The organism is Psychromonas ossibalaenae ATCC BAA-1528 (assembly GCF_000381745.1).
GTDB classification, from domain to species: domain Bacteria; phylum Pseudomonadota; class Gammaproteobacteria; order Enterobacterales; family Psychromonadaceae; genus Psychromonas; species Psychromonas ossibalaenae.
Window position 1 is genome coordinate 1 of the sequence record NZ_KB906999.1, and the last position, 55,680, is coordinate 55,680.

Genomic DNA, 55,680 nt, shown 5'->3' on the forward strand with positions numbered 1-55,680 from the left:
CGCTCCATTTCCAAGCGTTTTACTTGTGCTTTTAACTTACGGATCTCGTCCTGCTCTGGAGTTAGTTTACCGTTTCCTCTAAATGCATGGCCATCATCATTTTCTGCCTCTTTTATCCAACGGCCCAGAATCTGAGGAGTAATCTCTAAGTTTCTAGCTGCTTCTGCAATATTGTAATTTTGCTCTCTTACCAGCGCAATGGCATCAAGTTTGAACTCTTTTGAATAGGTTTTACGTGTTTTCATTTCAATCTCCAGTTAAATCAATTATGTCTTAACTGGGTTAGTCGAATCAATTAAACCACGTCACAGTACAAATTCGTACAGTTAAATTCTGTATCTTAGTACAACAACTAATTCAGTTACTCAAACAAAGTACTAGACCTAACTGCTCTTATCTCTCCTCTTTATTAATAATAGGAGAACTGACTTAGTCAAAATTTGTTTTAAGCCTGTGCTTCGGTACGGGCTTTTTTGTGCCTGAAAGAAAACATTTCGTGATACAACGAAATCGGGTGCTGTAAACCCAAGAAATAAAGTACTAGACCTAACTGCTCTTATCTCTCCTCTTTATTAATAATAGGAGAACTGACTTAGTCAAAATTTGTTTTTAAGCCTGTACTTCGCTACGGGCTTTTTTGTACTTAAAATTTACCGGAACAATTCCTGCTGTAGCCTCGTTCCCACACAGAGCATGGGAACGAGTGCTTTGCAGAACTATGTTATACAACCTCGTCTGCAGTATCCGCGGCGTTTTCAATATCCGCTAAACTTTCTGTAGATGATAATTTATCAAGCTGTGCTAACTGTTCAAACAACGCCTGACTATATTCAATCAGCTTATTAACTTCCGGCTCTTCCTGATTCAACCACTCTAACAAGCCGGCTAACTGCTCTTCAAGCGCTAACGGTTTTGCTGTTTCATAAGCATCTGTTAACTCATTATTTAAAGGCTGGAGCTGATCGGCAATCTCTTTGCCGGGAAGCACCTGCTGATATTCTTTTACAGCGGCATAGGTTTCCGTGCTCTGCAGGTTCATCGAAAAGGCGGCCAGCTGGCTGGTATCCATTCCAACATTGAGTGCTTCATCAAAAGCATCTTCCAGATCACCTTCAAAAAACAGGTCACTGACATTCTGCAGGCTGCCCATCAACTCATTCACAGCAGCCTGTTCATCTTCATTTAATTCGCCGTTTACCTCAAAAGAAAACGCATAATTAAATGATTCATAATTCGACTGCGCGTAATCCATAGAGTTTTCATCAAATTTTAATACTGCCGCACTCTGCTGCAGATAGTCCGCATTAAATGTAATATTAATCTGATCGCCTTCATTAGTCGTAATACTAAACGATGCATCATTAGTTAAATTATAACGCTCAGCTTCCCGGTAATTTGTCATACCATTAACAGCGCCTTCCTGCGGTTTAAACAGCTCCTTAGAAAAATCTTTTAAACCATCTTTAATTAAATGTTTTGCTTCGTGGATTCCATTTTTTATCTCTTTGGTCATTAACCCGGCATCTTTAAGCTCACTTTTAGCCTCAGCAAACCCCGTTTTTATCCCTTTTTTAGCATCATGGAGCATACCTTTTAAGGTTTTATCATCTGCACCGTTTTCTTTAGCCTTGGTGATCGCCTCTGTCACGAAGCTCAATACATTCTCAGCTGCTTTTTCAAAATCAAAAGCAGATTTATCCTGTTGTGCTGACTGCTCTGGTATGCCTAAAGAGGAGGCTAATTTTCCGTGCATGATATTAACTGCAAAACTTTTCTTTTCAATATAATGAACATTACTCTGCTGCGATATTTCATTTTTCCCCTCGCTCTGCAGCAGCTTATTAAATAGTGCCGCGGGTTGAAAACTTGGCATTCCAATTCTCATGATTTCCTCCAAATACAACGTATTTAATACTGGAACGTACTTAGACCTTATCGGCAAAAACGAATAATTCTTAATTAGAATTTCAGTTCAAAGTTAGATGATTTTGTTCTATTGCGCCCTACTCTTATTACTATACAGCGATTTTAGTCGGCTAAAAACTACAGAAAAGTGTGGGTAAAAAATAACATTTACAGAGTACGATTAAATGCACCAGCCAAGAAGGCTTCGGCAGTCAGTTCAGTATGGTTTTTCCTAAAACCATCACAGAGTAACAAGCGCCGTACAGCTCTACATTGAAAAAGCAGTAAAAACAAAAGAAACCGGCCTGCCGATATCGTCCCGCCAAAGATATAATAAATGCCATTTTTTAGTGAGTAAATAATCCATATTGGTGAAGACATCCCTAGGCAAAACAACAACAAAACAGTAACAAATTGATTTTGTTAATAATTTAACACTGGCACGTTATTTCCATTACTTTACCTGCTGCTGAGTTTTTCAGTACCCCAAGGAGAGTAATATGAGTAGTGATATCATGCTGTTAAGTTACGGTTACCCGATTGTGTATCAATCAATAAGACCTAAGCATAAAGTAAAACGCAGTTTTTTCCGCTGCATTTTAAGATGCTGAGTCGTTATAACCAAAATATATACCCGTTACCAATGAGACTTTGTTGATAATCCAGTGGACAGCAGCAAAGTCTCATTTTCACCGATGCTCCCCCATGCAGCTTTTATTTAAAAAAAACAATTTAGCGGGCGAGTAAATAGCTGAACCAGCGGCCTGGCTGCTATGATATTATTTTACTAAGTGCTTGACCATTACCTGTGATCCAGCTCTGCATCTATGTTATTATCCGCGTTTTGCTATTAAATGAGAACCACACCATGGCAGAGCTGCAACTCGATAAAACCGATTTAGCCATTTTAAAACTACTGCAAAGTAAGGGAAAACTTTCAAACCAGGATCTCGCCGATCAGGTCGGATTATCCCCTTCTCCCTGTTCACGCCGCGTAAAAGCTCTCGAAGAGTCAGGCTTTATTACCGGTTATGCCACTTTGTTATCACCAGAGCATTTTAACCTGTCACTTGCGGCCTATGTTCAGGTATGTCTGGAAAAACATACTCCGGAAATTATTGAAACATTTGAAGCAAAAGTCTGCAGCTATGATGAAGTATTAGAATGCTGCTTACTTACCGGCAGTGATGCCGATTACCAGCTGAAAGTACTGGTAAAGGATATGAATAGATTTAGAGAATTTTTACTGGATAAGCTGACCAGTCTTCCTAATATCGGTGCTGTGCACTCCTGTTTCGTGCTCAAACAGGTTAAGAATCATACCAGCATTCCTCTGCCTTAAAGCGAATAGAAAATAATTTTCATATTATAGCGGCGCAATATTCTTGCGTATTTACCTTTTCATAAACCAACAAAACAACAAAAACCCGGGTAACAACAAAAAAACGGAATAAAACAGCCCGGGTTAACAAAAATCCAACACAAACAAGTAAATAGATAACATTCTGCGCGATAACCCGTCATTGACCCGAGAAAATAAAGGTCTATTATGCGTCTCTCAAAAAATCATAGAGAGCACACATGAGCAGTACAGATTCAAATCATTTTAGTTCACGCATCGGTTTTATTATGGCGGCTGCCGGTTCAGCTGTCGGCGTAGGTAATATCTGGGGATTCCCGACACAGGCGGCCACCCACGGCGGCGGTGCATTCCTGCTCGTATATTTAGTACTTATTGTCATTTTAGGCTATCCGATGCTGATTGCAGAACTAATGATTGGTCGACACGGACAGACTAATCCAGCTGATGCTATGGCTAAAATAGGTAATACACCGATAAGTAAAAAAATCGGTAAGTTAATCGGTTTTACCTCTATTATCACCGCGACGCTGATCTGCACTTTCTACAGTATATTATCCGGCTGGTTTGTTAGTTTTGCAGCAGCCCCTGTTGCCGGTGCCTTTGGGTTTTCACAAGCCTCAGCCTGGTTAACGGACTTCTCATTATCTCGTAATTTAATATTTACCACTATCTTCATTCTAATGGTGATCTGGGTAATACGTCAGGGAGTGCAGGAAGGCATAGAAAAATGGTCGAAACGCTTAATGCCGCTCCTGCTGCTTATTCTAGTATTAGGCGTGGTCTATATACTTACCCTGCCCGGTGCAATGCAGGGGCTTAAAGTATTATTAGTCCCTGATTTTTCCCGTATCTGGGAAGCTGACGTACTGATCGGTGCACTAGGGCAAACCTTCTTTTCATTGACCATAGGTACTGCTGCTATGATGGTTTACGGTGCTTACCTGGGGAAAAAAGAGAACATTGCCAAATTAACCGCTTATGTTACTTTGACGGACAGCAGCGTCGCCTTACTGGCTGCCCTGATGATTATTCCGGCAATGTACGTTGCACAGCATAACGGCGTACAGATCTTCAATGAGTCCGGCGGCCTGCTGAATTCAGATACTTTGGTATTTACTGTCTTGCCGGCACTATTCGCTACATTAGACGGCAGCCTGCAGTATATTTTAGCATTTGTATTCTTTGTATTAATGACGATTGCCGGACTAACTTCTGCGATATCAATTGTTGAAGTACCCACCAGCTATTTAATGGAAAAAACAAGCATGGAGCGTAACAAGGCGGCCGGCTTTATCGGCGCACTTATTATTTTCTTATCGTTAATTGTGGTGTTGAACTTCGACACTCTGTTCGGCTTTATGATCACCATAACCACTGAACGTGCACAGCCGCTTGTCGCCTTAGGAATTGCTGTCTATTTAGGCTGGGTATGGAAGCGTAACAACCTCTTACAAGAGATCCAGGAACAGCAGGATGTAGACAGCAGCAGGCTGTTCTGGCGGATCTGGCCTATTTATGTAAGATATATCTGTCCGCTGCTTATTACACTGATTATCTTCCAGTTATTTAACGGCTAAAGCGCCTGTCTTCCCCTAACAAAGGCATATTATCTTCAAGCAGCAGCGGTGCCCCACCGCTGCTTTCTTCCTATTTCCAGCGAGTCTTAATTATTATGTTACATAAAGCAGTAGTTCGTCCGTTACAGGCAAAAAAAGGCCCCCTGCTAAACACAGAAAAGAGAATAAGCAGAGGTGAAGGCCAGTTAAAACTTGAGGATATTGCACTTAGATCGAAAAAGTTAAAACAAAAGAATTTAGTCAAAAAAGTCCGTAACTTGAGAAAAACAGTTCATCAGTAAGAATGACAGGCAGTCTAAGAACGCCGGCAGCCGGCGTATATTTAATCGTTTATACCAATAAAAAACAGCTAGTTCACTGTTCAATGATTTACTCCAATCCCGTATCTATTTTTTTTTAATAAAATGTAATCACCCTTGTTTTATTTTTGAGCAAAATAACAAAAAATAAAAAAATATCAACAGCTTTCACACATCCGTAAAGGCAGGTCTATCATTTATACAGTGGCAGATTAATCCCCCAAAAAACATCAAAGGAATGTACAGTGAGAATACAACTGCAGTTATTTTTCAGTCTAATTTTACTGTTCGCCTGCGGTCCGGCTAAAAAATTTCAATCAAATAATCAGTTTACTTTTAATAACGGCGGTTTATATTTCTCGCAGCGTTTAATTAGCGACTGGGGGAAAGATGTTGCTGTGCCCGTTTGTAAAGAATGCAGCAAACATGTATACACGGCTTATACACCAACCGGACCAATGCTGTTCCGTCAGGTTAATAACGGGCGGGGGGATTTAATATTCTTTTATGCGGCCAACGCACAACATAGTTTTGCATTAAACACCGGCAGCGGTCAATACATGGCACATCTGCAGCTTAAAAATAAAAAACTGTATTTCTCTGTCAATGAGGAGAGTATTGAGCTTAAACTTAATGAACAAAATACATTCCAGTTCGGTTCACAAAGTTACTTCGTTTCATTAAAAAAGATTAAGTTTATAGAGGCCAGACAGCCAGATTCCAAATCGAAGCAGGCTACATTTATAGAGAGCAGTCAAGCAGAGGCGCAATCAAAACCAATGGATTACCGGGCAGATATTTTGATCTGGCTTAATCCGCAAAATGCAGCGGCTGTTAAATCTTAATTAATAACGTCCAAAATTTGACTTCCTTCCGGATGCAGCCAAATACAAAAATAGAATTAAACATGCACCATCAGGATCCATGTCTGCACCTTCACAACCATAAAACACACTAAATAAAGTCAATTATTTGAATGCGTTATCTATCATCCCTTTAAATACAATATCTAAACAACTGGCACAAAAAATGCCATATAGATTTTGCTTTAATTAAAATAATAAGGAAACCATAATGAATCAAATAACAACAAGACTTTCAGGCTGCCTGCTGATGCTCCTCAGCTTTACTGTCGGTGCGGCACAATTTAATTATAAACAGCCCGGATTTTTAGCAACAGCGGAAAATGGCGCTTATCGGGCCGAAATTTTATATTTTGTCGAAGATCCTAGTACCACAGCATCCATCACAGATGCTGTTCGCTATTATTCTGATGGTTTATTAATTATTAAAAACGGTAAAGTAAGTGATGTCGGCGACTATCAGCAGCTAATTAAAAAATTAGGTGCGAAAGGTGAAAGCATCAAAATCAATCAAAGTTATCAGGGTAAACTTATTATGCCCGGCTTTATTGATACCCATATCCATTTCCCCCAAGCCGAAATGATCGGTGCTTACGGCGAACAGTTATTACAGTGGCTTAATAAATATACTTTCCCTACAGAAAAAAAATATGCCGATAAAAACTATGCCGACAAAATGGCAGAAACTTTTATTGACCAGCTTCTCAGCAACGGTACAACAACCGCGCTTGTATTCGGCAGTGTTCACCCTGAATCAGTCAATGCATTGTTTGAACAGTCTGAGCTGTTAAATATGCGAATGATCGCCGGTAAAGTCATGATGGATCGTAATGCCCCGGATTATTTAACAGATACAGCGCAAAGCAGTTATCAGGAGAGTAAAACCTTAATTGAAAAATGGCATGAAAAAGGCCGGGCACTATACAGTATTACACCACGTTTCGCTCCGACCTCAACAGATGAACAGTTAAATTTAGCCGGAAAATTAAAAACACAGTACCCTACCGTGTATATGCACACCCACCTATCTGAAAACTTAGGCGAAATAAAATGGGTTAAATCACTATTTCCGGAAGCGGCAAGTTATTTAGATGTATACAGCCAGGCAGGATTAACCGGACAGCGCAGTGTCTTTGCCCACGGTATCCACCTTAATGAAACTGATTTTCAGGAACTTCATGATCACGGCGCTGCCATTGCATTCTGCCCGACCTCAAATCTATTTCTAGGCAGCGGCTTATTTAAGCTTCGTGAAGCAAAACAGCAGTCACGTCCGGTACGCATCGGCATGGGCACAGACGTCGGTGCAGGTACCAGTTTTTCTATGCTGCAGACACTTAATGAAGCCTATAAAGTGGTGTTGTTACAGCAGAACGGCAGAGATAAAATCATGGCCCTTTCTGCTTTTGAAGGTTTTTACCAGGCAACCTTAGGCGGCGCAAAAGCGCTTTATTTAGACGATAAAATAGGCAGCTTAGCACCCGGTTATGAAGCCGACTTTATTGTTCTAGACTGGAAAGCGACGCCGCTTCAAACACTGCGTATGAATACCATTGAAGAGCACAATCAAAGTGAACTGACACTGCTTGCCGAAAAATTATTTGCGCTAATGATGCTCGGTGATGATCGAAATATAGCAGCCGCAGTGGTCAGCGGCCGTGAGGTTTATAAAAAGTAACTTACCCAAAGCATTAAGGCAGGAAGTTGTATTGCTTCCAGCCTTCCTACAGTTACTTCCAGTTAGCGAGTAATTTATCGACTGATTTAGCGGGGGTTTTAGTTAACTTATAGAGCAGTTCAAAAGATATGTTTTTAATAGCATAACGCTGATAAATATCATCCAGCATTGCCTGCCATACTTTAGCTGTCATTTCAGAGTCATATAAAGCACGGTGAAAAAGTGCATCATCAGCTTGGGCATTGGTATACTCGACTAATGTTGCTAATTTATGATTCGGTGCATTTTGAAAAAGTCTTCGCGCCAGCAGCATTGAGCAGACAAACTGCCCGGAATAGTTCCTTGATATACGTTTTAATTCAGCATCCAGAAAGCGTTTATCAAATGACGCGTTATGAGCCGCCAGGTTATGCCCTGCAATAAAATCAGCAAATCGATGCATAACCTCCGCACATGGCGGCGCATCTTTAAGCATGGCATTACTAATACCGGTAAAACCTTCAATAAATCCGCTGACAGGTATGCCGGGGTTCATTAATTCTTGAAAACGTTCTGTTACCTGCCCGTTTTCAATCAGCACCGCTCCAATTTCTATGGCGCGATCCCCCATATCGGGAGACAACCCGGTTGTTTCAAAATCTAATATGACCAGGGTATCTGCATTTGACATAATAATATTTCCTTTTTTGCAGGTATTATACCCAAACTATTTAAATATGCAGACTCAGAGCTTAGCTCGGAAGTCAGAACAAGGCACAATATGCAGAGAATGGTTATTCCCTTTTCAAATATTGTAACGCCGTGCTGGCTTTCGAGCCAGGCTCCCACAGGGCAAGACGAGAGTCAACCATCTTCAGCGTTATAACGCCTTGGTGTAGAATACTAGACCTGCGGCTTTATGCCTTGAATCTAGTCACCTCTCGACTTGCTGATTCCTGCATTTTCAAGCAGCTTGGGTATATAAAGCACACGCGCCTGTTTACCTAAAGGCCGGCTAAGTTTACTAAAACAATTTAGGAGACAGATTTGAACAGTTAAGTAATGCAGACCACGCAGAGGTTAAAACACTCACTCCGTTAAGTATTTATTTAATATTCCGGCAATAATTTGTTCTTCTTTAAGATCCCGAATAACCTGATCATATTCTTCCATCACCCTCTGCTTATCCGGGTGCTGCGATGCAATAGGAAAGACATTGTAATAAGGTTTAGATTTAAGCGGCTTTGGCAGATAAGCTAATCTGTGGCTGTATCCCTGCTTTTTTGCCTCATACAGTGTGCTGATGGTATTAAGAGGAACAATATCGATGCGTTTTCCAAGCAGTTTCTTGATCTGCAGATAATTCTGGGAGACATCATCAAAAGTAAGCCCTGAACTGATAAATTCCGGTGTATAGGAAATATCATTGGTAATCCCTACTTTTAACCCTTTTAAATCATTAAACGTTTCATACGTTATTGAGCCTGAGTTTTCTTTAAGAATAAAAAAATTCCAGCTGATATCGATATAAGATTCATTCGGATAGATCAGATAATCCATACGCGATTCTTTCCTGGAGAAAAGCAGCACCATATCAGCTCTCCCTGACTTGGCTTCCTGAATGATTCGGGCAGCTGATTTAATCAGTCTAATTTTATATTTAATATCAAGGCGACGCATTACATGAGAGATAACTTCAACATCAATCCCCTTAACTACCCCCTCTTCACTGAATTTATGCGGGGCCTGCGGGCTGGCGATAATAGTAAAATCACGGGTGTAGCCAGGGAAAGAAAGCATCAGTAAAATAAATAACAATGGGCTCTGCGGCCGAGTGAAGATATTCATAAAAGCTCCTTGCCCCATAAGCCAATAACTATTACACCATAAGTTAGATCAGGAAGATATTCAATGATTTAGTCGCGTGTTAAGGATTGTGTTAAAAAATTGGGAGCTAGCTTTTATAGCACCTGAAAGGCTGGTCTAGACCGATGCTATAATCCAGACCGCACTTTTTAAAGAAAACCTTAAGATAACAGGATCATGACGGTACCAGCGACAGTCATTAATACATTCGCAATTGCATAGGTTCCAGCATAACCTAATGCAGGAATACTGCTGCGGGTATGATCATTAACAATATCCATAGCAGGTGCGCAGGTACGGGCACCAATAATTGCACCAACCAGCAGCGCACGGTTCATATTAAGCAGATATGCCCCGAACAGATAAGCTAAAAACACAGGGATAATACTGACAATCATAGCGGCTGCCAGTATTTTAAAACCTGACTCAGCGAAAAATTCAAATACATTACTGCCTGCGCTTAAACCTATGCCCACCATAAAGACCAGCAAACCTAAGTTCTTCATCATATTTAACGCTCCCTGAGGCACATAACCAAAGGTCGGGTGATTAGCCCGTAGAAAGCCCAGGGTAATACCTGAAATTAACAAACCAACCGCGCTGCCGAGTCCAAACGTAAGGTGACCAAAACTCATGGTTACCATACCGAACATCAGACCAAAGATAAAAAAACTACAAAAAGCGAGTAAATCAGAGACTTGACTATGAATGGAAATAAAACCAATTTTGTTCGCCAGGGAGTGAACCCGGCTTTTCTCCCCGCTGACTTGTAAAATATCACCTTTAGAAAGCATAATATCATGCTCTATAGGCATCTCGATCTGCGCGCGCACCACCCTGTTTAAAAAACAGCCGTACTGTGAAAGGTTAAGCTCAGAAAGGCGCTTATCGGCAATGTTATCATTCTTAACGACGATCTCTTCTTCAACAATTCGTAAATCCAGCAGATCACGATCAAAAACTTCTTTACCGTTTCTAAAGCTCGGATCTAATCTAGCATGGCTGTCTGGATAGCCTACCAGTGCTATTTCATCACCCTGCTGCAGTATATAATTACCATCAGGATTTGCTAAAATACCATTACGACGGATACGTTCAATATGGCAGCCGGTTTTACGGTGAATACCCAGTTCGCGTAAATTTTTGCCGTCCGTCCAGTCAATAAGTTCCGAATCAACACGATAAGCACGAATAATAGGTAAGTACACTTTACGTTTTCCCGCACCGCCTATACCGCGTTCTTTGGCAATCTGCTGAGCACAGTCCTGCAGGTTCTGTTTCTGTAATTTAGGCAGTAAACGCGCAAAAATAATTAAGCTGGTTAAGCCTATCAGATAAGAAAGCGCATAACCGACACTCAGGTTATCAATGACCTTCTTGTAGCTGACTCCCTCTGGAAGCTGCACTAAACCGGAGTTTATGGCATCTTTTGCACCGACTAAAACAGGTGTTGCGGTCAGTGAACCGGCCATCATACCGGTCGATAAACCGTAATCCAGGTTTAAATAGTGGCTGGTCATAAATGTCAGCCCGACAGCTGAAATCAGCACCACTAAAACAAGCAGCAGATAGTGTTTACCGTCACGCAGAAAAATACCGAAAAAATTGGGCCCGGCCTCTATGCCGACACAAAAAATAAACAGCATAAAACCAATATTTAAAGCTTCGGGAGTAAATGAATAACCAAGATGGCCGATAAAAATGGCGGCTAACAATACACCGATCGAACTTCCGATCTGGAAGCTTCCGATATGTAATTTCGCGACTAATAACCCTAATGTTAAAACAACAAACAATAGCAAAATATCGTTTTTTGATAACAGGATCGCGACGTCAATGTTCACTAATATTTCCTAATAATGGCTGGTCAAAAATGTGAGCAAAGTTTACCCCAGAATCACTGCTGACCCCATGGTTATTTAATAAAAAAAAACATTTAACTACGCTCTTTTTTACTTATTTACAGAGAACTTAGAATGTCTGTCCAACAAACAGGTTTTATCTATCTCTCGTTTTTAGCAGTAAAATACTTGTAAATATAAAACACACTAATATTTTTTCTAAAAAATTTTTATCTTACAAAAACCGCCGGCAGAATAATTTAATTTTCAAAATATCAATATTTCATCGGCAGCTGAGTATCCACTATAAGCAGGCGTGCACAGCTGTTTTCTTACTCTACACTCCAAATCAAAGTCACAGCTTCAACATAAATAATAAATCACAGTAACAAGTGACCATGTCGACAATTCTGATTTATTTTACAAAATAACGTAACTCCTTCAAAATTTTGACTATTCTTAACTTAGACTAACAAAATATCGATACATGCTATCGTCTGCTTACGGGTGCTGCGACTGAGAAAAATTCAACAGTAGAAAAATCAGGGGGTTTCAGTCACTCCCATGGTTAATAGGTCCAGGGGTAAACTATGAGTATTTTTGATCACTACCGCCAGCGTTACGAAACTGTCAAAGAAGAAGAAATGTCAATTCATGAGTATCTGGCTCTGTGCAGAAAAGATCCCGGCGCTTATGCCTCTGCAGCAGAACGTATGCTGGCGGCGATTGGAGAGCCTGAACTAATAGATACTTCACGCGATCCGCGTTTAAGCCGCATTTTTTCCAACAAAGTGATCAAACGCTATTCCACCTTTAAAGACTTCTACGGAATGGAAGAATGTATTGAAAATATCGTTTCATTCTTTAAACACGCGGCCCAGGGATTAGAGGAGAAAAAACAGATTGTCTATCTACTCGGCCCGGTCGGCGGCGGTAAGTCATCATTAGCTGAAAAACTAAAAGCACTGATGGAAAAACAGCCGATTTACTGTATAAAAGGCTCCCCGGTATTTGAGTCTCCGCTTGGATTATTTGATCCGGACCAGGATGGGCCATTGCTCAAAGAAGAGTTCGGTATTGCCAAACGATATGTCAGCACCATTATGTCTCCCTGGGCGGCCAAGCGTTTACAAGAATATAACGGCGATATCAGCAAATTTAGAGTGGTTAAAGTTTACCCGTCAATTCTTAACCAGATTGCAATTTCAAAAACAGAACCAGGTGACGAGAATAATCAGGATATCTCATCCCTAGTTGGTAAAGTCGATATTCGCCAGCTTGAAGAATTTCCGCAGAACGACCCCGATGCCTACAGCTTCTCAGGCGGTCTCTGCCGTTCCAATCAAGGCCTGATGGAATTCGTCGAAATGTTCAAAGCGCCGATTAAAGTACTGCACCCTCTGCTTACCGCTACCCAGGAAAGTAACTACAACAGTACCGAGGGGTTAAGCGCGATTCCTTTTGACGGCATGGTGCTTGCCCACTCTAATGAATCTGAATGGCAGACTTTCAAAAATAACAAAAACAATGAAGCCTTTATCGACCGGGTATATATCGTAAAAGTTCCTTACTGCCTGCAGATATCAGAAGAAGTCAAAATCTATGAAAAACTACTGGAAAACAGTTCGCTGTACTCAGCACACTGTGCGCCGGACACACTTAAAATGCTTGCCAAATTTGCCATTCTGTCACGTCTTAAAGAACCGGAAAATTCCAACCTCTATTCTAAAATGAAAGTTTATGACGGTCAGAACCTCAAAGATACAGATCCTAAGGCGAAATCAATACAAGAGTATAAAGATACTGCCGGTGTTGACGAAGGCATGAGCGGCCTGTCGACACGCTTTGCTTTTAAAATTCTGTCTAAAGTATTTAATTTCGATCCCGCTGAAGTTGCAGCCAACCCGGTACACTTGTTATATGTACTTGAGCAGCAGATAGAACAGGAGCAGTTTCAGACTGAATTACAGGAGAAATACCTGGCCTTTATTAAAGAGCATATCGCCCCCCGCTATGTTGACTTTATCGGCAAGGAAATTCAGACCGCTTACCTAGAATCCTACAGCGAATACGGCCAGAATGTTTTTGACCGTTATGTCACCTACGCCGACTTCTGGATCCAGGATCAGGATTTCAGAGCGCCGGAAACCGGTGAAATTCTTGACCGGGCAGCGCTTAACGAAGAACTTGAAAAAATTGAAAAACCAGCCGGTATCAGTAATCCAAAAGATTTCCGTAACGAAGTGGTTAATTTTGTGCTTAGAGCTAGAGCCAATAATGACGGTAAAAATCCGACCTGGAGCAGTTACGAGAAACTGCGCACTGTGATAGAGAAAAAAATGTTCTCCAATACAGAAGATTTGTTACCGGTTATCTCATTCAGCACTAAAGGCTCAGCTGATGAGCAGCAGAAACATCAAGACTTTGTGGATCGTATGACTGAGCGCGGTTACACAGAGAAACAGGTCCGTCTGCTCTCTGAATGGTACTTACGAGTAAGAAAATCGCAGTAACTCAGATGAGTTTATTCCTAATGAAAAGCAGCCTGTATCAAGCAGACGGGCTGATGGTGAGTGAACATGAATTATATTGTAGATCGTAGGCTTAATGGTAAAAACAAAAGCACTGTCAACAGACAGCGCTTTTTAAAACGCTACCGCAAACATATCAAGAAAGCGGTAGCAGAAGCGATCAGCAAGCGTTCAATTACTGACATTGAGCACGGTGAAGAGATAAGTATCCCTTCCGGAGATATAGGTGAGCCCATTTTCCATCATGGTCAGGGCGGACACGCAGAAAATGTCTTACCGGGCAATACCGACTTTGTAAAAGGAGATCATATACCGCGCCCCCCTTCTGGAGGGGCGGGCGGCTCGGGCTCAGGGGCCAGCGACAGCGGAGAAGGTGAGGATGAATTTGTTTTTCAGATAACTCAGGATGAATTTCTCAATTTCATGTTTGAAGATCTGGAACTGCCTAATATGATTAAACGGCAGCTGGCCGGCAGTGATGAATTTAAAATGCGCCGAGCAGGTTTTAGTAACCAGGGTACTCCCGGACAAATTAATATTGTGCGCTCATTAAGAAATGCTAATGCACGGCGCATCGCATTAACAACCGGTAAACGGAAAAAACTAAAAGTACTAGAGCAGCAGCTTAGTTTATTACAGGCAGAAGATTCCACTGCGGAGAATCAAGCAGAGATAGAGCTGCTTATTGAAAAAATTACTAAATTAAAAACAAGTATCAAACGCGTTCCCTGGCTCGATGATTTTGATCTGAAATATAACCTTAATGTTAAAGAACCTAACCCGCAGTCTAAAGCAGTCATGTTTTGTATTATGGACGTTTCAGCCTCTATGGATCAGGCCACCAAGGATATTGCCAAACGCTTTTTTATCCTGCTGTATCTGTTTATCCAGAGAAATTACCAGCGCACGGAAGTTGTTTTCATCCGCCATCATACTGAGGCCAGTGAAGTTGATGAACAGACCTTCTTTTACTCCCGCGAAACCGGCGGCACGATTGTTTCCAGCGCGCTTAAAATGATGAAGTCAATTATTGAAGAACGCTACCCGCTGGGCGACTGGAATATTTATGGTGCCCAGGCATCCGACGGAGATAACTGGAATAACGATTCAACACTGTGCAAAGATCTTTTGTGCAATGCAATTTTACCGAAAGTGCAGTATTACTCTTATATTGAAATTACCCCGCACGATCATCAGGCTATGTGGCACGATTACCAGCAGGTGAAAGAGATATTCCCTAACAGCTTTGCTATAGAGCAGATTGTTAATGCCTCGGAAATCTACTCCGTATTCCGCGAACTTTTTCAAAAGCAGGTCGTATGAAACAAAAACCACTATCAAGTACATCTGAATGGACCTTCGAACTAATTGAAGCCTATGACCGTGAGATAAGTAAAATAGCCGCTGAATTCGGCCTGGATACTTATCCTAATCAAATTGAAGTGATCAGCTCAGAACAGATGATGGATGCTTATGCCTCAACGGGTATGCCTTTGGGTTACCATCACTGGTCCTACGGCAAACAGTTTATTAATACTGAACGTTCCTATAAACGCGGCCAGATGGGACTTGCTTATGAAATAGTAATTAATTCCAATCCGTGTATTGCTTATCTTATGGAAGAAAATACCATGGCGATGCAGGCATTAGTCATTGCCCACGCCTGTTATGGGCATAACTCTTTTTTCAAAGGTAATTATCTGTTTCAGACCTGGACAGACGCAGACTCGATTATCGACTACCTGCTGTTTGCAAAAAACTATATTAACCAGTGTGAAGAACGCCATGGTATTAAAGAGGTCGAAGATATTATTGATTCCTGCCACGCTATAATGAATTACGGTGTAGACCGCTATAAACGGCCTTACCCGATATCCGCCGAAGAAGAGCACAACCGCCAGCAGGAACGCGAAGAAGAACTGCAGAAACAGGTTAACGATTTATGGCGAACCATACCGCAGAATAAAACTGAAGAAGAGAAAAAACATAAAGTTCGTTTTCCTGCCGAGCCGGAGGAAAACCTACTCTACTTTATAGAAAAAAATGCACCGCTGTTAAAATCCTGGCAGCGGGAAGTCGTACGTATTGTACGAAAAATTTCACAGTATTTTTATCCGCAGCGGCAGACTCAAGTAATGAATGAAGGCTGGGCCTGTTTCTGGCACTACACCATACTTAATGAAATGTATGACCGAGGTCTGGTGGGCGAAGGTTTTATTCTGGAGTTTTTACAGTCACATACCAGTGTCATTTATCAGCCTCCTTACAACAGCAAGTATTACAGCGGCATTAATCCCTATTCACTGGGATTTAGTATGATGATTGATATCCGGCGCATCTGCGAACACCCGACAGAAGAAGACAAATTATGGTTCCCCAACCTTGCTGGTAGTAACTGGAAAGAAAGCATTACCGAAGCGATGCGCAACTTTAAAGATGAAAGCTTTATTCTGCAGTACTTATCACCGAAAGTGATGCGTGATTTAAAACTCTTCTGCATTGTTGATGATGACAAAAAACCGGATATTCAAGTAAACGCTATTCACGATCAGGACGGCTACCAGACAATAAGAGAATCGCTTGCCGGACTCTATAACTTAGGCAATAGAGAGCCTAATATTCAAGTGTATAGTGTGGATATTTCAGGTGACCGTTCATTAACTCTGCATCATAGCCAGCATGCCCGCAAGCCGATGGGAGATTCTACCGAGCAAGTACTAAAACATATTCACCGCTTATGGGGGTTTGATATTCACCTGCATTCTGTCGAAAATAAAAAAATCACCAAGAGTTACCACTGCCCGCCGATTGAGACAGATAAAGACGACTCTTCTATTTAGTAAGCGCGATGCAGGGCAAGGCGCCCTGCGTTTTTATTTACTGCGTTTATCCATTGCAACATAGTCCCGCCGTTTACTGCCGCAGTAAACCTGTCTTGGACGGGCAATTTTATGATCCGGATCAAGTAGAAATTCCTGCCACTGCGCAGCCCAGCCAATACTCCGTGCAATCGCAAATAGAACAGGGAACATACCCACAGGAAACCCCATAGCCTGATAAATTAGACCAGAATAAAAATCTACATTAGGGTAAAGCTTACGTGAAATGAAATAGTCATCCTGCAGCGCGATCCTTTCCAGCTCCAGGGCAATATCAATCAGCGGATTAACACCGGTTACAGCGAAAACATCATAGGCTAATTTTTTACAGATCTTAGCGCGAGGATCATAACTCTTATAGACACGGTGCCCGAAGCCCATCAATTTCCCGCCAGTTCCCTGTTTCACTGACTTAATATATTCAGGAACACGATCCACCGAGCCGATTTCAGCTAACATGCGTAATACGGCTTCATTTGCCCCGCCGTGCAGAGGACCGTAAAGTGCACCTATGGCAGCCGAAGCCGCCGAAAATGGATCTGTATAGGAGCTGGCAACAGCGCGCATCGAACTGGTACTACAGTTCTGCTCATGTTCAGCGTGCAGAATGAAAAGCACATCAATTGCTTTTTCCAATACCGGATCCGGCTGATAAGCCAGTTCGCTTCTCTTCCACAGCATATTCATAAAGTTGCCGACAAAGGACAGCTTTTCATCAGGGTAAGCATAAGGAACACCAATACTATGGCGATATGCAAAGGCGGCTAGAGTCGGCATTTTAGCAATCAGGCGAAAGATCTGCAGATCTCTGCATTCCTGATCATGAATATTTTTAGCATCTGGGTAGAAAGTAGATAAGGCACCAACAGTACCAACCAGTGTTCCCATCGGGTGGGCATCGTGGTGGAAGCCATCGATCAATTTTTTAATATTCTCATGAACAAAGGTATGCTCAGTAATCGCAGCACTCCATTTCTGCAGCTGTTCGCTGTCGGGAAGCTCACCATGTAGAATCAAATAGGCAGTCTCCAGAAAAGTACTTTGTTCGGCTAACTGTTCAATGGGGTATCCACGGTAACGAAGAATGCCCTCTTCGCCATCAAGAAAAGTAATACTACTTCGGCATGAAGCGGTATTTGTATAACCAGGATCATAGGTCAACAGGCCGAAATCTTCTTCAGTCGCTTTTATCTGTTTAAGATCCATTGCATTAATGGTGGCACCGTAGCCTGGATAGGTTCCGTACTGAATAGGTATCTCATAAGTTTTCCCCGTACGGTTATCTGTAATAGTAAGACTGTGAGCAGCCATGATATTTCCTCCATATAGATTTATCCGCACCAGGTATGAAATGGACAATGCAGACAATTTATACTGTCAATTTATACTGTCAATTTATACTGTCAATTTTAGCCCCTTATAACGGGTTTTCCAGCAGCAGAGACTGACAAGATAAAACACTCGATAAATTATCCATAGCCCGCCTTGCCATCACAAAAATACTTCTGATAACAGTATCTTCGCCAAAACTGCAGCCTAATCCCCCTCCTTTAGCAAAGCTGAACTATTCTAATAACGTGACATAAGGAAATGAAGATGAAGCTGACAGATGATAGCAACCTGCACCAGAAACTGCTGATCGCACACGGTCCTGTATTTGCGCTCTCCGGCATTCAAAAAGAGCTTACTAAACAGCACTTGAGCTGCGTGTGTATCAATAATAAAAAAGAACTGCAGGTTCAGTCGCCTGCCCTGCTTATATTGGATAAACAACTGCTGACACAATTAAATCAAGACTCAGCAGGCAGATGGCATAAACCGGAGTCATTACAAGTGATTGCTGAAGAGCATCTGGACATTGAAGCAGACCTCTATGTTCCAAAAGGGTTTACTAAAAAAGTAACAATGAAGCATATTGAATCCGCACTGCAGTCTTTTATTCAGGACAGGCAGCAGGAACAGCTCTCACGTCTGCTGGCCGATAAATCGATCAACCTGAACAGATTAGCAGATATTGGTATCGCCCTCTCTGCAGAAAAAAACCTGACCGCTCTGTTAATTAGAATTCTTACTGAAGGCCGAAAATTAGCCTGTTGTGATGCGGCCTCCCTGTTTCTTCTGGATAACCAGGACAGTAAAAACAGTAAACTGATACTAAAGCTCACTCAAAATGCTTCCATCGACTTTCACTTTGAGGAGCAGTGTTTTCCTCTTAATGACAGCTCCATCTCCGGTTATGTAGCGACCCATGGGCGTGAATTAAATATAGATGACGTCTACGATCTCAAAGACAAACCTTATCAGTTTAACTCAATTTTCGACGATGCTACCGGTTACCGCTGCCGCTCACTACTAGCACTACCGATACAAAACCACCATGGCGAAGTCATCGGCATACTGCAGTTTATCAACCGTACCCGTCAGCCGGATATCCGCCTCAGCTCGCATAAGATCACCCGAGAAAATGTGATTGCCTTTGACGACAACATTTGTCCTCAGCTCAGGGCGCTGGCCAGCCAGTCAGCTATTGCCATTGAAAACCGCAGGCTGATTGAAAGTATACACGGACTGTTTAAAGGGTTTGTACAAGCTTCCGTTACAGCGATCGAGCAGCGGGATCCTACCACCAGCGGTCATTCCTTTCGTGTAGCCGATTTATGCCTTGCTCTCGCTAAGTCGCTGCAGCAGGCTGCATTGCCTCAGTATCAAAAGCAGCTGCTCGATGAAAAAAAACTGCGCCAGCTCAAGTATGCTGCTCTGCTGCATGATTTCGGCAAAGTAGGTGTTCGCGAAGCCGTACTTACCAAAGCTAAAAAACTCACTGTACATCAACTGGATGTTATCAAATACCGTATCCGTCTTGCGCAGCAGACACTATTGCGCCAGAGAGCAGAAAGCGAACTGCAGCTGTTTCAGCAGCAAGGGTGCAGAAATTCGAACCGGCACCTAAGACAGCAGGAGCAGATACAACAGCAGATTGTTCAATTAGAACAGTTCTGGCAGGATATACTCAAGGCTAATGAGCCCACTATACTGCCTGAATCTCTAAGCAGTAACCTCGAGCAGATTCACGCTTACCACGCACCTAATGACCACGGCATACTAACGCCGTTAATTAACCACGAAGAGTTATTAGCCTTATCGATTCCTAAAGGAAGCCTTTCCCTCGATGAAATGACTGAGATCCGCTCGCATGTCACCCACACAGAGAACTTCCTAAGACAGATTCCCTGGACTCAAGAACTTCAGGATATCCCGGATATTGCGGCGGCTCACCATGAAAAAATAGACGGCAGCGGCTACCCGAGAGGATTAACAACAAATCAGATTCCACTGCCGTCACAGATAATGACGGTCTGTGATATTTACGATGCGTTAACCGCATCTGACCGTCCCTATAAGCATGCCGTTCCCAATGAACTGGCATTTAAAATTCTACATAATGAAGCAGAAAAACAGCAGCTCAACGGTGATCTGGTTAAATTATTTATCGATACTAAAGTCTATCTGGTTATTAAAGATAAGCTCTACAGGAAGCCGGGTAATACGGTCAGCTGTTTCCATCACCACGTTTGTGATTTTGATCTGCTGGACAACAGCTGAGGGAGTTTCAATGAAAAACTCTCAGAGCAGCTGCAATAAAAAACGACAAAGTGACTTCAATAAAACATACAAAAAAAACCGTACTGTTTTAGCCGCACTGCTGCTGTTTATCAGCTTTCTAACCATTAATAGTATTTATCATCCTTTTATTAATTTCGATAATATCTGGTTGGATTTTGCAGTGAAGCAGTGGAGCAGCGACAGCACTGCGGATCCCGAGATTGTTGTTATTGATATCGATGATCCCAGTCTGCAGGCAATGAAAAATAGAGTCGGCCGCTGGCCCTGGCCCCGTTCGGTTCACGCAGAGCTGCTGGAGCAGTTACAGTTACAGCAGCCTAAAGCAGTGATTTTTGATATTTTGTTTGCCGAACCCGATATCTACCGTCCCGATGCTGATAAATACCTTTCCGAAGTGATCAGCGATGCCGACAATATCTTTCTACCGATACTTCATTTAAATTCAGATCAGCCCCGACTCTTCCCGAAACTTATCGACTATCCGCCCAGCGTCGGACTAACTGTCACGCCTGATTCTGCACAAACATATAAACAGACCCGCGCGAATCTACTGCTTCCCGCAGCCGTCAACTCTGACGCCTGGAAACTGGGCACCATTAATTTTTATCCCGATCCTGATGGCGTCGGACGCCGTTACCAGATACAACACCCGATTGAACTGTGGCGCATAGACTCATTACCAACCAAAGCAGCCCGTTATCTCGGCGCCAGGATTCCGGAGCAGAAAGAGATAATTCTAGACTGGCACAGGGCGGCATCCAGCGGCTCAGTATCACCCTATGCGACCTATTCTTACGCGGCGATTTATAAAGCAGTCAGCGAGGAGCAGACTTTTATTCACAAAAACTTTTTCCACAATAAAATTATAATTATCGGCTCAACAGCAACGGGTCTGCATGACATAAAAAACACCCCGGTAAGCGGTCTGTTTCCCGCCGTGTATATTTTAGCCACTGCGCTTGATAACCTGCTGCACGGTCAGCAGCTGAGCCCTGTTCCAGTCGTAATCAACCTGCTGGCCGCAATTTTATTTCTACTGCTGCTGACACTCGGTCTGCTGCTTGCCAAACGCATCTTACCCGTAGCATTGGCTTTTCTAATGATAACGCTTTGTTATTATCTGGTCAGTTATCAACTGACCGGTTATAAGTTTCTGATGACGGTTAACAGCCCGATGATGATAATCAGCGGCTATTTTTTCTCCGTACTGGTGGTGCAGTTTCTGCAGCGGCAGCGGGAATACACCTACGCTATTGATATTTTCGGACGGTTCATGGACCGCAACGTAGTCCGGCAGTTAGTTGACTCCGGTGAAACAGAGCAGGCGCTGCATGCTAAAAGCTGCAAAATTACGGTACTTTTTTCCGATATCCGTAATTTCACCACTCTCTCGGAAAAACATACCGCCCTGGAAATCGTCCAGCTTCTGGACGATTATTTTTCCATGCAGGTAAGAGTCATTTTCCGGCATCAAGGGACTCTGGATAAATTTATCGGTGATGCCATTATGGCCTTTTGGGGCGCCCCGCTGGAAAATGAAAATCAGGAAATACAAGCGGTAGAAGCCGCGCTGACTATGGTTGAGCAACTTGAACGTTTCCGCCTTGAGCAGAAGCTTCCTGATTTTAATATCGGTATAGGTATCCATACCGGTGAAGGAGTTGTAGGGGCGATCGGCGGCGAACAGCGCTACGATTACACCGTAATCGGTGATACGGTCAATGTTGCCAGCCGCATTGAGGGAGTTACCAAAAACCGCTGCAATATTCTTATATCAGAAGCAACTCGTAACGCCTGCAGAGATCATTTTGACTTTATTGAGCTTGGCAGCTATACCTTAAAAGGTAGAGAAGAACCCGTTACAGTATTTATACCAAAACGTCATGAAAACATGGAAATAATCACCACAGAAAACAGCTGAACTAAAAGCCTGACAGCGAAATAGAAGCATGCTCTGCCAGCGCCTTTAACTACAGCAGAATAACTCAAAAATCGACATTTTCAACTTGCTTATATCAGGGAGAAAAGCAGTGAAAAACTTATTGATTATAGTTGCCGTCAACCTATTATTCAGCACTTTTTCAGCATCGGCACAACAGGCATCAACAATTATTGATGCACATTTGAAAACATCCCCGTCCATCAGAAGCGAATCTATCGAATTCCTAAAAACAGATACATCTGTCATTATTCTCGAGCGACAGGGAGGCTGGTACCGAGTAGAGACATTTCCGCAGCTGCAGGGCTGGTTAAAAATGCTGTGGCTGCGCTACTCAGTGACAGGCACAAGCGATAATGGTTTTTCACTGCTCACCGAGGGGGGTGGTGTTACTGTGGCAACAGGAATCCGCGGGCTGTCTGAAGAAGAGCTTGAAAAAGGCCAGGGTGATCCCTATGCCGTCAATACGCTGGAGCGTTTCACGGTTTCGCCAGAGCAGGCCAAAGCCTTTGCGAAAGCCGGCGGTCTGAAGAAAAAACACCTGCCTTATGCAGACACAGAATAGCAGGGAGCTGAACATGAAAAACAGTAAACGGAATTTATGGAAAACAGCAGGTCTCACAGTTTTAATAAGCATGGTCTTATCACTGACCAGCTGCAAAACCACAGATTTAGGGCTGGACAATATCGACCTCGATCAGCTGACCAATACCTTTGAAAAATTCATTGACCTCGGCGATAAAACTGAAGAGCAGGAACAGGCCTTTGGAAACGAAGTTGCACAGGTGCTGCTAACCGACAGTCGCCTGTTAAATAACGATCAAGTTCAGCGTTACGTTAACAGTGTCGGTCAGTGGCTGGTGCAGAACAGTGAACGTCCGAACCTTAACTGGCACTTTATCGTACTCGATGATAAAAGTTTTAACGCTTTTGCCGCCCCCGGTGGTTATATCTTTATTACAGCAGGCACCCTGTTGAGATTAAACAATGAAGCGGAGCTGGCCGGCGTACTTGCCCACGAAATGGCACACGTATTAAAACGCCACTATTTAGAAGCGCTGCAGAAACAGACGCAGCTGGATCTGGCGTCTGACATCGGCATACTAGCCTATCAGATTAAAAGTACCAGAAGAGACAACTATGACAGCGATACCATTGAAAATATGGAACTGGCTGAAGAAATCAGCTCTGCAATGGATGACCTGTATACCAATGGTTTAGCCAGAGGAGATGAAGAGCAGGCCGATAATATGGCTGTTATTATCTGCGCTCGGGCGGGTTATGATCCCTACTCTTATATTGCTGTTATACAGAAAATAGCCAGCGAAAAACCGGACTCTGCGGGCTGGCAGACCTTTATGAAACGCCATCCGTCGGCTAATGATCGCCTGACGGCATTACAACCTCTAATGGACAGCGTATTTTCTTCCCCTGGAAACTACCTGACTCTAAGCAGTCGTTACCAAAAATCAATCCGTTAACAACAACAGTCAGTTTCAGCCGCTCCTGAAACTGACTTAAAACAACCATTTTTTACAAGTAAATGTCACATACCTTTATCTACGCTTAGCGCTAAGTATGTTCAGGCTTATACACTGTGTTATTTCTTTAACACTTGCTGTTAGCCCCCTCCTTTTCAGCTGTGATCAAACAAATCCTCAGCAGCCTGTACTTATATGCTTATCAGCTATAATCAATAATACGTGATGATCTTTTCAAGAGGACAAAATTATGCTCCGTACACTGCTTCTTATTGTAATTATGTTGTTTTCTCCTAACTTACTGGCACAAAAAATAACACTCGCTAATGGTGAATGGGCTCCTTATCTATCCAAAGATCTTAAACAGTATGGTTATATTGCACATATTGTCAGTGAAGCCTTTGCAGAAGAGGGAATCGAAGTTGAATATGTATTCTTACCCTGGAAACGAGGTTATGAACAGGCAAAAGAGGGAAAATATGACGGTACACTGATCTGGGGATTTTCTGAAGAGCGTGCTGCAGACTTTCTTTACAGCGATGTTGTGGCAGTGCTCGGTACAGGTCTGTTCGTACAGAAAGGAAAAAATATCGAATGGAACGAAATGAAAGATATTAGTAAATATAATATCGGCGGCGTTCTCGGTTATGCATACGGCACAGAGAATCTGGAAGCTTCGGGTGCGATGAAGATAAAGCGCATCAGCAGCGATGAAGCTAACTTTAAAAAACTGGCAAGCGGACGCTTAGATATTGTGCTTGAAAATGGCGACGTCGGCCTGGAAATTGTAACCCGCTTGGGTCTTAATGATAAAGTATCTCTTCTTCCCAAATTACTGACCTCTAGAGATTACTCTGTCATTATTTCCAAAAACACGAAAAATGCACAAGTGCTGGTTGATGCTTTTAACCGCGGTTTTCAAAAGCTCAAAGCCGACGGGCGTTATCAAAAATATATTGAGGCATCCCGCCGTGGTGAATATAAATAACAGCAGGGAAAACAGTAAGGGATCTTATTCAGATCCCTTAACATGGGCTAAATTCGCACTATGCTCAAGCCGGACAATGGTTCGTCGATAAAAATACCAGGCAGCCAGCCCTGCCAGACAGTTTCCTATCAATGCCCCGATAAACAGCCCTTTTATCTGACCAATTTGAGCACCTAGCCATAAACAAGGCAGAAAAAAAGCAAATAAGCGCAGTGCAGAGATAAGCAGCGCATCACCAAGTTTAGCTAATGCATTAGACACTGAAACCATCAGCATACAAATGCCTAAAGGAGCTAAACTAAAGGGGACAAATGTCAGATGCCAGTTAAGAATACTCTCCACATTTTGTTCACTCGTCATTAAAGCTGCCAGCCATGAAGAGGAAAGTAAAGTAAGCAGCGCAACCAGCAGCTGCAGGCCTAAAATAAACCTGCAGGCAATACTGACCAGCTGACGGATAGCAGTAATTTTTCCAGCACCAAGCAGACGACCGATCATAGGCGGCATGGACATAGTCAAAGCCAGCACGGCCACAATCGCAAAAAACTCATAGCGAGATGCCAGCGCCCAGGCGGCAACAGAAGCGGTGCCGTAACCGGCAATCAGTTTTGTTGCCAGCATCGAAGACAGCGGCGGCAGCAGCTGACTTATCATGGCCGGCCCCATGATTTTTGTAATGGAATTTATACTGGCGGAAATATCGAGCCCATGCCAGTTGAAACTTGCCCAATGTTTTTTCAACACCTTTGGCGCAACCACCAGAATACCGCAGCTGAACGCCACAACGGTAGCCAGAGCGGCCCCTTTAATACCCATATCTAAAGTAAAGATAAACACAGGATCCAGCACTAAATTCACCGCACTGGTAACCATCATCATAGTACCGGGTAAAAATGTATTACCATTAGCACGGCAGACGCTGTAATAAAAATACAATACCGCTCCTACCCAGGCACTCAGCAGCCAGTAAGGCCAGTAGACATCAATCACGGCATAAACAGGCGGCGGTGCACTTAGCATAGACAAAATCGGGCGGCGCAGCAGCCATAGAGCAATACAGATTACCGCTACCCCAAGCGACCCCATGAGTAAAACTAATCCACCGAGCTGCTTAGCGTAGGTGTGTTTATCAGCACCTAATGCACGCGCAAGTATAGCCGTTGTGGCGATCCCCAAACCAACTTGAATACCAATAATGACCATCTGCACCGGCAGTGTAAATCCCTGTGCGGCTAAAGGAAGTACACCAAGCTGGCCGATAAACGCACTGTCGACTAACTGAAAGCTCATTAGTGACAGTACGCCGAACAACATTGGCCAGGTCATTGTAAATAACTGTCGTGCCGGTGAATCATTAGTTTGTTGTGTTTCTGCTAACTGCATAAATAGGCCGTTTATATATTAAGGTTAACTGCTGCTTTAACAGGCACATATATCCTGATAAAGCTGATCTGCCAGCTGCTGCAGCACTTCCGGCTGAGGATGGGTATGAGCAAATGTTCTTAATCCATATATACCCATCACAAAATAACGAGCCAGGTGAGCACTGTCTCTGTTTGTTTTAAGGGCACCTGATTCTTTGGCTTGTTCAAACAGTGCGCCTAACGCATTCTGCCAGTCAGTAAGACTAGCGCTGATACTATGACGAATTTCATCATCCTGACCTGCTGTCTCATTAAGCGCCTTGGTCAGTAAACAGGCTTTAGCCGTATCACAGCTTAAACACTCACTAACGATATTATTCAGATAGTTTTTCAGGGCGGCTAACACCGGCTGTGAACCGTCAAAAAATCCTTGAAATTCAGTAGTTCGATCCTGATTATACTGCTCTAACGCAGCTAATAATAAACCGCGTTTATTTTCAAAAGCGCAGTAAATGGAGCCGGGGTGCAGTCCGGTTGCACGGCTAAGATCCTGCATACTCGTTTTTGCGTATCCTTTGTGCATAAAGGCAGTCATGGCAGAGCGCAGTACTGCTTCTCTATTAAATTCGGCATTTCTCATTTTCATACTCAGTAATTAACTCTGGTGCAGTATACTTAATTTTGAATGTTTGTTCAAAATAACACTTGAATGAACATTCAAAGCACAGTATCTTGAATAAACATTCAAGATAGAGAGAAGCTTATGACCAGTAACCTGTTTCAATCCTATGCACTAAATAACAGCATTAAACTTAAAAACCGTATTTTGATGGCGCCGCTTACCCGTTGTATGGCAGATGAAAATCTTGTGCCGACACAAGCTACGGCAGATTATTACGGTCGCCGCGCGGAAGCTGGTCTGATTATTTCTGAAGCGGTTCTTATCCGCCCTGACGGTCAGGGTTACCCGAATACGCCGGGATTATTTAACAAAGCACAAATCAACGGCTGGCTGAAAGTAACCGAAGCCGTGCATAGTAACGGCGGCAAAATTTTTGCCCAGTTATGGCATACCGGCCGTGTAGCTCATCCGCACTTTTTCGGCGGCGGTGATGTAATTGCCCCTTCAGCACTCGCCGTTGAAGGCAGTGTGCCGCGCATGCGTGAATTAACCTATCAGGTTCCAAGAGCTGCCGGTGATACAGATATTAAAGAGCTTGTCGAAGATTATGCACAGGCAGCCGCCAATGCGCTTGAAGCCGGATTTGACGGTGTCGAAATTCACGGCGCTAACGGCTATCTTATCGACCAGTTCCTGCACCATGACAGCAACCGGCGCAGCGACATGTACGGCGGTAGTGCTGAAAATATGTCACGTTTTGCATTAGCTGTGACTGACGCTGTTATCACGCGTATCGGCAATAATAAAACAGCACTACGCATCAGTCCCGGGGCCTATGTTAATATGCAGGCCGACAGCCGTGACCGTGCAGTCTTCGATTATTTATTAGCTGAACTAGAACTGCGGGATCTGGCTTATCTGCATATAGGTATTTTTGACGACAGTATGCAGTTTGACTATTTAGGCGGCAGTGTTTCCAGCTATGTCCGCACTCATTACCACAAAACACTGGTTGGCGTCGGCAGTTACACTGCAGAAACCGCCAGCACCGCGATTAATGAAAATAAGTTTGATTTAATCGCAGTAGGCAGGCCTTTTATCGCCAATCCGGATTATGTCAACCGTGTCCGCGAGGGTGCAGAGCTCGTTCCCTATTCCGATGAGATGCTCGACAGCCTGGTTTAGTCGGATTGAATAAAGAATAAGTTGTCGCAGTCCCCTAACGTTATGCAAAATGTACAGCAGCCCTTTACGCTCGCTTCAGAAAAAAGCGAGCGTAGTTTTTTTCGTTCAAGACCAAACCGAGCAGTAAGATGATGCTTGCTCTGCCTAAAGTAAAGTATTAAAAAAGTTGATATTACTAAATTAACAGCAAATGATTTTAATGCAGAGTTTATTAAACGATCCCGTCTAACAAAGACTCACCTAACGCCGTCGGAAAACCATCCGCCACATCACCAAGGCCATGAACTATACTGACAGTGATAATGGGATACTTGCTTTCAAATAAGATTAAGTCCGGAAATTACAAAATGCTTAACACGCTGAAATTGAGTAAATTCTCGAATACTTTGTGAAATAAAACAGAAATATGTTCTCCGAATATTCTTTAGTAAAAGAGGTTAGTATGAAGTTTATCATTATTGTATTTATATGCTTAATGAGCCTAACTTCGCCGGCATTTTCCGTGCAGGAAGTAACCATACTTATTGAAGACGGGCGCTTTGCACCATATAAATTTAATGATAAAGACGGAAATGTAACCGGCATTTACCCTGAAATAGTAAGAAAGGCGGTTGCTAGAATGCCTGAGTACCAGGTTAAATTCCTAGAACTGCCTTGGGCACGAGTTAAGCTTCATATTAAAAAGGGGATATCCTTTGCAATGCTTCCGCCTTATTTCCATGCCCATGACTGGCTGACTAATAAGAAACCTAAACGTCCTTATATCTGGCCCTACTCTTTGTCGTTAGTTACCCAAACTGATATTGTTGTCTGCAATGCAGTGAAATTAAAACCTTCCCGCTCTAACTGGCCTGAGGATTATCAGGATTTATCTTTTGCAATGCAGCGGGGAGATGGAATCGCAGGTGAGAAATTCAACAAAATGGTCGAGAAAAAGAAGATCAATATCTATTTTGTTCGCTCCACTCTGCATACTATACCCAAACCACTTGAAGATGCAGATTCAGAGCTTAGCTCGAAAGTCAGAACAAGGCACAATATGCAGAGAATGGTTATTCCCTTTTCAAATATTGTAACGCCGTGCTGGTTTTCGAGCTAGGCTCCCGCAGGGCAAGGCGAGAGTCAACCATCTTCAGCGTTATAAAACCTTGATGTAGAATGCTAGACCTACGGCTTTATGCCTTGAATCTAGTCACCTCTCGACTTGCTGATTCCTGCATCTTCAAGTAGCTTGGGTATATAAAACAAGTACTGGCAGGGAAACAATCTTGTACGGTTATTTCCCAAATGGTGTTTGATTACCTGATTAACGAAATGAAAAAAAATGGAGAGTATACACAATGGGCAGCAGAGGTTACTTTAGAGTCTAAAATTATCGGTACCAATGAGGCATATTTAGGTTACACCGATATCAATGCTGAGAATAATTTTCCATTTAAAAAAGATTTTTCCATTAAATTTGACATTGAAATTTATAAAATGAAAAAGAGCGGAGAAATTCAGGAAATAATTAATCGATTTGTCGAATAGCTATTTTACTGCCCAAGTTAGCTGGGAGCCGCTTTGTAAGGCTTAAGGGATTTTGCAAACTGAAACAAAAAGGGTTAAACATAATAGTTAACCCTTTTTAGTTATAACAGTTTAATCCTGTTTATTAAGCGCTTTAGTAATAATAATATCACGCTCAATCTGACGCTTATGCGCATCACTGTCAGCGGCTGTCAGTTGTTTTTCCAGCATTTGAATATGCTTTTTGAAGGCCTTATTATCGCTAAATGTTTTTCCTTTAACATTAATAGAAGCGACATTCGTATAGCGCCCGTCACTGCTCATTGGAACCGTAATCTTACCTGAATTAATCAATGATTTAACAACTTCTCGTTGACTCTCATAACCCGATAAGCCACTCAGCTTCCAGCGGTTCATTGTTTTTCCTTGGTAACTGCCTTTTTTCACTTCAGTTAAATAGCGGGCAGTAAAGTTGCGGATAGTCCCCTGCTCTTCACCATATTCAACTTTAGTATCAGAAAGAACAGGGAAGTTGGAACCTTCAAGTACCCCTCCCTCTTGAGTCAAGTGCCCCATACGGTAGCTGTTCATACCAAGGCTGATTTTAGTGTTATCAGTAACCGCCTCACCGTCTGCAAAATATAGATCGGTAATACGCTGACCTGCAGGTTTAGTAAGATCAATACGGTAAGTCACACCGGCAAAAAAATCATTGGTAGAATATTTTGAAGCGCGGCGCTGCGCATTGAAGCTGTATGTTACATCACCTTCCTGCACGCTGTTAAAGTAACCCGCAGACCATTCCATATAGGTTTTAAGCTCTTTACCTGTCATAGAATACACTGTGATTTCACCGCCGGTATACTGGTAATTATATGCAATATCCTTTGCTTTTATAGGACCTGCATCCAGCTGCGCATAATCATTATCTATCTGCAGCGCAATCACATTCGCTTTAGGTGCATAATGAAAAGCAGCTTCCTGATACAAAGCACTGATCCCGGTATCCTGAATATGTACCTGTGGAATCCCCTGGATCTCATTCTCAGGTACCAGATCTTCACCGCTTAATTCTGCCAGCACACGATTAGCATTTTCCCGTAGTCGTTTATGATAAGGCTGGTACAAGGCTTCCATCTTCTGATCCGAAGCAATACCGTCAATTTTGTAGGTATAGCTGTCTTTATTAATTAACGAAAACCTGCCGCCTCGTTCCTCAAACTGCAGATCAATACGCGATAATGCTTTTCCGTATTTATCAGGCTCAGTAATAATCACACCGTTAATCACCTCTTTATCAATCAGCGTATGCATATGGCCGGCAACAATCGCATCAAGTTCCGGATTAGCCATCGCAATGTCACGTACTCCCGTATCCGCAATATTATTCTCATTATCTATGCCCATATGAGCAACCAGAACAATAGCATCTACCTGATCATCGATCTGCTTAATCACTTTCTTAACTTCTAATGAAGGATTACTGAAAGTCATACCGTCAAGGCGATTTGTCCCGGCAGCAAAAACCTCTGTCATAGGGGTGTCCATACCGATCACACCAATTTTAATACCGCTGCGCTCGATAATTGTATGCGAAGGCAGAAAAGGATTACCGTCGGCACGGGTGATATTACCGGCTAGAGGCTGGCCTTCAAACTGACTAAGCGAGCGGTTAAGTACTTTTAAACCAAAATCAAATTCATGATTTCCAAGCACCCAGACATCATACTTCATTTCGTTAAAACCCAGCATCATAGGATCAACAGCTTCGTCTTTAAATGTTTCAACAAAGTTGCCCTGGATGGTATCACCGGCGTCAACCAGAATGATATTACTCTGCTGACTGCTGATTTTTTTCACTTTAGTGGCAATCTGACTTAGACTGCCGCGCATATTAGCTTTATCCGTCGCATAATCCCACGGCATGAAATGCCCATGCAGATCAGACGTACCTAAAATAGTAACATCGACAATATCACCATCTGCCGCATTAATTGAACCGCTGAACACAGCGGCAAATACCGCTGAATACAAAAACGTTTTATTCATTACTAACTCACATTATTATTTATAAAATTCAAAAAGATTTGTTCTACGGCGCTTCTTACGATAACTGCTCAGAAGCACAGAGCGGCGCATTCTACTCTTTAAAATCAGCTGGTTATAATAAGAAACACACAAATATCAAATCTTACTTTATTTTTATTTATTCATTGATAAAAAGGAGACGTGCAAATGTAGAGAATAGAAAGGCCAACAGCCCCTACGGTGCACTATCGGTTTCGCACAAAGTAAAAAGGGTTAATCAAATGATTAACCCTTTTGTATATAATTATATTTAAAGTGTCTCAGCTAACTGGCTGAGCAGACTTTCCTGCTCTGTCGTCAATGTGGTTGGCGTATTAATAATAACCTCATAAATTAAATCACCACAGGCATTGCCCTTCATCGCCTTAATGCCTTTTGACTTAATACGGAATTTACGTCCGGTTTGTGTACCTTTAGGGATTTTAATATTGATATAACCGTCAAAAGTCGGCACTTTCATTGTACCGCCTAGTGCGGCCGTCGGAAAAGAAGTTGGTATCAGACAATGCAGATCATTACCTTCTCTTTTGAAAAGCTCATGTTCAGTAAGAGAAATTTCTACAAGTAGATCTCCTCTCGGCGCATCTAATGTACCAGGATTACCTTTACCTGGAATACGTACGCGCTGCCCTTGATCAATGCCCGCAGGAACAGAAACTTTCAGAAGCTGCGGATTATTGGGTAGTTTTACCTCCTTGTGACAGCCGTTAATTGCTTCCTCTAAAGTTAACTCAACAGAATATAGTAAGTCAGTTCCTTTTTCCGGTCGAGGCTGGTATTGACGTCGCTGACGCTGCTGACCGAACATATCACCAAACATATCATTAAAACCGCCGGAAGAGCTGTCAAAACCAGAGTGAGCAGAGCGCCGGTTCGGATCAAATGCCTGATGACCAAAATCATCATATTCCTGTCTTTTATCAGGATCAGAAAGGATCTCGTAGGAGGATTTCACTTCTCTAAAATTGTTCTGAGCAACAGGATTATCCGGATTACGATCCGGATGGTATTTCATGGCCAATTTTTTATAAGCTTTTTTTATTTCTTTTTCAGTTGCACTTTTATTAACACCAAGCACTTCATAACAATCTCGTTTTGCCATTTTTATATCTCATAATTACAGCTTATACCCAAACTGTTTGGGCATATCACACACGTGCGGCTGATAAAAAACATCACAACCCGCAACTATTAAAACATTATAACTTAGTTATTCCTGAACTCGTGTGTTGTTTTTCTTTTCAGTACAAAAAGAAAAAGGGCAGCTGCTGCTGATGTTTTAAAACACCGGCAGCAGCCGCCCCTTTGTTCATCAAAAATAGTGCTGTTTACATACTTTTAAAATCATTCATACGCAGCAAAGCTTGTTTAATAACCGGCGCGGGCACACGAAGAAGAATCTCTTCTGGTTCCATATTATTAAACAGCTCTCCAATAAAAACACAGGTATATGTTAATGGTGCACTATCAAATAACTTTGGATTCGCTATAAAGTTACAGCCTCGTGACGCCATCCATTCATGATTGTCTTGTCCTGACATAAATCCAGAGTCAACTACCGCATGCTGAAGCTTTGCTAATAACGCACCAAATTCAACATGGCTGGCATTAAAGTCATTGCTTATTTCAGCAACACAGTTGATTGAATCTTGATTTGGTAAAATTGCTAGTTGATGAATATCTTGCATTGTTTATGGGTCCTATAATTGGTTTATTATGAATATCGAAGACACTTTTTCCGTAAATATGCTGTGACTTGTACTCTGCCCATGTTCACCACTCGTCTGCACCTGAAAGTTCATTCAACTGGAATGTATAACCGGATCTGATTTGTTTAACTCATTCCTGCAAACTCGAGCAGTGAACTTTTCCAATGAGGAGCACACTGTCTTTGTTTTTTAACCGTCCATAGAGCAGGGTAAGCGTTTACATCTCAATATTGTTCAAAGAGGTACTGTTATGGGTTGTCTGGTTCATCCTTAAACAAAGCCAGTGGTGAAATTTATCCACCAATATCCCTATAAGTTGTAAGCGTTTACATTTATACACTTTGTTGACAATTAATTCAAGTAAATAGTTATGCAAAAATGATATTGCAATGAGAATATCACAATTTAGGCTTTTCTACACACGTACATAAAAACACCATTAGCTCTATCAAAGCTAATAAATCAGAAAACTTAACGGCTGCAGATGCTAAAATAGTCGTTAAATATTTTGACAAAGGTAAACCATGGCAAACTTCAAGACCCACCTCAATACCGCGGCGGTGACAACCGGCCTTGCTTCCTCAGCACTTTTATCGGCTGGACATATTGATCTTAATAATGCGCTTTGGCTTTGGTTTATCGGGACAGTCGGAGGCCTTCTCCCGGATATTGATTCTGACAATTCAACATCACTGGACAGTATCTTTACTCTATTTGCTTTAACCGTAATACTGCTGGTGCTGCGTTTTATTACCGACAGTCAGTTCAGAGAAATAAGTTTTACTGAACTGATTATTATTCCTGTAATTCTTTACAGTATTATGAAATATGTTATACGGCCGATATTTGAAAAGATCACTGACCATAGAGGAAGCTGTCACTCTCTGCTTTTTCTACTGCTATGTGCCCTGCTCACAACTCAGGTAACCTGGAGATTAAGTCAGACTCATTCACAACAATCCGAGATTATTGCCTGGCTTTCCGGAGGATTAATTTTTCTGGGAGGAATCATTCATTTAATATTAGATGAAGTATTCAGCGTAGATCTGCGTAATGTCAGAATTAAGAACTCCTTTGGAAGCGCCTTCAAACTGGCTGACTTTGACAACAAAATGTTAACCCTGTTGACTTTTATTGCGATCTGCATACTGCTTTACATTAGTCCAGCATCTGAGAGTACCATCAGCAGCTTAACAGACTGGTCTAAGTTCATATTTTAAGCATATAAATAATTACTTTGCTGTTTTTAATGTCTCAGACAGATACTGAGTAAAACGGGCCCAGGACTTTTTATCAGCATCGGCCTGATAACGTGCAGATCCAAATACAGTAAAGGCATGGGGCGCGCCGCTGTAGTTGGTCATTTCATGGCTAATATTATTCTTCTCTAATTCAACGGCCAGCTGTGCATACTGGAGCATACTGATATTGCTGTCAGCACTGCCGTGGAAAATTAACAGATTGCCTTTAGTGTGTTTATAATCTTGCCCTGGCGGCGTTTTCAGCCTGCCATGAAAGGTAACAAAACCTTTCAGATCTGCACCAGAACGAGCGTACTCCAACACCGCGGCGCCGCCGAAACAGTACCCCATAGCGACAGCATTATCGCCGTCTGCACCTTTAAGCAGAGCTGTACCTAAGGCGGCCTGAAGCAGTTCACGCATCTTAACTCGGTCTTTATATAGCTCTCCGGTGTGCTGACGTTTATCTTTTACCTGCGTGGGACGAATCCCTTTACCAAAAAGATCCGCGGCAAAAACGCTGTACCCTAAATCTGCCAGCATATTAGCGCGCTTTACCTCATAATCAGTCAAGCCGTCCCAGTCATGAACCAGTAAAACCAGTGGAGCTTCTCTGGAAGGAGTGACAAAATACCCCTGGTACAGTTTACCGCTTACCTGATAAGTAACAAAATCGCCATCTGCATTAGCCGTCTGCATAACCATTAAAATGACAGTTAATATTATTAATATCTTCATTTGTTCACTCCGGAACTGTCGAAATAAAATTGTTTGTATTTGTAACGTTAGTGCTGCAGGCAGCCTCTGTCAAAGCGGCAAAGAGCAGCGCATAAAGTTTTCTAAGAAAAGCTGGAGTACAAATCTGCACCGCTTAAGCTGCCGAATGCATGGTTAAAAACAAAAAACTCAGTCACTAGCGGCGGGACGGCTTAAGCGGCCGAACATATTTACAAGTGCCTCTTTGCTTTTATAAACAGCCAGAAAACCATTCTGATGAACAAATGCAGCTTTATCATCCGGCAGCAGCTTCCTATAAACAAGGTCAAAACTACCAGCTTTAACAGTAGGTATTTGAATGCACCATTCATTCTTCGCTTTTACAAACCAGACCACATGAGTAATTTTCGAGTAGCGGCTCTGACCATGGATTAATGCCGTCCAGTCATAAGCGTATTCATCTAAAATAAGTATGCGGCATTTTCCGATATGGTAAATTTGCGAACGTTTAATGATTTCCTGCGTTTTAATCAATCGTTCCTGCTTTACTTTCAGGTCGGCGATAAAAGTAACCGCAATTTTCAGCGCTTCATAAAACTGCCTCTGCTGGCGGCTTTCATTAAATACATCACCATGATTATAGGAGGCAATAATCTCTGCAAATGAAAAGCCGGGCATCTTCTGCACGCCGCAGTCATGTTTATCAACGGCATCAACAAAGCGGTCAATTTGTCTGTTAACTTCACCGCCCTGCTGTTTTATCCACTGCCATACCAGCCCGGCACTTGACACCCTGCCGTTTACAATCTGATGATGGTCAAAGCGCCGCTTGTCAGGATCATGAATTCCACCGACATCTAATACAATATCAGCCTGGTTAATAACATCCATTTCTCGAGTGCGAATTATATTAAGGCTGGGATAGTCAATAATTCCATAAACATGCAGCAAAGCCACTGCCGAGACTTCATCTGCATGAAAAGTACCGTTATGGGTGACAAGTTGTATTTTATCTACAGTCATTATTTTTCAGTTATTCCAAAAAAGAAAATTTACACCGGTAGAATTAACCGGCCGTTTATAATTTTAGTAATAGAATCACGATCTGTCTGTAACTGCTCTAAAAAAGCAGCCGCCCGGCTATAAGACATTAGGCATGATATTTGCTAACTATATGATTATTAATTTTAAATAAAGGTTCAGCAGATGACGGCGGTAATCACATCACAAACACCTCAACCCTTATCAAACAGTATTGGTTATACCAGCAGCACTGAAGCGGCTTCCGCCGGCAAAGAGGTTAAAGCAGCGGACAATACTGCGCCGATCAGTAAAACAACGGACGGAACGGCAGGTGAAACGGTCAGCTTCACAAGCAGGGCTATAAAAATACAAAGCATTGCCTCGGATTTTTTCGGCAGCGGACAGCTTTCTATGGCAGATATCCCGAAATATATTCAAAGGCTGCAGAGCGATGGTTTATTGACGCATCAGCAGGTAGAGCAGCTTGGTTATTCAAAAACTGCACAGGCAGATAAAAACGCCAATGCTGTGGTTAAAGTGTTGGATTTTATTGAAAGTTTTACAGATAAAGTGAGCAGTCAGGATCCTGAGGATAATCTTATCGGCACCTTAGACAGAGCAAAAAAGGTCATAGAAAACTTAGATTCAACAACAGGGAAATTAAACGCTTCCGATGTAAAAGTATCCTTGATAGAAATCACCGCATACCTGAATGGTGATCAGGCTGAAAAATGGGATGAACAAGATCTGAATTCACTAAAGGAGATAAAGAACATAATCTCGGCCACTAACCAAATTCACTTTAGTCAGACCAACTCTACAGCGGCTAACCGCTACCTGCAGTTTTCCGGCCGTTCATTTTAAATTAGGAAATTAACAACAACCGGCAATTATAACGACAGGTAAAAACACACCCGAAGATTATCTCACTAAAATAGATAATACTCGGGTGTGTTAGATAAAACAGGATTGATCAGATTTTATGCATCCGGTCTCTGCTTGCATCAGCCAGTTCACGAAGCATATTTTCCGTGTCGCTCCAGTTAATGCATGCATCTGTAATGCTTTTACCGAAAACCAGTTCTTTACCGTCTTCCACGGACTGACTGCCCTCTTCAATAAAGCTTTCAATCATCACGCCGGATATTGAACGGCATCCGTCACGCATCTGCGCCATCACATCATGAGCAACATCCCATTGTTTTTTATACTCTTTAAAGCTGTTACCGTGACTGAAATCAACCACTAGACGCTGACTTAAGCCGACCTTATCCAGCTCATTTACTGTATTGCGAATATCAGCCGCGCTGTAGTTAGGTGTTTTGCCGCCGCGTAGAATCAAGTGACCGTAGGGATTACCGGCAGTTTTATAAATTGTCATACGGCCGATTTTATCCGGCGAATAAAAAATATGACGGGCTTTAGCCGAACGCACCGCATCCATAGCAATTTTTAAATTACCATCAGTCCCGTTTTTAAATCCAACCGGGCAGGACAGTGCCGATGCCATTTCACGATGTACCTGGCTCTCTGTCGTACGGGCACCAATAGCCCCCCAAGTAATAAGGTCAGCAATATACTGACCGGTCACCATATCCAAAAATTCCGTTGCAGTTGCCAGGCCCAGCTCATTAATATCGACCAGTAATTTTCTGGCCAGTTTAATACCTTTATTAACATTATTCGTGCCGTCCAGATCAGGATCGTTGATCAGCCCTTTCCAACCGACAATCGTGCGCGGTTTTTCAAAATAGGTACGCATCACAATGCACAACTCATTGGTAAATTCATCTTTGAGTTTTACCAGACGCTGCGCATATTCAAGGGCGGCATCCGGATCATGAATAGAACAAGGGCCGACAACCACCAGCAGGCGGTGATCTTCACCGGCTAGAATCGCTTCAACCTCTCTGCGGGCACGGGTCACCACACCGGCAGAACTATCTGATATTGGACAATCTTCAGCTAATTCAGCCGGAGTAATAAGGTAGTCTAGTCTTTCGGTTCGTAATTCATCTGTTTTTAATGGCATAGAATATTACTCAAGATAATGAAGTGAAGGCACTAATGCCGTTGTATATAGTTATCAATACACCTTAACCAAAAATGTCCGCAGATAAAAGTATAAAACGCCGCAAAAAGCTATTATGGTCAGACAATTAGGCTAAAGCGCTATTAACCGGAAAAATCTGCCCAAAACAACGGTTATAGAAACGACGCTTAGCAGCTGTAACTATCAAATTTATCTTTTATTAAGTCGGTAATTGCTTTGATCCGTTTAACTCCTCTTAAATCCGGATGAATAAGGATCCATACATCTAGTGCTCCTTCAGCGAACTCCGCTGAGATCTGTTTTAGTTTCGGATCTCTGTTTGCCAGACAGGGAATTAATAAACCGATACCCGCACCATTTTTTATTAAACTGGATATTGATGCATAGGTGTTCACCACCAGTGCAGACGTCGAACCGCCGCAAAGCTTTTCAGCAAGCTGCTCAGCTGGTGCATGTCTAAACTTAGGCGCCCAGCGAATCCAGGGGTAGTCAGACCAGTTTTTAGCAGAATCAACGGAATAATCAGCAGCTGCAAACAGTGCTACGGGCAGTTTAGCAACTGCTCTGCCGACCATATCTTCCGGGGGAGACTGGGCAACCCGCAGGGCAATATCCGCCTCTCTTCGCGCCAGATCGGCAACCTCAGAACTACAGGAAAGGTGAATTTTTAATTTAGGGTGCTGCTGTGAAAACGGTGCTAATAATTCACAAAGCATTTCGTTAAACGCATCGGGAAAATGAATATGCACATCACCGCTTAATTCAATATCCGCACCTTCTATTTTCCGCTCGCTGCCAAGAAGCAGATCTTCCATCTCCTCGGCGGCTTCACTGATAATTTTTCCCGATGCCGTCAGTACATAACCGCCGGGTGTTTTTTCAAATAAACGCGCCTGTAAACGCTTCTCTAAGGCATCGATACGCCTGGCAACCGTTGTATGGTTAACCTGTAAACTTTTAGCCGCCTGCCTGATAGAGCCGCTTCGTGCTAAAGCCAGGACAAAACGTACATCGTTCCAACTGTTCATAACTCTTCCCCTGCATGCATAGATGAAATTAAACTGCCTAATTCATATTTTAACATCAGCAGACTTTTTATGTGGTGCATTTTAGCACCACCACTGGTTGATTTTGGTTATATATCATCCAGAAAAAGTTAACTAAGATTAGCTCGAATCAATAAGAACATTGAGCCGCAGTATAAATCTTTTCGATCTGCATGGTCATGAGGGTTTACTTTCAACGCATTTAAGGAGTGAAAATGTTGAACAATATCAGCATCAATAAACTGGCAGCCGCCGCCGTATTTACCCTGGTAAGCACCAGCAGCTTTGCATTAACTCAGGAGCAGCAGGGACTGGAAATATCGCAGCAGGTAAAACAACACGATACGGGCTGGACAGACAGCAGCGCCGACATGCTGATGATTCTGCACAATGCACAGGGGCAGAAAAGCATACGTGAATTAAAAATAAAAACCATTGAGCAATTAACTGACGGAGACAAAAGCCTCACCACCTTTAACAAGCCTCGTGATGTTAAAGGCACCGCGTTTCTAAGTTTTTCTCACCCGGTAGAAGCTGATGACCAATGGTTATATCTACCAGCTTTAAAGCGGGTAAAACGAATTTCATCACGCAATAAATCCGGTCCGTTTATGGGCTCGCAGTTTGCGTTTGAAGATTTAAGCTCCTTTGAAATTGAAAAATACAGTTATAAATACTTGGGAGATGAAGTCATTAACGGTCTGGACAGCTTTAAAGTTGAACAGTACCCCGTTGATCCGCATTCCGGTTATACACGGCGTATCGTCTGGGTAGATAAAGAAGCTTACCGCATTCAGAAAATTGATTTCTACGATCGCAAAAATACCCTGCTGAAAACCTTAACTTATACAAGTTACCGGCAGTATCTTAATCAATACTGGCGCGCCGATACATTGAATATGGTTAACCACCAGAACGGCAAAAGCACCGAGCTGAAGTGGAAAAACTACACCTTTAAAAGCGGTCTGAAGGACGGTGATTTTAACAAAAATGCATTAAAACGAGTACGCTGATATGTGGTTTAAATGGTCACTGCTCACCATCAGCCTGTTACTAAGCAGCGCAGTTACCTGTTCAGAATTTGAAGCAAATGCCAAGGTCGGTGCCGACAGTCGTTATTTTTTTGAACAGGGCCAGTACCCTGAGCAGTTAGAAAATACACAGCCGGGTTTTTATGCACAGGCGGAAATTTATTACGCCTGGAACAACAGTGCTGATTCCATCACTTTTATCCCTTATTACCGCTATGACAGCGAGGACTCAGAGCGTACTCACGGGGATATCAGAGAGCTTTCCTATATCCATGTCAGTGAAAACTGGGAGCTGCGTGCAGGTATACGGCGGGTATTCTGGGGGGTGACTGAATTTCAGCATTTAGTGGATGTTATTAATCAGACGGACGCAGTAGAAGACATCGACGGAGAAGATAAGCTCGGCCAGCTGATGCTTAATCTGTCCACGGTCAATAACTGGGGCATTGTCGATTATTATCTGCTGCCCGGCTTTAGAGAACGCACCTTTGCCGGCCAGAACGGGCGGTTACGCGGTCCGGCTGCGGTTGATACGGATAATGCAGTTTATGAGTCGTCAGCGGGTAAACAGCATGTCGATCTTGCTCTCCGCTGGTCACACAGCATCGGCGATTTTGATCTCGGCAGCTACTGGTTTCACGGTACTAACCGCGAACCGCTTCTCCAGCCCAGTAGTCAGGAACCGCAAAGCCTGATCCCGTATTATGAGCAGATGGATCAGCTCGGTATTGATATTCAAGCAACCAGCGGCGCCTGGTTATGGAAGTTTGAAAGTATTTACCGCGACACGAGTAAGGATAATTTTGCAGCTGCACAGGCCGGTTTTGAATATACCAGTGTCGGTATTTTCGATTCAGGTGCAGACCTTGGCTGGCTGATGGAATACGCCTGGGATTCTCGCGGGCAGGCAAGTGAAGCTTCCCGCGGCGCGGATCTGCAGAATGATCTGTTTCTCGGAAGCCGTATTGCCCTTAACGATGTACAGAGCAGCGAGCTGTTAATTGGTTTTAGAACAGATATGGAGCACCACAGCAATACCTTTTTAATCGAAGCAAACCGGCGTTTCGGCGACAACTACAAAGTCAGTTTTGATCTGCGCCTGTTTGACAGTAATCAGCCGCAGGATTTTGTTTCCATGCTTAACAATGATGATCATATTCAGCTTTCCGTTGAACGCTATTTTTAATTATCAGGGACACTAACTGCTCTGTAGAGCAGTTAAAAGTTTACATAACGATAACCCAAGTTATCAAAGAGGGATTTATGACCAATTTACTTGCACAAAACCTAGTTAGATGGCGGTGGCTGTTTGCCCTGCTTTCTTTAGTGATCGTTTTCACTATGGCCAGCGGCGCCCGTTTTCTAAGCTTCGCAACGGATTATCAGATCTGGTTTTCAGATGATAATCCGCAGTACCTGGATTTTTCTGAAATTCAGAAAACCTATGTAAAAGCCGATAATGTGGTTATTCTTATCACCCCTAAAGACGGACAGGTTTTTAATCAGAAAACATTAAGCAGCGTAGAATGGCTGACTAATGAAGCCTGGCAGATTCCTTTCTCATCACGGGTAGATTCACTGAGTAATTTTCAATATACCTATGCCTTAGACGATGATTTGGTGGTCGGAGATCTGATTGAAAATGCGGCCGCAAAAAGTGATAAGCAGCTGGCGGAAATAAAACAGATAGCGCTCAACGAACCGCTGCTGCTTAACAGCGCCATTTCGGCAGATGCTAAAGTAACCGCAGTTAATGTCACCATTAATCTGCCTGAAGGCGACTCTGAAGGCAGCCCTAAAGTCATTGCTTATACCCGGAATTTAATCAGCCAGCTAGAGCAGAGTAACCCGGACATTGAAGTACGTTTGACAGGTTTAGTGGCGATGGATAATGCCTTTATGGAAGCCTCAATGGCGGATATGGGGTCTTTAACATTAATCATGTTTGCCCTGATCTTAATCGGCTTATTGTTCTTCCTGCGCAGCATTACAGCAACACTCACTATACTGATGATTATTCTGTTATCAATTGTGTCCACCATGGGATTTGCCGGATGGTTAGGGGTGCAGCTTACTCCGGTTTCAGCCAGTGCGCCGACCATTGTAATGACCATTGTTGTGGCTAATGCCGTGCATATCCTGCTTTCCATGATCCATAATATGCGCGCCGGAATGGAAAAACGTTCTGCATTAAGTGAAAGCCTGCGCGTTAACATGCAGCCGGTAGTACTGGCGACCATCACCACTATGGTTGGTTTTTTAACCATGAACTTTTCTGACGTACCGCCCTTTCACCATCTGGCCAATATGGTAGCTGTCGGCGTACTGATCTCATTTATGCTGTCAATGACACTGCTTCCCTGGCTGCTGATGTTATTTCCGGTGCGTGTCAAAGTCAGTAAAAACAAAACATCTAACGGCATCAAGGTTATCGGCGAATTTGTGATTAACAGACGTAAACAGGTTTTATGGTCAATGACCGGGCTGACAGTGCTGCTGTGTTCACTGATTCCGTTAAACATTGTTAACGACAAAATATGGGAATTTTTTGATCAGTCCGTCGCCTTTAGAGTAGATACTGATTATGCCTCGGATCATCTTACCGGCCCGTATAATATTGAATATGGTTTAGATTCAAACCAGCCCGGCGGTGCCAGTGATCCGGAATATTTACAAGTGCTGGAACAATACCGCAGCTGGTTATATCAGCAGCCGGAAGTCGTTCATGTCAATGTTTTATCGGATATTATGAAACGTCTGAATAAAAACCTGCATGGTGATGACCCGGACTTATACCGTTTACCGGCAGATAGAGAATTAGCAGCACAGTATTTATTACTGTACGAAATGTCACTGCCTTACGGCCTAGACCTTAACAATCAGATTAATGTTGATAAGTCAGGAACACGGGTTACAGTGTCACTGCACAATTTATCAAACAACGAGATGATTGCTTTCAATGCACGGGCAGAAGCGTGGCTGCATAATGCGGCGCCGTGGATAAACGTAACCTCAGGCAGTCCGCAGTTTATGTTTTCACATATTAGTTTACGCACCGTTAAACAGATGACCGGGGGTGTTGCTTTTGCACTGGCACTGATTTCACTGTTGATATTAATCTCGCTGCGTTCACTAAAAATCGGCATTATCAGCCTGGTACCCAACCTTGTACCGCCTTTGATGTCATTCGGACTTTGGGCGCTGCTGGTAGGTGAAATCGGTTTTGCACTGGCTTTATCGGTGAGCATGATTATCGGTATTATTGTTGATGATACGGTGCACTTTCTCAGCAAATATATGCGCGGCCGCCGCGAAAAGCAGCTCAATGCTGAGCAGGCTGTACGTTATGCCTTTACGAATGTCGGCCCGGCATTATTTATTACCACAGCGGTATTAACAGCTGGTTTTTCAGTGCTGATGTTATCAACATTCAAGTTAAACTTTGAATTAGGCTTGATCACGGCAATGACCATCAGTATCGCTTTGGTTGTTGATCTGCTGCTGCTGCCGGCGCTGTTATTAACCTTTGATAAAAAAGAGATTGTTTTAAGCAGTAAACAGGCGCTTGATAATAAAGAGGTTTCATTAGCCGGCGCTTAATACTTCACCAGGCAGGACATTGTATTTACAATGTCCTGCCTTCAACGTTAATACTAAATCAGTCAACAAACGATCCGGCAGATACAGGTGATATCAGCTTTATAATGCAGTTAAGTATTTAACCCCGGCAGCTTCATATTAGATTGTGCAGCGGCTGTTCATTTTCAATATAAATTGCTCTACTGAACAGGGTTCAGCATAATACTGCCCCTGAACCAGTTTACAGCCTAACTCTTTCACTAATTCAGCCTGCTCGGCTGTTTCGACCCCCTCAGCTGCAGTTGTTATTCCAAGCCGATTAGCATTCTCAATAATTGCCTTCACAAGCTTCTTATCACAAGGATTATTGAAAATACTGTTTATATATGCACGGCTTATTTTTAACGTCCGCTCAGAGCTTGTTTTCAGATAAGCTAAAGTCGAATAACCCGTTTGAAATTCATCAATAGCAGCACCAAATCCCAGCATACTTAATTCACTGAATTTCTCTTCTACTTTTTTTGAATCGTTCAATAAAAAGCTTTCTGTAAAATCAAGTTCAATATCTATTGGCAGTGCTCCCTCAGAGAGAACATTATTGAGCAGCTCATGAGTGAAGTTTTTCAGCTTGAGCTGGTGAATTGATATGTTAATTGACAACTTGCCGGATAAAGGAGTCCCGGCATCATTCCATTTTTTTAACTGCAGACAGCTTTGCTTAATTAACCATTGCCCGATGTCCGGTATTACCCCCAGATGCTCGGCAATAGGAATAAATTCATCATGGCTTACGAAACCTAATTCAGAATCGCTCCAACCCAGCAGTACTTTAGCCCCGTAAAAACAGTTACTATCGAGAATAACTGCAGGCTGGTAGAGCAGATGAAACAACTCTTCATATGCTGCTTCTTTTAATTTCTGAGCAATACGGTACTCGCGAACCTCACCGTTCAGCCGCTTATACGAATAACAATACTCTACCTGTTTATCTTCTGCACACAATTTGACAATATCAGAACTACGCAGATCCTCAGAGGCTGTATTTCCATCAGGCAGACAGCGTGCAGTATCAACGTATGGATCTAAATGATGCGCAGCTCCTTCTATGGAAAGCGCTGTTTCAAGGGCCGGGTATAAGCGGGCAGCTGTATCTAAAATCAGCGTTTCAGATTCTCTAATCGATAATGCCGGTATACTGCTGTCAGACTGTGCTAATCTCCATTCTTGAACTGCTGCATGTTTAAATAACTTAGATGCAGCAGTAACTGTCTGCTCATCGGCTAAGCCCGAAAAATTTTTATCCTCCTGGTTAAATCGATTCAGCTCATCAAATATCAAATTATTTTCCTGAGCACTATCAAAGCTTAACAAGTTAATTGATGAAAGCATAAATACGCTTCTATTAAACGGCTGTATTAAGCATTTATAATATGCCGTCCGTTCAGTCTCTAAATTCAGCGAACAAAATTCACAGGGAGCTATATTGGAAGCTTTTTTCATATAAAACACCTTATAGTCGAGAAGCTTCGTTTTTCACGATATTCTCTTCGCTAACATTTCAATCGTTAAATAATACTCTTTCTAAATAACATGCTCTGTTCTTTAAAGAACAAAAGCTTCAGCTAAGCGCTCTCACTTATATTCAAAAATATCAAATTATCACCTTTTATTTTACTTAGCGTGCTAACCAATATACATTAGTTAGCACGCTAAGTTATTAAGGGTTTATATGATTGATGATATTAAAGTATTACAGGAACTGTCGCTGGCCGAGCAGCTGGGCCGTCTTGCGCGTTTATGGCGCACTGCTGCAGATAAAGAACTGGCACCACTTGGATTAACATATTCACGCTGGACCGCGTTATGGAAGCTGAAATCTCTAAAGGATAATGTCAGTCAAAAAACACTCGCTGATGCACTTGAAATTGAATTAGCTTCTCTGATGCGCACACTTAAACAATTAGAAGAACAAGGCCTGATTGTCCGTCACTGCAGTGACAAAGATAAGCGCGTACGCATTGTCAGTCTTACCGTTCAGGGCGGTGAAGTCATCAGTAAAATTGAAACCCACATTATGCAGGTTCGCCACGATTTATTAGCCGGTATTGATGAGGCAGAACTTGCTCAATTTAAAAAAATTATCGAACAAATAGCACGCAACGCATTACACAGATTAAGTGATACAGAAGCACAGTAAGAGAGAAATTAATATGACACCAGAACAAAAATTCAGCCGCTGGATAAAGCTTTCAATGATCCTCTTTGTGATGGTTTTTGCTTATTTTATTTTAGCCGATTTAAAAATGCCGCTGACTCAACAGGCAATGGCGACAAGATCTGTCACTAAAGTTGCACCGCAGCTCAATGGTCACATTACCGCGGTTAACGTTAATAATAATCAGCGGGTTTCTAAAGGTGAGCTGCTGTTTAATATTGATCCGGCCCCCCATCACCTGGCGGTAGAAAAAGCGCGCCTAAACCTGGAACAGACCCGCAAAAGTAATAGACAGCTGGATGCCTCATTAGCAGCTGCTGAGGCAGAAGTGAGAGCTAACAGTATTGTTACAGAGCAGAAACAACGCTATGCGCAGCGCATGAGCTCACTAATCAGCCGCAATGATGTATCGCAGCAGCAGAAAGATGATGCACAAAGCACGGCAACAGCCGCTCAGGCCAGCTTACTGGCGGCCAAAGCACGTTTGAAAGAACTGCAGGTACGCCGCGGCGAACTTGATGAGCAGAACGTCAATCTGCGGGTGGCACAAAACCAGCTTGAGCAGCAGCAGTTAAATTTATCCTATACCCAGGTTAAAGCAGAGCAGGACGGTATTGTCACTAATCTACAGCTTAAGGCCGGAGCTTATGCGGCCACCGGCAAACCGCTGCTTGCTCTGGTTTCCACTGAGCTCGATATCATTGCGGATTTCCGGGAGAAAAGCTCGCGCCAGGCGATAACTGGCGGTCGTGCATTAGTTGCCTTTGACGGTGATCCGGGTCATCTCTATCCAGCCTATATAACAAGCATGGATGCCGGGATCAGCGCCGGTCAGTTTGAGGCCAACGGCAGCCTGGCGACACCAGCAAAGTCAAACCGCTGGGTACGGGATGCGCAGCGTATGCGCATGCATCTGACACTTGACGATGACTATCCGTATACCTTGCCATCAGGGGCGCGGGCAACGGTGCAGCTGCTGCCTGACAATTCTGTTTTTTCTCTACTTGCACAGATGCAGATCAGCCTGCTGAGCTATCTACATTACATCTATTAGGCCGCTGATATGAAATTATGGCATCACTCTTTATCTGAAAATGATATCCGCCAATGCCTGCGCATCGCGACGGGCGCGACATTGGGTTTCACTCTGTGTAAAATTTTCAACTGGAACTACGGCGTATTTTTCACCGTAACCCCGATACTGCTGCTGGGAATGATACCCAAAATGAATAGCCAGGCTGCCAAGCAGTGCATTGCAGCGGCCGTTGTCTGTGGGGTGGAAGTCGGTATTTTAGGCGGTTTATTCGGCAGTCATCCGGTGCTGATGCTGATCATTGCTTTTTTTCTGTTTCTGTATAAATTCGCCTGCATGTCAAAAGGCAGTCTGTTTTTATTCGGTGCACAAAGCGTGCTTAGCTTAAGTATTATGCTGAATTTCGCCAGCTATCCGGCAACAGATCTCAATGAACTTATTTTCACTAATCTCTGGGCAAGTATAATAAGCGTCAGTATCGCATTGTTAATGACAATGCTGATTCCGGACAGTGAAGAAAGAGCAAAATATGCCCCGCAAACTAAACAGTCACAGCGAATGCGCCATGAAGCGCTAATGGGCGCATCAATTGCTGCATTATCATTTCTGCTGTTTCAGATCTTTGACTTAAGCGATTCAATGTCTGCCCAGGCAACAACCCTTCTTCTGTTATTTCCTATGCATTGGAACGGCACATTAAGTTATGCAAGAAAACGTGCCATGGGCACACTGTTAGGGGTTGTGCTCGGGTTAGCCGCTCAACTGTTTTTATACAACTGGTCGGGTGAATTAATATTAGTAATACCGCTGCTGTGGATAGGTTTAATGCTGCTTAGTTATGCACACGTAAAAGAAGACGGCGGTTCCGGTGTGGGATTTGCTGCGCTCACCACCTTAGGCATACTATTCGGGCAGTATCTTGCGCCTGATAATGATCTGGTCTTCAGCGCCCTGTACCGGATCAGCAGTATTTTGTTCGCCATTGTCGCCACTTTACTGTTTTGTTATCTGATCCACCGCTTACTTAATAGTTTCGCAGCGACCCGCTTCGGTCAATAAGTCAAAATCAAATCACCATGGATTCGTGCCCGGCAGTACAGCATTTGCTTAAATATTAAAGGGTGCTTATCCTTTATAATAATAAGTCCTATTACCAAGTAAATGAAGCCTGCCGTCAATGAGCCACTATGAAAATAATTTTATTACTGTCTTTACTACTTAGCCTGAACTGCCAGGCACAAAAAATTAATCTGGTAACTGGAGATTTTCCGCCTTTTGTCGGCAGTCATCTAGAAAACGGCGGTATGGCAGCAGAAATAATTCATCAGGTTTTCACGAATATGGGGCATCAGCCGCAAATCACCTTTAGACCCTGGAAGCGCGGATTTTCTGCAACTATGAACGGCCAGTTCCTAGGCACCTTTCCCTACAGTAAAAACAGTGAACGCGAAAAAACCTTATACTTCTCGGATGTAATGTACGAGCTTCATGAATATTTTTTTACAAAACAGGCCTTTAATTTTACCTATCAAACAGACAATGATTTAACCGGTTTACGAGTTTGTAAACCGATAGGATATAACTTGTTCGGGTTAAAAAAATTAGTGGAAAAGAATGTTATTAAGCTTGCCAGACCCAAAAGCATGGGTCATTGTTTTAAAATGCTGGAATCAGATCGGGTCGATCTGGTAATGACCAATAAAATTGCAGGCTGGAAATTTATTGAAGACCTGTTTGAAAACAGAAACAAATTTAAAATGCTGGAAAATAGTTTTGTTAAAATAGGTCATTATTTTATCATACCCAAAACTAATGCCGAAGGTGAGCAAATAATAAAAAGTTTCAATGAAATATTGAGCAGACTGGCATCAAGCGGTAAAATAAAAACAATTCAAGATAAACATATAAAATAAAAAACAGCAGCAAATCTATTGTTTTTTTGAGTATGTTATAAACAGATGTTTTTATTGACATACATCAAAACAACTTTATACTTTCCAAAAAATTAACTAGGCAAATAAAACTAATGGGTACAGATAGTTGCAGGAAAATCTGCTTTAAAAACAGGAGGACTCACTGCTAATCTGAAACATTATTTAGATTTATCCAGTCTCCCGGCTTACAGCTTTCCTTATTACAATCTAACACCATAGTAAAAAACGGCCAGCCGCTGTTAAACGTCTGAATCAACAATATTCAGCAGCCCCTTAGTCATATTTTTTAATACCAGTGAGAATAACTATCTGCTCATTCAGACAGACTGCTATTTGCACCCTAACCATTCATACGTAGGAGAGCTTTATGCTTAACGATATCCCTCCGAGTAGGGAAAACAGCGCTGGAGGATACTTATGGTAAAATTTAAGCTTTAAATTTTACCTTTGTATTTAATAAAATTCTGATTGTTCAATCAGCAGACACTGTTAATCCCCCCTGTCGTTGTCCCTTTCAAAAATCCAACATCATATATTTAAATCCTATTTTTGGGAGGACTAACCATGTCCACAATTGCAGCTATTACACCAAATTACATTAACCCGCACTGTCCTGCTGATTTTGATTACAGAAGCCATGAACAGCACAACTTTGATACAGACAACAAAAAACGACAATTACTTACTTTTATAAAAAGTTTAACTTCTGAACAGCTTAGTGAATGGCTTTCTGATATGTCACTGCAGCAGTGCTTTTACATCTATAACCCCCTGATTGAACCGGACAGAGCCTATTTAAGAAAGCATATGCCCGTCTGGTTAATGAGCGATATCATAAAGCTGTCTCTTGAGCAGAATCCGGTTATTTCCGTTATATCCAACAGCCCGTTTTTATCTTTAAGCGCAGAAACTTCTGTGTCACAAGCAATTGAACAGATTAAATTACTGGATCCAAGCATTGATAACAAAGTACTGTTTATTGTTGATAAACAAGGTCTGTACTGCGCATTACTGGAATTACATCAGCTATTTGCACATGATGCGGATACCCTGCTTAAAGATATCGGCGAGCCCGCTTCCGGTCACTATGCCGGTTTAGATCAAGAGCAGGCGGTAACATTATTACAGCAAAGCTCATTAGACTGCCTGGCTATTGTGGACGGCAGAGGCCGCCCCGCTGGTTTATTAGGCCCGAAACAGGCTATGCAGGTAATGCGCCAGGAGCAGACTGAAGATGTAGAGCTTTTAATGGGGATTCAAAGCGCTGCTGATCCGGCCCCCTATCTCGATACCCCGGTATTAACGCATGTTAGAAAACGTATTTACTGGATCGCCGGGCTCGCGGCTGTGGGTATTTTATCGGGTATGGTTATTCAAAGTTATGAGGATGCTATCACTGCACTGGTTATTTTAGCATTGTATATGCCGATGGTGGCAGATACGGGCGGCAACGCAGGAAGTCAGGCGGCCACTGTAATTATACGTTCAATGGCGCTAGGAGAGCTTAATATAAAACACTGCTTTGCTGTAATATGGAAAGAGCTGCGCATATCAATTTTTATCGGAGTGGCTTTAGCAGGTGTCTCATATTTAAAAATTCAATTTCTGTCCTTCGGCGTTGAGCTGCCGGACAATTTGTCTCTAAATATGATAGGTTTTGCGATTGCTCTGGCACTGTTCATTCAAGTTGTCACCTCAACCGTTGTAGGAGCTACACTGCCGCTGCTGGCAAAATTCTGTAAGCAGGATCCGGCAGTTGTCGCAAGCCCGGCAATCACCACTATCGTTGACTTGAGTGGTCTGCTGATCTATTTCTATGTGACTTCGCTGCTGCTGTTTATATAAGGTTAATTTGTAATAAAAACGCAGCCGGACGGCTGCGTTTAATCATACATTTTAATTCAAAAAACTACGGGCATGAAGAAGCGTATAACTCTGATGCCCAGCCGCTGTTATCGATGAACGGATTACGGTTTTTCTGCCATTCGAAGATACGGTTGTTACGGCGGCGCTCCCAGTCACTGACAGGATCCTGAAGATGCCAGCTAAGCAGAGTACAAAGATCACCTAATAATGGATCACCTGTAGATGTTGTACCGTCAGCAATGCTCAAATCCGGTGTACCGCTGCTGTCATTGCCCTGATATCTCACATCCATATAAAACACCATGCGTGCGACATCACCTTTCACTTCATCTCTCGGCTCAAAACTGTCATTGTCGGTATAATTACCCGGTGCTTCAGATATCTCACTGCCGCCGGCAGCAAAATCTTTATTACCTCGGCTGCTGTTCACGCTCACATCGGCAGGACGCAGGTGGTGGAAATCGGTATAACCATGCTGACCGCTGGAAGGAAAACCATGGCTTTTAGCCCATACATGTTCACGGTTCCATGCATCTGATGAGTTACTCATACCTGCACGGTTTGTTTTAGCTTCAGAGCGGCCGGTGTACAGTAAAATAACATTATCGCTGTTATTCGGATCTTCATCGGCATAATTTAATCCGTCCCAAACCTGTGAATAGCTAAAACGAGTATGCCCTTTGATAATCTGATTAAGGCTGGATTTCAGTGCAGAGCCGGACTTGCCGATAGCATCACTATAATAAACAGAATAGCTGTAATCACCATTGCTCTCACCACCGGTGTCACCACCGCTTTGCGCAGTATAATTTACTATTAAACTAACACCGCTAAAGCTTTCATAGGCTTCTATATTAATATAATAACGGCCTGTCACCGGTGTCGCCACTGCACACTGTTCGTCATTTCCACTGAGGTAAGGCGCACAGTCGCTTACACTCGTTGTCGGTTCACTGCCCTGACGCATATAAAGATCTGCATCACCTGTTCCACCGCTCATAACAAAACTAAGCTTTGTGGCACCGGCAGGAATATCTGCTGTAAACTTCAGTGTCTGCCCCGCCGACGCTGCTAAATTACTTTTAATCTGACCATTTTCTAGCAGAGCAGGATCTGTTTCACTGCCGCCTGTATCGCCGTTGTTATCGCAGCTAGTCGACAGCGAACCGCTTCCGGGATTTCCTGCATTACTGCTGGCACTCCAGTCAGCCGCAGATTTGCTGTTAACCACGGTTGTTCTATATAGCGACACATTGCGTACATTTAAAGACCAGCCCGACAGCCCGCCTTCCCAGGCAACCACATCAACCTCTTCAGAGCCTTTATTCAAACGTACATAATCACCGGAATTACCTAGGGTCAACGACATAGGAGACTGATCCGGTGTCTCGCCGAAAAGGCTGCTGAATCCGCTCTGATCCGATGCTATCGTAAAGTAAGCACCCGATGCTAAACTGCCTTGGAGATTATAGCTGCTGCTGTTATCACTAAGCTGGTACTGGCTTAAATCTACCGCTTCACAGCCGGCATTAAACAGCTCAACAAATTCCTCAACAGTGTCATTATTTGGAGCGTCATAGAGTACTTCACTTATAAGTACATCGGCATTTACATTAAACGCTAATCCTGCGCAAAGTGCAGTCATAGATAATTTTGATTTATTCATCATAATATATAACTCTTAATCCTTTAATATTTTTCAATACATATACCCGTTAGATCTTCAATTTCATGCTTAGAACCTACTCGCCTCTCGACTTGCTGATTTTTACATTTCGATTGATAACAGGTATACACACACTGACTCTGTGCTCAGATTCAAATGAGGCACAAATTCATAATAAAGGGAGAAATTATTACAGATATATTGATCATATTAGAGTTTGAGTGGTTGGCGCAGTTATATATCACATTTTAATAGCTTACATAACCAAAACATATCAATTACGAATTAAACCCGATTTAACAAACACTTAGCGGTTATTTTACGGAAAGACATACGTTTAAAGAGCACAATAGCAGCTGAGATCATACGATAGGAATTTCCAGTTTGACCTCAGTACCACTTTCAATCGTACTTTTGATTTCAATTGTGCCGTTTAAAATATCTTTGACTGAATGCTGCACAATACTTAAACCTAACCCGGCATTAGTACTGGATTTATTGGTATAAAAAGGTTCAAAAACACTATGCAGATCCTGCTCACTGATACCCTTGCCGTTATCGGAAATTAGAATGGACAGATGCATTTTCCTCATAACAACATTAACATCGATAAGACCCGATTTATCAATATCATATCCATGTGTCAGTGAGTTGCTCAGTATATTATTAATAATCAGGTCAAAGACCGCTGAGTAGCTGTTTATCTCGATATCTTCTTCGCAAGTGAGTGTGATTTTATGCTCTCCAAGGCGCAGCATACTGATACTTTTTTCAATCTCTCTTTTTACATTAAAGCGGTCTTTAGTCAGGGAGACATCATCTCTGGTAAGCAGCTTAAACATATCAATCAGATTAGCAGACCTCTGTAAACCTGACATTAATAATTCGTAGGATTTATCATGCTGGTTAAAAAAAGTTTCAATATTTTTTTTACTAATCTTATGTTCGTTATAGGTTTGATGCAGCTGCGCAACCAGGTCTTCAATATAGGTTGCCGAGGTAATCGAAATACCTAACGGGGTATTGATATTATGAGCAATATCTTTAATAAGGCGGTTAACAGCAGTTAATTTTTCACTTTGAATAATTTCATTCTGCGCTTCATGAAGCTCTTTAGTACGGTCTTTTACTACCTCTTCTAAATTTTCGTTTAAAGCAGCCAGTTTCCCAGAGATATTCTGCCTTCTGATAATTTCTTCATGCAGCTTGGCATTATTAGTTTCCAGGGATTCAATAAAATTATTAAAATGAATACCTAGCTGATTAATCTCATCACCACCGTTTACTGCAACACGTACCGACAAATCGCCGTTTACCCCTTTTAATACTGTTTCTTCAAGTTTTTTAATTGGTTTTATCACCATGGCGCTTATCTTGACTGTCACCGCTGTCATTATAAGCAGAGAGAACAGCAGTGCGATCACAATAATTTTTGTAACATCATTAAGCGCGCCGTAAAAATCAGATTTATAAGCAGAAGAGGCAATGATCCAGTTATATTCTTTTAATTCGGAATAAACTAACACTTTCTTTCTTGATACTTTGTCTGAAGGGTTTTTCCAGTCGTATTCAATAATGCCGTTTTTATTTTTAATGATTTCACTAACAACGGCACCACGCGGATCCTGTTCAGCAATTAAATTACGCCCTTTAAGTGACGGATGAACTAAAAAGGTGCCCTGGTTATCAAGAATAACCGGATAACCATCCTGTCCGAATTTAACACCGGTTACCTGCTGCTCGAAGTCGCTGAGGTTAAGTAAGTCAGAAAATTCACTCCTGTAACTCGATGCACTGACAATCCAGTCCCAGGGCGCAAAATATCTCATATACAATGCTTTGGAACGATCTGTTGTATCTCCAGGATTACTCCACATATACTCAATATAACCATTCTTGTTTTTTATCTGTTTTTTTATAAAGTCATATTGAGAAATATTAGTATACTGCAGCGCCTTATAGGGGTGATATAGAAGTTTGCCAGTACTGTCTAAGATATACATATAACCTGTAGTACCGATTTTTACCGGTCTGATACTGCTAAGCGCCTTTTCTTTAGCCTGCGGCTCACTAAGCTCCCCTTTTTTATATAAATCGTAATAATAGGCGGCATTTTCCAGAGCAACTTCGGAGGTGGTTCTCAGATGAGTTTTTATAGAGGTATCAAGGGCCGTTTTAATCATGCTGTTGATCAGATATGAGCTGTTCTGCAGTTCTGATTCAATATTAGTGGTAATCACTTTTTTAACATTAAACAATATCGCAGAGACAGTAATGCTGATAATAACTAAAAAAACTGTGCTGTATACAACAATCAGACGGCATGTTAATTTGGTCTGTACTAATTTTTGGTATAACCAGTTCATACTCATGCCCTTTATTAGCGTTAATACACAAACCTGCTGATCCTGCCAATCCAGCTGACATTACAGTCACTGCCAAGTTAATAAAATTATTCAAATATGATTAACTATCAGTTACTAAGCATAGTCACAGGAAAAATTATGGCAATAACAATTAACACAATAATCAGCGCCTGAACGACAAAATTCAGCGCATTCAAAAACACTATAAAGAGCAGTACAACGTTTATCTTGAAGTTAGCTATTATGCATTTGCAGACTGATCAGGCCACGGCTAGCGCATTTTAATCCCTGATTCTAAAAGGGCTGAGCGATAGCCATCATCTAGTGCTGCCATCTTTTTTTTTGCAGCTATACTCGCCGACTTTGTCTTATCTTGTTTAAATAAGCCCATCGCTATTTTTCTCATTACATTAAAAGCAAGTGGACCTCGGCCTTTACGAATCCTTGATTCATCTTCTCTAAAAGTCATATCTAGCATCCAGTGCATACTCTCAACCTGCCAATGATTACGGACTGCATGTAGACTTTGTTCTGCGTTTAAGTTCAGTGAACTAATGTACCAACGGGTTTCTGTGGTCTCTTTTCCTGTGGATTTTTCATATACATCCGATGTAACTTTA

Annotated in this window: 44 protein-coding genes; 25 read left to right on the forward strand and 19 right to left on the reverse strand. The window is 42.5% G+C overall.

The window, feature by feature from the left end; all coding sequences use genetic code 11:
• A partial coding sequence (locus G327_RS0115270) for a transposase (RefSeq protein ID WP_019615669.1) occupies nt 1-245 on the reverse strand: 245 nt, incomplete at its 3' end.
• Nucleotides 246-721: 476 nt separating this feature from the next.
• Entirely contained in the window at nt 722-1,885 is a 1,164-nt protein-coding gene (locus G327_RS0115275; protein ID WP_019615670.1) for a DUF5610 domain-containing protein, read from the reverse strand.
• Between the two features lie 888 nt (nt 1,886-2,773).
• Between G327_RS0115275 and G327_RS0115285 the strand changes: the two genes are divergently transcribed.
• The 4 genes from G327_RS0115285 (at nt 2,774) to guaD (ending at nt 7,685) form a co-directional block, all read left to right on the forward strand.
• A complete protein-coding gene (locus G327_RS0115285) occupies nt 2,774-3,247 on the forward strand; it encodes an Lrp/AsnC family transcriptional regulator (protein WP_019615672.1) in 474 nt (157 codons plus the stop codon).
• 239 nt (nt 3,248-3,486) lie between these two features.
• Nucleotides 3,487-4,845 (forward strand): sodium-dependent transporter, encoded by a 1,359-nt coding sequence (locus tag G327_RS0115290; RefSeq protein ID WP_019615673.1) that lies wholly within the window; start codon nt 3,487-3,489, stop codon nt 4,843-4,845.
• Nucleotides 4,846-5,389: 544 nt separating this feature from the next.
• Nucleotides 5,390-5,989, forward strand: a complete 600-nt coding sequence (locus tag G327_RS0115300) for a hypothetical protein (RefSeq protein ID WP_019615675.1) — start codon at nt 5,390-5,392, stop codon at nt 5,987-5,989.
• Nucleotides 5,990-6,218: 229 nt separating this feature from the next.
• Nucleotides 6,219-7,685, forward strand: a complete 1,467-nt coding sequence (gene guaD / locus G327_RS0115305; protein ID WP_019615676.1) for a guanine deaminase — start codon at nt 6,219-6,221, stop codon at nt 7,683-7,685.
• A gap of 52 nt (nt 7,686-7,737) precedes the next feature.
• Here guaD and G327_RS0115310 read toward each other — a convergent pair whose 3' ends face one another.
• From G327_RS0115310 to G327_RS0115320, 3 genes are all read right to left on the reverse strand, one after another.
• On the reverse strand, nt 7,738-8,355 hold the full coding sequence (locus tag G327_RS0115310) for a 3'-5' exonuclease (RefSeq protein ID WP_019615677.1): 618 nt from the start codon (nt 8,353-8,355) through the stop codon (nt 7,738-7,740).
• Between the two features lie 398 nt (nt 8,356-8,753).
• Nucleotides 8,754-9,512: a substrate-binding periplasmic protein gene (locus G327_RS0115315; RefSeq protein WP_019615678.1), complete on the reverse strand. Its 759-nt coding sequence runs from the start codon at nt 9,510-9,512 to the stop codon at nt 8,754-8,756.
• Between the two features lie 179 nt (nt 9,513-9,691).
• On the reverse strand, nt 9,692-11,374 hold the full coding sequence (locus G327_RS0115320; protein WP_019615679.1) for an aspartate:alanine antiporter: 1,683 nt from the start codon (nt 11,372-11,374) through the stop codon (nt 9,692-9,694).
• A gap of 587 nt (nt 11,375-11,961) precedes the next feature.
• On the opposite strand from G327_RS0115320, the gene G327_RS0115325 reads away from it, so the two are divergent.
• The 3 genes from G327_RS0115325 (at nt 11,962) to G327_RS0115335 (ending at nt 16,742) form a co-directional block, all read left to right on the forward strand.
• Nucleotides 11,962-13,884 (forward strand): PrkA family serine protein kinase, encoded by a 1,923-nt coding sequence (locus tag G327_RS0115325; protein WP_019615680.1) that lies wholly within the window; start codon nt 11,962-11,964, stop codon nt 13,882-13,884.
• A 66-nt stretch (nt 13,885-13,950) separates the two neighbouring features.
• Nucleotides 13,951-15,225 carry a YeaH/YhbH family protein gene (locus G327_RS0115330; RefSeq protein WP_019615681.1) on the forward strand — a complete coding sequence of 425 codons (1,275 nt, stop codon included), beginning with the start codon at nt 13,951-13,953 and terminating at the stop codon, nt 15,223-15,225.
• Nucleotides 15,222-16,742, forward strand: coding sequence for a SpoVR family protein (locus tag G327_RS0115335; protein ID WP_019615682.1), 1,521 nt, complete (start codon nt 15,222-15,224; stop codon nt 16,740-16,742). Before G327_RS0115330 ends, G327_RS0115335 begins: the two co-directional genes overlap by 4 nt.
• Before the next feature lie 33 nt (nt 16,743-16,775).
• On the opposite strand, the gene G327_RS0115340 is transcribed toward G327_RS0115335, so the two are convergent.
• On the reverse strand, nt 16,776-18,092 hold the full coding sequence (locus G327_RS0115340; RefSeq protein ID WP_019615683.1) for a citrate synthase: 1,317 nt from the start codon (nt 18,090-18,092) through the stop codon (nt 16,776-16,778).
• A gap of 285 nt (nt 18,093-18,377) precedes the next feature.
• On the opposite strand from G327_RS0115340, the gene G327_RS27560 reads away from it, so the two are divergent.
• The 5 genes from G327_RS27560 to G327_RS0115365 all read left to right on the forward strand — a co-directional run bounded on the left by G327_RS27560 (nt 18,378) and on the right by G327_RS0115365 (nt 24,813).
• Complete coding sequence (locus G327_RS27560) at nt 18,378-20,384, forward strand: HD family phosphohydrolase (protein WP_019615684.1); 2,007 nt, start codon at nt 18,378-18,380, stop codon at nt 20,382-20,384.
• 10 nt (nt 20,385-20,394) lie between these two features.
• Complete coding sequence (locus G327_RS24855; protein ID WP_019615685.1) at nt 20,395-22,326, forward strand: adenylate/guanylate cyclase domain-containing protein; 1,932 nt, start codon at nt 20,395-20,397, stop codon at nt 22,324-22,326.
• Nucleotides 22,327-22,435: 109 nt separating this feature from the next.
• Complete coding sequence (locus tag G327_RS0115355) at nt 22,436-22,909, forward strand: SH3 domain-containing protein (protein WP_019615686.1); 474 nt, start codon at nt 22,436-22,438, stop codon at nt 22,907-22,909.
• A 13-nt stretch (nt 22,910-22,922) separates the two neighbouring features.
• Nucleotides 22,923-23,825 carry a M48 family metalloprotease gene (locus G327_RS24860; RefSeq protein WP_019615687.1) on the forward strand — a complete coding sequence of 301 codons (903 nt, stop codon included), beginning with the start codon at nt 22,923-22,925 and terminating at the stop codon, nt 23,823-23,825.
• A gap of 250 nt (nt 23,826-24,075) precedes the next feature.
• Nucleotides 24,076-24,813 carry a substrate-binding periplasmic protein gene (locus tag G327_RS0115365; RefSeq protein WP_019615688.1) on the forward strand — a complete coding sequence of 246 codons (738 nt, stop codon included), beginning with the start codon at nt 24,076-24,078 and terminating at the stop codon, nt 24,811-24,813.
• A 24-nt stretch (nt 24,814-24,837) separates the two neighbouring features.
• On the opposite strand, the gene G327_RS0115370 is transcribed toward G327_RS0115365, so the two are convergent.
• Both G327_RS0115370 and G327_RS0115375 read right to left on the reverse strand, forming a co-directional pair.
• Nucleotides 24,838-26,196 carry an MATE family efflux transporter gene (locus G327_RS0115370; RefSeq protein ID WP_019615689.1) on the reverse strand — a complete coding sequence of 453 codons (1,359 nt, stop codon included), beginning with the start codon at nt 26,194-26,196 and terminating at the stop codon, nt 24,838-24,840.
• A gap of 36 nt (nt 26,197-26,232) precedes the next feature.
• The gene (locus G327_RS0115375; protein ID WP_019615690.1) at nt 26,233-26,817 is read right to left on the reverse strand and encodes a TetR/AcrR family transcriptional regulator; all 585 of its coding nucleotides are present in this window, start codon (nt 26,815-26,817) and stop codon (nt 26,233-26,235) included.
• A gap of 123 nt (nt 26,818-26,940) precedes the next feature.
• On the opposite strand from G327_RS0115375, the gene G327_RS0115380 reads away from it, so the two are divergent.
• From G327_RS0115380 to G327_RS0115390, 3 genes are all read left to right on the forward strand, one after another.
• Nucleotides 26,941-27,984 (forward strand): alkene reductase, encoded by a 1,044-nt coding sequence (locus G327_RS0115380; RefSeq protein ID WP_019615691.1) that lies wholly within the window; start codon nt 26,941-26,943, stop codon nt 27,982-27,984.
• A gap of 442 nt (nt 27,985-28,426) precedes the next feature.
• Nucleotides 28,427-29,083 carry a type 2 periplasmic-binding domain-containing protein gene (locus G327_RS26145; RefSeq protein ID WP_019615692.1) on the forward strand — a complete coding sequence of 219 codons (657 nt, stop codon included), beginning with the start codon at nt 28,427-28,429 and terminating at the stop codon, nt 29,081-29,083.
• A 215-nt stretch (nt 29,084-29,298) separates the two neighbouring features.
• Nucleotides 29,299-29,514, forward strand: a complete 216-nt coding sequence (locus G327_RS0115390; protein WP_157601161.1) for a hypothetical protein — start codon at nt 29,299-29,301, stop codon at nt 29,512-29,514.
• A gap of 111 nt (nt 29,515-29,625) precedes the next feature.
• Here G327_RS0115390 and G327_RS0115395 read toward each other — a convergent pair whose 3' ends face one another.
• The 3 genes from G327_RS0115395 to G327_RS0115405 form a co-directional block, all read right to left on the reverse strand.
• Nucleotides 29,626-31,542, reverse strand: a complete 1,917-nt coding sequence (locus tag G327_RS0115395; protein ID WP_019615694.1) for a bifunctional metallophosphatase/5'-nucleotidase — start codon at nt 31,540-31,542, stop codon at nt 29,626-29,628.
• 289 nt (nt 31,543-31,831) lie between these two features.
• Nucleotides 31,832-32,683, reverse strand: a complete 852-nt coding sequence (locus G327_RS0115400) for a DnaJ C-terminal domain-containing protein (protein ID WP_019615695.1) — start codon at nt 32,681-32,683, stop codon at nt 31,832-31,834.
• Between the two features lie 226 nt (nt 32,684-32,909).
• A complete protein-coding gene (locus tag G327_RS0115405; protein ID WP_019615696.1) occupies nt 32,910-33,269 on the reverse strand; it encodes a hypothetical protein in 360 nt (119 codons plus the stop codon).
• A gap of 545 nt (nt 33,270-33,814) precedes the next feature.
• Here G327_RS0115405 and G327_RS0115410 point away from each other — a divergent pair.
• On the forward strand, nt 33,815-34,510 hold the full coding sequence (locus tag G327_RS0115410; protein ID WP_019615697.1) for a metal-dependent hydrolase: 696 nt from the start codon (nt 33,815-33,817) through the stop codon (nt 34,508-34,510).
• Nucleotides 34,511-34,522: 12 nt separating this feature from the next.
• On the opposite strand, the gene G327_RS0115415 is transcribed toward G327_RS0115410, so the two are convergent.
• Both G327_RS0115415 and G327_RS26150 read right to left on the reverse strand, forming a co-directional pair.
• Nucleotides 34,523-35,269, reverse strand: a complete 747-nt coding sequence (locus G327_RS0115415) for a dienelactone hydrolase family protein (RefSeq protein ID WP_019615698.1) — start codon at nt 35,267-35,269, stop codon at nt 34,523-34,525.
• Between the two features lie 168 nt (nt 35,270-35,437).
• Entirely contained in the window at nt 35,438-36,271 is an 834-nt protein-coding gene (locus G327_RS26150; protein WP_019615699.1) for an MYG1 family protein, read from the reverse strand.
• 183 nt (nt 36,272-36,454) lie between these two features.
• On the opposite strand from G327_RS26150, the gene G327_RS0115430 reads away from it, so the two are divergent.
• Nucleotides 36,455-37,135, forward strand: a complete 681-nt coding sequence (locus G327_RS0115430; protein ID WP_019615701.1) for a hypothetical protein — start codon at nt 36,455-36,457, stop codon at nt 37,133-37,135.
• A 109-nt stretch (nt 37,136-37,244) separates the two neighbouring features.
• On the opposite strand, the gene G327_RS0115435 is transcribed toward G327_RS0115430, so the two are convergent.
• Together G327_RS0115435 and G327_RS0115440 are read right to left on the reverse strand one after the other, a co-directional pair.
• Complete coding sequence (locus G327_RS0115435) at nt 37,245-38,303, reverse strand: 3-deoxy-7-phosphoheptulonate synthase (protein WP_019615702.1); 1,059 nt, start codon at nt 38,301-38,303, stop codon at nt 37,245-37,247.
• A 188-nt stretch (nt 38,304-38,491) separates the two neighbouring features.
• Entirely contained in the window at nt 38,492-39,352 is an 861-nt protein-coding gene (locus tag G327_RS0115440) for a LysR family transcriptional regulator (RefSeq protein WP_019615703.1), read from the reverse strand.
• A gap of 233 nt (nt 39,353-39,585) precedes the next feature.
• Here G327_RS0115440 and G327_RS0115450 point away from each other — a divergent pair, with 233 nt between their 5' ends.
• From G327_RS0115450 to G327_RS0115460, 3 genes are all read left to right on the forward strand, one after another.
• Nucleotides 39,586-40,383, forward strand: a complete 798-nt coding sequence (locus G327_RS0115450) for an outer membrane lipoprotein-sorting protein (RefSeq protein ID WP_019615704.1) — start codon at nt 39,586-39,588, stop codon at nt 40,381-40,383.
• 1 nt (nt 40,384) lies between these two features.
• Nucleotides 40,385-41,587, forward strand: coding sequence for a hypothetical protein (locus G327_RS0115455; RefSeq protein WP_019615705.1), 1,203 nt, complete (start codon nt 40,385-40,387; stop codon nt 41,585-41,587).
• A 77-nt stretch (nt 41,588-41,664) separates the two neighbouring features.
• Nucleotides 41,665-44,001 carry an efflux RND transporter permease subunit gene (locus G327_RS0115460; RefSeq protein ID WP_019615706.1) on the forward strand — a complete coding sequence of 779 codons (2,337 nt, stop codon included), beginning with the start codon at nt 41,665-41,667 and terminating at the stop codon, nt 43,999-44,001.
• A gap of 138 nt (nt 44,002-44,139) precedes the next feature.
• Here the strand turns inward: G327_RS0115460 and G327_RS26155 are convergent, their stop codons facing one another.
• Nucleotides 44,140-45,480 (reverse strand): EAL domain-containing protein, encoded by a 1,341-nt coding sequence (locus G327_RS26155; protein ID WP_019615707.1) that lies wholly within the window; start codon nt 45,478-45,480, stop codon nt 44,140-44,142.
• Nucleotides 45,481-45,709: 229 nt separating this feature from the next.
• Between G327_RS26155 and slyA the strand changes: the two genes are divergently transcribed.
• The 5 genes from slyA (at nt 45,710) to G327_RS0115490 (ending at nt 51,007) form a co-directional block, all read left to right on the forward strand.
• Nucleotides 45,710-46,177 carry a transcriptional regulator SlyA gene (gene slyA / locus G327_RS0115470; RefSeq protein ID WP_019615708.1) on the forward strand — a complete coding sequence of 156 codons (468 nt, stop codon included), beginning with the start codon at nt 45,710-45,712 and terminating at the stop codon, nt 46,175-46,177.
• Between the two features lie 13 nt (nt 46,178-46,190).
• On the forward strand, nt 46,191-47,249 hold the full coding sequence (locus tag G327_RS0115475) for an HlyD family secretion protein (protein WP_019615709.1): 1,059 nt from the start codon (nt 46,191-46,193) through the stop codon (nt 47,247-47,249).
• Nucleotides 47,250-47,258: 9 nt separating this feature from the next.
• The gene (locus tag G327_RS0115480) at nt 47,259-48,287 is read left to right on the forward strand and encodes a DUF2955 domain-containing protein (protein WP_019615710.1); all 1,029 of its coding nucleotides are present in this window, start codon (nt 47,259-47,261) and stop codon (nt 48,285-48,287) included.
• 128 nt (nt 48,288-48,415) lie between these two features.
• Nucleotides 48,416-49,141, forward strand: coding sequence for a substrate-binding periplasmic protein (locus G327_RS0115485; protein WP_019615711.1), 726 nt, complete (start codon nt 48,416-48,418; stop codon nt 49,139-49,141).
• 585 nt (nt 49,142-49,726) lie between these two features.
• The gene (locus G327_RS0115490) at nt 49,727-51,007 is read left to right on the forward strand and encodes a magnesium transporter (protein WP_019615712.1); all 1,281 of its coding nucleotides are present in this window, start codon (nt 49,727-49,729) and stop codon (nt 51,005-51,007) included.
• A gap of 64 nt (nt 51,008-51,071) precedes the next feature.
• Here G327_RS0115490 and G327_RS0115495 read toward each other — a convergent pair whose 3' ends face one another.
• The 3 genes from G327_RS0115495 to G327_RS24880 all read right to left on the reverse strand — a co-directional run.
• A complete protein-coding gene (locus tag G327_RS0115495) occupies nt 51,072-52,697 on the reverse strand; it encodes an endonuclease (protein ID WP_019615713.1) in 1,626 nt (541 codons plus the stop codon).
• A gap of 359 nt (nt 52,698-53,056) precedes the next feature.
• Nucleotides 53,057-55,060 carry a sensor histidine kinase gene (locus G327_RS0115500; RefSeq protein WP_019615714.1) on the reverse strand — a complete coding sequence of 668 codons (2,004 nt, stop codon included), beginning with the start codon at nt 55,058-55,060 and terminating at the stop codon, nt 53,057-53,059.
• A gap of 271 nt (nt 55,061-55,331) precedes the next feature.
• On the reverse strand, nt 55,332-55,680 hold a 349-nt coding region (locus G327_RS24880; protein WP_019615715.1), incomplete at its 5' end, for an ISAs1 family transposase.

Coding starts and splice junctions, on each gene's coding strand:
- G327_RS0115275 (WP_019615670.1), bottom strand. CDS start 1,885: ATGAGAATTGGAATGCCAAGTTTTCAACCCGCGGCACTATTTAATAAG.
- G327_RS0115285 (WP_019615672.1), top strand. CDS start 2,774: ATGGCAGAGCTGCAACTCGATAAAACCGATTTAGCCATTTTAAAACTA.
- G327_RS0115290 (WP_019615673.1), top strand. CDS start 3,487: ATGAGCAGTACAGATTCAAATCATTTTAGTTCACGCATCGGTTTTATT.
- guaD (WP_019615676.1), top strand. CDS start 6,219: ATGAATCAAATAACAACAAGACTTTCAGGCTGCCTGCTGATGCTCCTC.
- G327_RS0115310 (WP_019615677.1), bottom strand. CDS start 8,355: ATGTCAAATGCAGATACCCTGGTCATATTAGATTTTGAAACAACCGGG.
- G327_RS0115315 (WP_019615678.1), bottom strand. CDS start 9,512: ATGAATATCTTCACTCGGCCGCAGAGCCCATTGTTATTTATTTTACTG.
- G327_RS0115325 (WP_019615680.1), top strand. CDS start 11,962: ATGAGTATTTTTGATCACTACCGCCAGCGTTACGAAACTGTCAAAGAA.
- G327_RS0115330 (WP_019615681.1), top strand. CDS start 13,951: ATGAATTATATTGTAGATCGTAGGCTTAATGGTAAAAACAAAAGCACT.
- G327_RS0115335 (WP_019615682.1), top strand. CDS start 15,222: ATGAAACAAAAACCACTATCAAGTACATCTGAATGGACCTTCGAACTA.
- G327_RS0115340 (WP_019615683.1), bottom strand. CDS start 18,092: ATGGCTGCTCACAGTCTTACTATTACAGATAACCGTACGGGGAAAACT.
- G327_RS27560 (WP_019615684.1), top strand. CDS start 18,378: ATGAAGCTGACAGATGATAGCAACCTGCACCAGAAACTGCTGATCGCA.
- G327_RS24855 (WP_019615685.1), top strand. CDS start 20,395: ATGAAAAACTCTCAGAGCAGCTGCAATAAAAAACGACAAAGTGACTTC.
- G327_RS24860 (WP_019615687.1), top strand. CDS start 22,923: ATGAAAAACAGTAAACGGAATTTATGGAAAACAGCAGGTCTCACAGTT.
- G327_RS0115365 (WP_019615688.1), top strand. CDS start 24,076: ATGCTCCGTACACTGCTTCTTATTGTAATTATGTTGTTTTCTCCTAAC.
- G327_RS0115370 (WP_019615689.1), bottom strand. CDS start 26,196: ATGCAGTTAGCAGAAACACAACAAACTAATGATTCACCGGCACGACAG.
- G327_RS0115375 (WP_019615690.1), bottom strand. CDS start 26,817: ATGAGAAATGCCGAATTTAATAGAGAAGCAGTACTGCGCTCTGCCATG.
- G327_RS0115380 (WP_019615691.1), top strand. CDS start 26,941: ATGACCAGTAACCTGTTTCAATCCTATGCACTAAATAACAGCATTAAA.
- G327_RS26145 (WP_019615692.1), top strand. CDS start 28,427: ATGAAGTTTATCATTATTGTATTTATATGCTTAATGAGCCTAACTTCG.
- G327_RS0115390 (WP_157601161.1), top strand. CDS start 29,299: ATGAAAAAAAATGGAGAGTATACACAATGGGCAGCAGAGGTTACTTTA.
- G327_RS0115395 (WP_019615694.1), bottom strand. CDS start 31,542: ATGAATAAAACGTTTTTGTATTCAGCGGTATTTGCCGCTGTGTTCAGC.
- G327_RS0115400 (WP_019615695.1), bottom strand. CDS start 32,683: ATGGCAAAACGAGATTGTTATGAAGTGCTTGGTGTTAATAAAAGTGCA.
- G327_RS0115405 (WP_019615696.1), bottom strand. CDS start 33,269: ATGCAAGATATTCATCAACTAGCAATTTTACCAAATCAAGATTCAATC.
- G327_RS0115410 (WP_019615697.1), top strand. CDS start 33,815: ATGGCAAACTTCAAGACCCACCTCAATACCGCGGCGGTGACAACCGGC.
- G327_RS0115415 (WP_019615698.1), bottom strand. CDS start 35,269: ATGAAGATATTAATAATATTAACTGTCATTTTAATGGTTATGCAGACG.
- G327_RS26150 (WP_019615699.1), bottom strand. CDS start 36,271: ATGACTGTAGATAAAATACAACTTGTCACCCATAACGGTACTTTTCAT.
- G327_RS0115430 (WP_019615701.1), top strand. CDS start 36,455: ATGACGGCGGTAATCACATCACAAACACCTCAACCCTTATCAAACAGT.
- G327_RS0115435 (WP_019615702.1), bottom strand. CDS start 38,303: ATGCCATTAAAAACAGATGAATTACGAACCGAAAGACTAGACTACCTT.
- G327_RS0115440 (WP_019615703.1), bottom strand. CDS start 39,352: ATGAACAGTTGGAACGATGTACGTTTTGTCCTGGCTTTAGCACGAAGC.
- G327_RS0115450 (WP_019615704.1), top strand. CDS start 39,586: ATGTTGAACAATATCAGCATCAATAAACTGGCAGCCGCCGCCGTATTT.
- G327_RS0115455 (WP_019615705.1), top strand. CDS start 40,385: ATGTGGTTTAAATGGTCACTGCTCACCATCAGCCTGTTACTAAGCAGC.
- G327_RS0115460 (WP_019615706.1), top strand. CDS start 41,665: ATGACCAATTTACTTGCACAAAACCTAGTTAGATGGCGGTGGCTGTTT.
- G327_RS26155 (WP_019615707.1), bottom strand. CDS start 45,480: ATGAAAAAAGCTTCCAATATAGCTCCCTGTGAATTTTGTTCGCTGAAT.
- slyA (WP_019615708.1), top strand. CDS start 45,710: ATGATTGATGATATTAAAGTATTACAGGAACTGTCGCTGGCCGAGCAG.
- G327_RS0115475 (WP_019615709.1), top strand. CDS start 46,191: ATGACACCAGAACAAAAATTCAGCCGCTGGATAAAGCTTTCAATGATC.
- G327_RS0115480 (WP_019615710.1), top strand. CDS start 47,259: ATGAAATTATGGCATCACTCTTTATCTGAAAATGATATCCGCCAATGC.
- G327_RS0115485 (WP_019615711.1), top strand. CDS start 48,416: ATGAAAATAATTTTATTACTGTCTTTACTACTTAGCCTGAACTGCCAG.
- G327_RS0115490 (WP_019615712.1), top strand. CDS start 49,727: ATGTCCACAATTGCAGCTATTACACCAAATTACATTAACCCGCACTGT.
- G327_RS0115495 (WP_019615713.1), bottom strand. CDS start 52,697: ATGATGAATAAATCAAAATTATCTATGACTGCACTTTGCGCAGGATTA.
- G327_RS0115500 (WP_019615714.1), bottom strand. CDS start 55,060: ATGAACTGGTTATACCAAAAATTAGTACAGACCAAATTAACATGCCGT.